Raw genomic sequence first — 57,671 nt, 5'->3', positions numbered from 1 at the left:
GTTTCCTCAACAACTCCTTGATAAAACTTAAATTGTATGCAAAATTTAATTCTATTATTATAGTCAATACGACCCTCTTTTTATTCAAATAAAAAGAGGCGTTTTATTATTTGTAAAAGAGAAAGTTGAATCCAAAAAAAGAATTGGAGTATTCTGAAACGAAATTTTAAAAAGAAATAAAAGAGTTCTTTAAAACTCTAATGAATTAAAAAAACAATATTCCGATGGTAAAATTTATAAGGTAGATATTAAAGATATATTTAGATTTATAACCTTCTAAACTTTTACAGAAAACATCAATGTAATCAATCGGGTAAAAGAATTAGAAATCCAAGTAAACAAAAAGTTGTTTCATATTCTAATACAAAACAGTTTTAAATTTTAGAAAAAGGAGACTGATATAATGCAAGATACTCTCTTTAAATACCTTCCAGAACAAGCGGTTCCAATGTGTTTTGAATTAATTAAAACAAATCATGTACATTTAAAAATTGTAAATGAGCGTTTAACCCGTCATGGGGATTATAGAAGAGAAGGAAACGGAAGGCACGTTATAACCGTTAATTATTCGCAAAATGAATACCGTTTTTTAATTACGCTCATTCATGAAATAGCACACTTAGTTGCATTTGAAAAATATGGACGAAATATAAAACCTCATGGAGAAGAATGGAAACATACTTTTCAAAGATTGATGATCCCTTTTATTCGACCTGAAATATTTCCACCTTCATTATTATCCTTGATAGCAAGACATTTTCGTAATCCAAAAGCAAGTAGTGATACAGATGCAACCCTAGCTTTAGCATTAAAACAATTTGATCCAGAGAATAATAAACATTATGTTTTTGAGATCCCATTTGGAAGTGTTTTTAGAATCCATAACGGAAAAATTTTTAAGAAGATAGCTCTTCGTACCAAACGTTTTGAATGTTTAGAATTGAATACAGGAAAAACCTATTTGTTTAATCCTAATGCAGAAGTAGAGTTATTACCAAATTAATTTTAATCTTTGTAACTTCGCATCTTGTTACTTTTAAAACTTATGAACAAAAATTATTACGCAATTATAATGGCTGGCGGAGTAGGTTCACGTTTTTGGCCCGTGTCTACCGTACAATTTCCGAAACAATTTCATGATATGTTAGGAACTGGAGAAACGCTGATTCAAAAGACGTTTTCAAGACTTTCGGAAATTATACCAAAAGAAAATATTTTAATACTAACAAACGAAAACTATAATGATATAGTTTTAGAACAATTGCCAGGAGTTAAGCAAGAACAGGTGGTTTTAGAACCAGCTATGCGTAATACAGCACCTTGTATTCTGTACGCTACTCTTAAGATAAAAAAAATAAACCCTGACGCATTGGTCGTAGTTGCTCCATCTGATCATTGGATTGAAGATGAGGTTCAGTTTTGTGCAAACCTACAACAGGCGTTTGATTTTTGCGAACAAGACGAAAATTTAATGACTTTAGGTATTTTGCCTACATTTCCAAATACAGGTTATGGGTATATTGAATACGATAAATTAGATTCAAGACCTATAAAAAAAGTAAAACAATTCCGTGAGAAACCAGATTATGCAACAGCTCGTAAATTTATACAAAGCAGAAATTTCTTATGGAATGCTGGGATCTTCGTATGGAGTGTAAAAAGTGTTTTAAAAGCTTTTGAAGAGTTTCAACCTGCAATGTACAAGCATTTTATGAATGGATATGAAACCTATAATACTGAAAAAGAAGCTGCTTTTATATTAGATAATTATCCGTTAGCTCAAAACATTTCTGTAGATTATGCCATTTTAGAAAAAGCACAAAACGTATTTGTCTTACCAGCTACCTTCGATTGGAATGATTTAGGAACTTGGGGGTCGTTATATGATAAACTGCCCAAAGATGAACAAGATAATGCGGTGGTAAACGCTACCGTATATCTAGAAAATGCAAATAATAATATTATACGTACAGAAGGAAAAAAACTAGTAGTAATAGACGGATTAAAAGATTACATTGTAGTAGATAAAGAAGATGTGCTATTAATATATCCTAAAAATAAAGAACAAGATATAAAAACAGTAGTAGCTAATTTACCCTTGTAAGGGATAATCTTATTTTTTAATGATAAAATAAGCCGTACAAAAAGGAATACTTTCTTAAGGAATTCAAAAAATAAAGTAGGAACATATAGTTTTATTCTGATAAGAGGATGAGTGTCATTTATTTCGTCCTCTTTTTTCGTATCTGACTTTTTTGTTTAAAAAAATAGATAAAGAACTCTTAAAATACCTCATTATTCATTTTATATGATTTTTTCCTTTCAATCGTTCAGTGTTCTTTATTTTCAATAAGATAATCACTGTGTTCAGTCTGGTATTATGAATTGCTCTTTATCTGGTTTGTATATAATGGTATATATGAAATAATCGTTAGTTCGAGCGCGAAGCGTATCGAGAACCAACACTAATTTTTATTGCTTTTCTAAGATAGTGTCTAAATCAATATACAGTTTGTCATCCTAACATAAGGAGGAGTCTCATAATCAATAGTATGTGATTTCTCCCTTTGATCGAAAAGATTGCGAACTTTTTGGACAGTTTCAAGATTAAAAAAATAGTATTATGAGGAAATTTCAAAGTTTAAATGGTATTAGGTTCAAATAATACTCTTTTTGGTTCTATTTTTAGTCTCTTGTTTGTCACTCCGGTAAGGAGGAGTCATATAATCAAAACCACTAGATAAAAAGGGGATAGTGTCTTTAAATGGTATTATACTTAAAACATTAAAATGCTTTACGCTTTCTTAAAATGTTATCAATGAATTAATATGAGTATGAATTATTTAAACTTTTATATAATAATAGATAATTTTAAATTAAGAATTTCCTAATCTGAGCCGTATAGTTTTGTCAAAAAAATAAAAGATGAAAAAACTATTATTCTTATTAGGTTGGTTTAGTATTGTATCTTGTTCAGATGAAAGCGCATTTTTACTTGAAAATACTAAATTTTCTGTCAATAGATTTGTTGAGTCTGCTGAAACATTTTCAGTAATGAGTTATAATGTCTACCAATTACCCAGTGTGCTAACTCAATACAAGAGCAAAGAACGAGCTGTTGAATTACAAAAATATATTTCAAACCTAGGAACAGAAACACCTGATGTTTTAGTAATTCAAGAAGGATTTAATGCGCGTTTTAGTGATGAATTTATAGCAAAGATAAAATCGATTTATCCTTATATGAGTTCTTTGTTAGGTCTTTATTGTACAAGCGGAAAAGGAACACTCTTGTATCCTAATGATTGGGACGGTTATTATGGAGATTGTGGAGATACTCTTTTTCATATTAATGGAGGAATTATTATTTTAAGTAAATACCCCATTTTAAAAAAGTATCAAATGATATTCAAAAATAAGATTAATTCGCCAGAAGGGTTAACAAATAGAGGAGTAGCTTATGTTATCGTTCAAAAGAATGGAAAAAAATATCATGTAATGGGAACCCATACTGCTTCTGAACAACCTAATTTTCCAGGAAGATTAACGCGAGAAAAACAATTTGTAGAACTGAAAGCCTTCAAAGAATCCTTTAAGATACCTAATTCAGAACCGGTTATTTATGCAGGAGATATGAATGTAGAGTATACTTTGACCGATGAATTTCAAAAGATGAAAATGCTTTTAAATGGTAGGCATAACTACTTTTTTAATCCACTCACCGATAGAGGGACTTATTCTAATCAAAATACCGTAGTAAGGTACCAAGGATATAATAATTATAATAACACGTTGGACTATATATTTTTGGATAAAGATCATAAATTACCAGAATATATAACACCAACGCATCGGTTTACAGCTCAGTATTTTGGAGGGGATATTTCAGATCATGATCCTGTATATGCAAAATTTGTATTTACTTATTAGATGCCGTATATTGTGTGTTTAGAGAAAAGGCTGTCCAAAAGGAACAACTTAGCGGTTGAGTTTATCACTTTAGCGTTAGGAAAAATCTTATTATCCGAGTTATGCGATTTAAACGAGTCTCGGAATGATAAGATTGCGACCTTTTAGGACACCTTTTTTATATTTTTTTAAATTCTTCCTTTAATACAGCTTCTCTAACTTTTTTAAATAACTCCGAAGAATATACAAAATCTGTAACAGCTTCATTATCGGTTTTAAAAATTTGAGTTTTATCTCCTTCCCATGCTTTTAATCCGTTTTTAAGGAAAACAATTTTGTCGCCTATTTCCATTACAGAGTTCATGTCATGAGTGTTGATAACCGTTGTAATATTATACTCTTTTGTTATTTCCTGAATAAGATTGTCTATAACAATGGCCGTTTTAGGATCAAGACCTGAGTTAGGTTCGTCACAAAAAAGATATTTAGGATTATTTACAATAGCACGAGCAATAGCCACACGTTTTTGCATACCTCCTGATATTTCACTCGGCTTTTTGTGATGGGCATTAATGAGTTTTACGCGATCTATTACAAAATCTACACGCTCTTTGATCTCTTTTTTTGTTTTATTAGAAAACATTCTAAGAGGAAAACCTATGTTTTCTTCTACAGTCATCGAGTCAAATAAAGCACTTCCTTGAAAAACCATGCCTATTTCAGTTCGTAAATCGCGTCGATCATTACCACTCATTTCTTCATAAATACGACCATCAAAAGAAATAGTTCCACTATCTACTTTATGGATTCCTAAAAGTGATTTTAGAAAAACAGTTTTTCCTGATCCAGATTGACCAATGATTAAGTTGGTTTTCCCTGCTTCTAGAGTGGTACTAATTCCTTTCAATACCATTTGATCACCAAATGATTTTTTAATATTGTTTACTTCTATCATGATTAGTTCGTTAAAAGAAGTTGAGTTAAAATATAGTTACATAAGATAATGACTACAGAAGTCCAAACAAACGAAACGGTACTAGCCTTACCTACTTCAAGAGCTCCACCTTTCATATAATAACCATGAAACGAAGGAATGGTAGCAAGTAAAAATGCAAAAACAAAGGTCTTAATAAAGGCGTATATTACATGAAACGATATGAATTCTGCCTGTAATCCTGACATAAATTCATCTGCTGTAGCAAATCCTCCATACACGGCAGCAAGCCATCCGCCAAATATTCCTAAAAACATACTTAAGCCAATAACAAAAGGATATAATAATAAGGCTATTAATTTTGGAAAAACTAAGTAGTTCAAAGAGTTAACCCCCATTACTTCTAACGCATCAATTTGTTCTGTAACACGCATAGTACCAATGCTAGAGGTAATGAAAGAACCCATTTTACCAGCCATAATAATGGAAATAAAAGTAGGAGCAAATTCAAGAATTACCGATTGTCTAGTAGCAAAACCTATTAAATATTTAGGAATTAAAGGATTGGTAAGATTTAAAGCCGTTTGAATTGAAACTACTCCTCCTACGAAGAATGAAATGAAAGATACAATGCCTAAAGAATCAAATATTAAATCATCTATTTCTTTAAAAATTAAATTTTCCATAACCGACCATTTGGTAGGTTTTTTAAATATTTCTCGTAGCATCAAGAAGTATTTTCCTATTTGAGATAAGTATCTTACTAACATCATAAAGCGGTGTTCAGTTTACAGTTTTTAGTATTTAGTTAAGGAAACGAAGCGGTAAAAATACTATTTTTTAATCATTCTTTTAAAGAACGATCATGAATTACTATATAAGAGTCGTTAAAAAAGTTTTTCTTTTATCTTTTTCCATCTATAAGCTCTAACAAATCGAGCTTGTTCGGGATTTACTAGCATTGGTTTTTTTTCCGCTTTAGCTTTCCAAAATCCTTTGATATAATCAACAAATAATAGGAGTTTACCTTTGCGCATAGCTAGTTTTAAAGAAGCAATAGCCGTTATAAAAAAACCATAACCCAACGTGTAAAACGCTTCACCTTGTTTGTATCGTGATGCTTGATTATAATTAGCACCTGTAGGCTTTAAATGTTTAACATGAAGAGAAAAGTCTGTTACTATTTTCCAATTATAAAATTTGCATAACAATTCATCTACAGTATCCCATCCCATAGCGGGCTGTAGACCGCCTATTTGTTTGAAGGTTTCTTTTCTATAAGCTTTAAAAGCCCCACGGATATGATCTCTATCTGTTAAGTTTTCTAAAACCCAATCCCCTTTTTTTTCAATATAGGCAAAACCTCCAGCCATACCTATTTTAGGATCTTCTTTAAAATGCTTGATAATCGTTTCAAAATAGTGAGGAGGAAAGATTAAATCAGAATCGCCTTTTACTAAGATATCATATTCCTCGTCAAGTGTTTTTAAACCTTCTTGAAACGCTTGAATTACTTTACTTCCTGGTAAATGAATAGCATCTGATTTTTTTTCAACTAAAGAAATCCAAGGATGTTTTTCAATATAAGAAATGACAATTTCGCTTGTTTTGTCAGTAGAGTTATCGTTAACGACTACCACTTTTTTAGGAAGTACTGTTTGATTAACGAGCGATTCCAAGGTTAAACCGATGAACTGTTCCTCGTTATGTGCAGGTATGACAATATAATATTTCATTTTTTATAAATAGTATGCAAATATCTTTATTTTTATGGGAAATATAAGCAACTTTGCATTACTATTTAATAACTAAATCTAAGCATAAGGTATAAAAAACACCAAAAACTTCGTGTGATAATAAATGAAAAAAAATATTGCTTTTATCGAAATGGAAACCCACTCAGCTTTGCTAGAACAGTGGTATTTGTTAGTAGCAGAAATGCCTCGCATAGATTTTCATTTTTATGTCAGTCAAAAAGTATATGATAAATTAACGGCTATTCCTGAACAACATCTAACCATCATTCATTCTATACTTAAAACAGATTTTTCTATATATGATGCTGTGGTAGTGAATACAATACATAGAAATTATGATGATTACAAAACACTTTTTGAGGAAAAAGCCGTTTTATGTTTGGTTCATAATATTAATTTCAGTCTCTTTTTTAAGACTATTTCTTGGAAAAATATTTTTAAAGAAAAAGAAAAATTAGCCTACTTTTTAAAATTGTATTGGAAAGAAAAAGTAGCATCTAAAAGAAAAGTAATTACCAAAGCCAAAAAGCTAGGCGTAATTTCTAGTTCAGCTTTAGAAACGGTAAAAAAACAAGGAGTCTTTTTAGATAAAATAGCGTTCATTCAGATGAATTATTGCAAGCAATTTGAATTTCCAGAAGGAGAGATCATTCAAATCGTGATGCCTGGCAATGTATCTAATAAACGTAAAGATATAGATATGGTTTTTAGAGTAATTCAAAAACTCAAACCGCAAACCAAACTACATTTTACTTTTTTAGGAAAACCTGAAAATAAAATCATTTTAAAACAATTAGAAATTTTAAAAAAGAGTTCTCATTCTAATATTTCAATAACACACTATCATCAATTTATTCCTTGGGAAGAATACAGTCAAGTTATTTCAAAAGCACATCTTTTACTTTGTCCTATCAAACAAGCTACCTCCTTTTATTGGGTTGATGAAATATATGGAGAAACTAAAGTAAGCGGGGCAGAAGCAGATTGTATTTATAACGGAAAAATAGCATTGTTTCCTGAAAATTACCCAAAGATGGATTGGGAAAATTTACTTTACAAAAACGAAGAGGAATTATTAGAATTATTGCAAAATCTAACAGTAGAGAAGTTGTATTTAGCGTACCATGAATTAGAAAAAAAAGTAACTCAATATAACAAAGAAAGTGTTGTTCAAGGTCTTGAAGAAATTTTATTGAATTTGCAATAGATACAAAAACTTTTAAAATGAGATAGAGTAAATCGCATCATGTTTTAATAAAGGGATTTACTCTATCATAAATTAAACGTTAAATCCAAATTACATATTAGTTTTTATGATGCAGATAAAAAGGCAAAGAGATTTTTTCTGTCAGATGTAGTTTTACTACATTTTGGGCAAAAAATAAATACTTTTTTAGATTTTCAAAGTTGTTTTTATCTGTAATAAATTTCTAACACGTAATTTGGGTTGAAACATTTACATTGGTTTTCGTATGCTAATTATTTTAAAAAATCAGTAGCCTTTTCTAATGCCTCTTGTACCCCTGCTGGATTCTTACCTCCGGCAGTTGCAAAGAAAGCTTGTCCACCACCACCACCTTGGATGTATTTGCCTAATTCGCGAACAACGGAGCCTGCATTTAATCCTTTAGTTTCTACTAACTCCTTAGAAATATAACAAGTTAACATTGGTTTTTCCTCATTTATAGTAGCTAAAACCACAAACAGATTATCTTTATTTTGACCTAATTCATACGCTAAATCTTTAGCACCATTAGCATCTAAATCCACTTGCACAGCTAAAAAGTCTACCCCATTAATAGGTTGTAATTGAGAAACCAGCTCACCTTTTAGATTTTTTGCTTTCTCTTTCAGTAATTGTTCAATTTGTTTCTTTAATTTAATGTTTTCATCTTGTAAAGAAACTACTGATTTTATAATATCTTGAGGATTTTTAAGAACTTCTTTAACCTCTGTAATTAAGTTTTCTTGTTTTGCGAAAAAATCTTTTACAGCGTTATTCGTAATTGCTTCTATACGACGGATACCTGCGGCAACAGCACCTTCAGAAACAATTTTGAAATGCCAAATATCAGCCGTGTTCCCTACGTGAATTCCTCCACATAATTCCATACTCTCACCAAATTTAATTGCACGAACATGATCACCATATTTTTCACCAAATAATGCCATAGCTCCTTCTTCAATGGCTTGCGCAAACGGTATGCTTCTTCTTTCTATTAACGGTAATTGTTCTTGGATACGTGCATTCACAAAATCTTCTACTTGACGTAATTCTTCTTCCGTTACTTTAGAAAAATGAGAGAAGTCAAAACGCAAATACTTAGGCGCTACTAACGACCCTTTTTGTTCTACATGTGTTCCTAAAATACTACGTAAAGCTTGATGCAATAAGTGTGTAGCCGAGTGGTTACTTGCGCATAAACTACGTAATTCTGTATTTACTTTTGCTTGAAATGTAGCACTGATGTTTTCAGGCAAATGCTTAGCAAAATGCAAGATTAAGTTGTTTTCTTTCTTCGTGTCGATAATCTCAATTGTTTCATTAGCAGAAACTAAAGTCCCTTTATCGCCCACTTGACCTCCTCCTTCAGGATAAAAAGGAGTATTATCTAAAACAATTTGATATAAAATACCATCTTTTTTAGAATCCACTTTACGAATACGTGTGATTTTTACTTCATTTTTGGTTTGATCATACCCTACAAAAGTTTCTACATTGCCATCAATCAACACTTTCCAATCTTCAGTAGTTACTTCTGAAGCAGCACGTGAGCGAGCCTTTTGTTTTTCTAATTCAGTATCAAACTCTGCTTCATTATAAGAATATCCTTTTTCCTTTAAAATCAAAGCCGTTAAGTCTTTAGGGAAGCCAAAGGTGTCGTATAATTCAAATACCTTTTCTCCTTTTACTTCATTTTCAGCAGTTTCGGCTACTACTTTTTCTAATAATTGCAACCCTTGTTCTAATGTGCGTAAGAAAGAGGCTTCTTCTTCACGGATTACTTGAGTTACTAAATTTTGTTGTGCTTTTATTTCAGGGAAAAATGCCCCCATTTGGTTTGCTAAAACCGCTACCAGTTCGTTAATAAAAGGTTCTTTTTTGTTTAAAAACGTAAAGCCATAACGAATAGCACGACGCAATATACGACGGATAACATAACCAGCCCCTGTATTAGAAGGTAATTGGCCATCTGCAATAGCAAAAGCAACGGCACGTACATGATCCACAATTACGCGGATAGCAATATTAATCTTGTTTTGCTCTTCTGTAATATCTTTTACCTCGTTATTAGTGTATTTTAAATGAGTGATTTGTGTTACTTTTTCAATCAATGGAGTAAAGACATCCGTGTCATAATTAGAAGTAACTCCTTGCATAGCCATGCACAAACGCTCAAATCCCATACCTGTATCCACATGTTGTGCGGGTAGTTTTTCTAAAGAGCCATCCGCTTTACGGTTAAACTCCATAAATACATTATTCCAAATCTCGACTACTTGTGGATGGTCGTCATTTACTAAGCTTCTACCTGAAACTTTAGCCCTTTCTTCGTCAGATCGTAGATCTATATGAATTTCAGAACACGGACCACAAGGACCTTGATCGCCCATTTCCCAAAAGTTATCTTTTTTATTTCCTAAAATAATTCGATCTTCTGGGACATATTGTTTCCAAATGTCAAAAGCTTCTTGGTCAAAAGGGACATTTTCAGAAGGATTTCCTTCAAAAACAGAAACATATAAACGGTCTTTGTCTAATTTTAGAACCTCAGTCAAAAATTCCCAAGCCCAAGCTAAAGCTTCTTTCTTAAAATAATCACCAAAAGACCAGTTTCCTAACATTTCAAACATTGTGTGATGATATGTATCAAAACCTACATCTTCTAAATCGTTATGTTTTCCTGAAACACGAAGACATTTTTGAGTATCAGCTATACGAGGATTTTTGGGGGTTCCATTGCCTAAGAAAAATTCTTTAAACTGTGCCATACCAGAATTATTGAACATCAAGGTAGGGTCATCTTTTAATACGATGGGTGCAGAAGGCACAATTAAGTGATTTTTGCTTTCAAAAAAATCTAAATACGCTTTGCGAATGTCTTGTGATTTCATTAATCTTTTGTTTAAAAGTTTAAAGCTTACAAAGATTAAGGTAATTCTTAATCAGGTAAACTAAAAAATATCTTTAAAAATTGTAATTTTATGTTATAGTTCCAATGAATTATTGTTTGAGCACTTCAAAGGAAATGATTAACGACAACGTAACAAATGGTATAAAACAGCTAAATAATTCTGCTTCAAAAAAAGGTTATAAATACGTTAATTTTTGAAACTTTTTTTTCAGATTATTCGTATAATAATTGTTACTTTGTCATAACGAGTGCAAAAATAGGATTTTTAATTAAAATTATGTCGAAAAAAGTTAAGTATTACTACGACACAGAGAGTCTGGCTTACAGAAAAATAAAACCCAAAAAAGGACGTAAAGTAGGAGTTGGAATATTGTTTTTATTAGCTTCTGTTCTTTTTGGATTTTTGTTTTTCTTTCTAATATCTGATTTGGGTTATTTTAGTACCCCTAAAGATAAGATGCAGGCAAGAGAGTTAGAAAATTTAAAATTAAATTACGTTATCCTGAATAAAAAAATTGACCAACTCAATGAAGTACTAGCCAGCATTGAAGAACGAGACAATAATATATATAAAGTCTATTTTAATATGGCAAGTCCAGGAGAAACCAATGATGATAAGAAAATTATTTCTAAAGCACGTTTCAAAAATTTACTTGCCATGAATAATGAGCAACTAATAATAAGTACCGAAACAAGGCTTTCAGGACTGTCGAAAAATTTGGTAAATCAATCAAAGTCATTAGATAAAATTTTATCTTTAGCGAAATCAAAAGACCGTTTTTTAGGCTCTATTCCCGCTATACAACCTGTAAAAAATGAACAGTTAAAACGCATGGCATCGGGTTTTGGTTATAGAAGTGATCCTTTTACGAAAGCAAGAAAAATGCACAAAGGAATGGATTTTACCGCCCCAACAGGAACTCCTGTATTTGCAACTGGAGATGGGGTAGTGCGTAGAGCTGATGCAGGAGCTTCTGGTTTTGGTAACCATATTGTCATCAACCACGGATTTGGATACGAGACCTTATATGCCCATTTGAGCCGTTATAATTGTAGACCTGGCAGAAGAGTAAAACGAGGAGATATAATTGGATTTGTTGGAAGTACAGGACGTAGTCAAGCACCCCACTTGCATTATGAAGTACATAAAAACGGAAGTGTAGTAAACCCTATTAACTTTTATTACGGAAATATTTCAGCAGTGGAATACACAGCGATTGCTAAAATGGCAACTCAAGAGAACCAATCCTTTGACTAATATCCAACGTTTAGTATACTATTTAGTAATTGAAACCAGATTAATTATAAAATATGTAAAAAAAAATCACCAAAACCTAGTAATTAAAAAAATGAATATAAACCTTCCAGAAAATAAGCGTTATTACACGATGGGCGAAGTAGCCACAGCTTTTGGAGTAAATCAATCGCTAATTCGTTTTTGGGATAAGGAGTTTGATATCTTAAGACCTAGGAAAAATGCAAAAGGAAATCGAATGTTTACTTCAGAAGATATCAAGAACTTACAATTGATTTATCATTTAGTAAAAGAAAGAGGTTTTACATTAGAAGGGGCTAAAATTCATTTGAAAGAAGGACAAAAAAAAGCCTTAGAGAAATTAGCTATTATTAATAAGTTACAGTCTATTAAAGAACAGTTACTAAGTATAAAAAATGGATTATAAGGACAACAAAAAAAAGTTTGTAACAAGTAGCTCTTTGTTTCGACTAACTATTCAATTATAAGTAGCTATGAAGAAAATGTATTATATTTATCTAGTATTGGGAGTAATTGTTTTATTTAGTTCAATTAACAAAATAATAATGAACTCATCAGAATATACAGTTTTTAATGCTAAAACAAATGTCTATGTTTATATGATTTGGAAATTATTTATAGCAGGATCCTTATTCTTTCTTTTTTATACTAAATTAAAACAAGATTCTAAAAATTAAATTTTAACCATTATGAGAAAATTTTTGCCTTGGATTATTATTGGAGTATTAATTTTAACTGGATACTTCTATTTTAAAGGGATTAACAATACAGCCGTAGAGTTGGATCAAAATGTAAAAGAAGCTTGGGGTAATGTACAAACTTCGTATCAACGTCGTAATGATTTGATCGGTAATTTAGTCAATACCGTAAAAGGAGCAGCTGATTTTGAAAAAGAAACCTTAACAGCTGTTATGGAAGCACGCTCTAAGGCTACACAAGTAACAGTCGATCCTACCAATATAACATCAGAACAATTAACTCAATTTAATCAAGCACAAAGTGGTGTTTCGTCAGCATTATCTCGTTTATTAGTAACAGTAGAGCAATATCCACAACTCAAAGCAAATGAAAATTTTTTGAAATTACAAGATGAGTTAACGAGTACAGAAAACACCATTCAAACGGCAAGAACACGTTTTAATGAAACCATTAAACCATATAATAACCACGTAAGAATATTTCCAAATAACATTTTTACAGGTTGGTTTGGCTTTAAAGAAAAACCTTATTTTGATGCAGAACCACAAGCACAAAATGCTCCTAAAGTAGAGTTTAATTTTGGCGATAAAGCAGATAAAAAATAATGTCAACAGTAGAAGATTTCTTGTCAAAAACAGATGAAGAAGCAGTAGTAGAAGCTATCCGATCAGCTGAATCATTAACTTCTGGAGAAATCCGTGTACATATAGAAAAAAACACTTCTTTAGTAGCCCTAGAACGCGCTAAAGAGGTGTTTTGTTTTCTAAAAATGGATCAAACTCAATTGCGAAATGGAGTCTTATTATATGTAGCAGTAGAAACCAAAACATTTGCTATTTATGGTGATAAAGGTATAAACGAAGTTGTACCAGTTGATTTTTGGGAAAGTACACGAGATATTATCTTAGAGCAATTTAAGTTAGGAAACTTCAAGCAAGGATTGATAGAAGGTATTCTAAAAGCAGGAATACAGTTGCAAAAATATTTTCCTTGGACTGAAACAGATAAAAATGAGCTGCCTGACACCCTATCAAAAGGTTAAAATGAGAAACACCAAACAACATATATCAAACAACAAATTAGGCTTCTTCTTATTCATCATATTCTATTTTGTAAGTCATTCTTGGGCACAATTTGATATCCCAAAAAGACCTGTTTTTCAAACCAGTGTATACGATTATGCTAAAGTGTTATCTGATAACGAAAAGGAATTATTAGAAGAAAAACTAATTAAATATTCAGATTCCACAACCACCCAAATTGTATTTATTTCTATTGAAACACTCAAAGGAGAAAATATAGGTTTGTTAGCACCTAGATGGGCACATACATGGGGTATAGGGCAAGCACAAGAGGATAATGGAGTAATTCTACTTCTGGCAAAAAAAGAACGAAAAATTTGGATTTCACCGGGTTATGGAGTAGAGGATCGTTTAACAGCTGGAATAACAGGTGAAATTGTTAGAGATTATATAGTACCTGAATTCAAAAAAGGAAACTATTATGCAGGTCTCGATCAAGGAGTTGATGCCATTATTAAAGCTCTAAAAGGCAAGTTTAAAGGAGAACGAAAAAAGAAAGACAACGGAGCAGATATAGAAGGGGTGCTCCTTTTTATATTCTTGATTATCATAATTCTAATTATCATTTTTAAAAACAAAGGAAATGGCAATAACCGCGGCGGCGGCGGCGGATTAGATTTAGTAGACATTATCATTTTAAGCCGTATGGGACGTGGCGGTAGCAGTTGGTCTTCTGGTGGTAGTTGGGGAGATGATGGCGGCTTTGGCGGTGGTTTTGGCGGTGGCGGTTTCTCAGGCGGTGGTGCTGGAGGAGATTGGTAGTTTAAAGAATAAATTGCTATCGTGTAATAGAGGATAAATAAAATGAAAATATTGGTAGCTTTTAGTGATCCTATTTTACAATATTTTAGTTAAAAAATTACCTAGTGTTTATTTTTTATTATTTGTGACAACAAAGAAAAAATTTAATAACATTATTACTGCCATTATTATCGCTATTGTTTATACAATAAGGACAGGAGGTATTATATAATAAAAATAAAAACATTAATAAAGCCTCCTTATTCAAGGAGGCTTTTTGTATTTATAAACTTTTTAAAAATGAGAAAAATGAAAGCAAATTTTACTAAGTAGAAAATGCGACAAAGGGATTTGTTTTTAAATCATAAAACAAACTTTACTTCTTCTATTATTTTCTCAATACTCTACATTAATATTATTAGCTAACTACTGTAGTTAATCAAATTTTTATTGAACATTTGTTTTTCTAGTAATAATTTCTACTGGAACAGGTATTTATTTGTCAAAAAAATAATAAAAAACCTTTTTTTTAAATGAAAGGCTTGACATCATAAAAAAGAATTGCTAAAAACCTTTGTTTGCAATGGTTTAAGTGGTATGACACTTCTTTAAAACGTTGTAAATAAACATTTTTAGAATCATTAAAAAAAAGCCTAACACTAATTTCGTTATTGAAACTATAACATTACAAAATGATTTTACACACTTTTTAATACACTACCATGATTTAACCCAGATTATGCATTTCAAGATTATTACAAAGAAAAAAAGACTTTAGATCTAAAAAGGTACTCGTTTTTTTGTTCTCAACGAAACGCATGATCTCTTTACTCAACTGGTAAGTTAAAAACTCTTTAAAACAAGGCGTTAGTTCAATCTTTCTAATGCCTTGTTTTTAAAATACTATTTTAACCATTTCGTTAATATATTCATGATTTTTTGCTGATCTTCTTTTGAAAAATGTTTAATTCGCGTAGCATGTGTTCCTTGAGGGAGTACCATTTTTAGAGCATCTAATTTTTCAATAGGAGTGGGAGCGCAAGCATACCAAGGATCTAATCCACCATAAATATATACTATTTTAGAACCTTTCTTTTCTATATAATCGCGTACCTGTTTAATATATAATTTATCGTATTTTAAATCAATGTTTCGAGGAGTAAATCTATTGTTACTAGACGATTTAACAATACGTAGTAAATCTTTTACTGGATTTAGATCAAAACCATAATATCCTAATTCTGTAAAATGTTGATAGAAAGAAGGTAAAAGACGATGAATCCCTTTATCTGAATATACTTCAAAACCTACAATATTATTTAAATAATCAAATAATTCTTTTGAAGAGGAGTTAAGTGAAGGGATCTTATCACAACTTCCATTCCATTGCCAAAAAGAAAAAGGCAATTCTAAAACAGCATACTCAAAAGCTTCAGAAATAGGGACTTCATTAAAAGTTAGGTTGTTTTTCTTCGCATAGGAAGCAACTTCTGCTTCAATAGCCGTTCTGTTAAGCATTAAGAGTCTTTGTATTTGCACGATTGAGTTTCTACATTCAGGAGTACCAACGGTGGTGTTATAATGTTTTACAGTTCGTTCGTCTTCCGTACCGTTTATCATGGGAGCAACGTAAGGAATAGCCACATCTATATCATTAGGATATTTAGACTTATAGATAAGTGTGGTTTCTCCTCCTTTACTAATACCTGTAGAAATCCATTTGCTGGTATATATTTTTTTTAATTTTTCAACTATCTGATGGCAATCCTCTATTGCTTGATTATTCGTTAAAAACTTCCAAGGAATAGGATTGGGTCTAGAATCACCGTAAAAACGATATTCTATTATTAATTGATTAGTGTCTAATAATGAAGATAATTCATTTTTTTCATAACGAGCATTATAGCCTTCTGTTTCAACTACCATAGGCTTAGAATAATCTTTATGAGAAAGATAAATACAATGTTTAAAAGTTCCTTTTGACAAATCATTATGATCTAAAGGCTCGTCTAAAATAATTTTATAAGACTCCGTAAAATCCTTAAGATTATTTATCTTTTCAATACTCGCTTTATTAAAAACTTCTTGAAGTTTTAAAAATAAAATTGATTTTTCTTGAGCAGTACAATTAATAGTAAAAAGAGAAAATAAGACAATGGATAAAAAACAAGAATATTTCATTTTAAAAATTTTAATCAAAAATCATAGAAATAGAAAATCAAAAAAAATAGTATATTAGCCTACTATGGTTTAATATTAACTACTTGTATGATACGGCAGAAATAAAAATGTAGCTTGTAAACCTCAATTTACAAAAAAATTAGTTTTTAAACCGTTTTCTATAATTCATGGGCGATATTTTTTTAATTTCTTTAAACTTTCTATTGAAATTAGAAATATTATTAAATCCCGTGAGTTCCGCAATTTCTACAATACTTATTTCATGGTTTGATGTCAATATACGAGAAGCTTTTTCTATACGCAATTCAATTAAAAACTGAAAAAAAGTTTTATTTGTTCTGACTTTAAAATACCTACAAAAGGCATTTTTAGTCATATTAGCTATATTCGCAATTTCTTCTAACGATATTTTCTTATCAAAATTATTCATTACAAATTCATATACAACTTGCATTCGTTTGCCTTCGGAATCAGTAATGTCTTTATTATACCTAAAAGACGAAAGTGATTTTTTTTTAGAAACAGTAAGTTTATTTAATAATTGTAAAAATTTAATAAACTTGGTTGTGTCTTTAGCAGTAGATAAATCCAATATAATCGAATATATTTTTTCTTTTTTAGACAATACCTTATATCCATTACGAGTATCCTCAAAAAAATTAAGTATTTGAGTAGATTCAGGAAGTACTTGCAAGCTGTCTTTGATTACAGTAGCGTCAAAAAAGATAGAATGTACTAAACTTAATTCCTCCTCCTTGTTTATCTCACTTTTAAATACATGCGGTAAGTTACTTCCAAAAACAATAATATCTCCAGCGTTATATTCAGATATTGTATCGCCCACTATTATCGTTCCTTCCCCTTTTTCAATATAACTAATTTGAATTTCTTCGTGTTGATGAAGTTTATCATATAAGATCAACTCTTTGTCAAACTGATAAATGATGGCTTCTTCTTTTGCCTTTGGTATTTTAAAAGGAAATACTTTCATAAGTAGGTACTTGGTTTACTCAAATTTATAATTTCAATGTATTATTATCATTTTTTTAGAGTATTATTTTTAATAATGGATAATATAGTATCATTTTAAGCTAAAAACTGATTATTGCCTTGATGATATTCAAAATAATTTTGTCAAAAAACAGCAATTATGAGTTTTCAATGGAAAGGCGTAATGCCAGCAGTTACTACAAAATTTACAGCAGATGATAAGCTTGACTTAAATACGTTTGAAATAAACATCAAGGCACAACTTGATGCAGGAGCAGAAGGGATTATTTTAGGAGGAACCCTAGGAGAAGCCAGTACTTTATTTGAAGAAGAAAAAAGAGAACTTATTCGAGAAACAGTTCGTGTTGTAAAAGGTCAAGTACCTGTTATAATGAATATAGCAGAACAAACAACCAGAGGAGCTATAGAAGCCGCTAATAAAGCCGAATTAGATGGGGCTAGAGGATTAATGATGTTGCCTCCTATGCGATACAAAGCAACCGATTATGAAACCGTAATGTTTTTTTCTGAGGTTGCTAAAAGCACATCATTGCCCATTATGGTATATAATAACCCCGTAGATTATAAAATTGAAGTAACCTTAGATATGTTTGAAGAATTGTTGAAATTTGATAACATACAAGCAGTTAAAGAATCAACAAGAGATATTTCTAACGTTACCCGAATTAAAAATCGTTTTGGAGATAGATTAAAAATATTATCAGGAGTAGATACGCTAGCTTTAGAAAGCTTACTTATGGGAGCTGACGGATGGGTAGCAGGATTAGTAGATGCTTTTCCCGCTGAAACAGTGGCTATTTACAAATTAGCAAAAGCAGGTAGAATAGAAGAAGCCATAGCAATTTACAAGTGGTTTTTACCATTGCTAGAGTTAGATATTAGCCCTCAATTAGTACAAAATATAAAATTAGCCGAAGTAGCAACCGGTATAGGAACGGAATACGTTAGGGCACCTCGTTTGCCTTTAGCAGGAGCAGAAAAAGAAAAAGTTTTAGCAATTATAGCAGAAGGATTAAAAACAAGACCTGTTTTACCAGATTACAAAAACGTATCGGTAGCAACAGAAATAGTATAGATAAACAAAATAAAAAAATCATCTTTTAATAAAGTTCATTTGATAGGCTTCTTTTCATAAGGTTGATAATGTTTTTTCAGAACCTATCCTATAACCTACAAGATTTTCCTTGTAGGTTACTTTATTAAATAAATAAATAAAAAATATGATTACTGGGAAAAATTATATAGGAAGCCATTTGCTAGCAAGTGGTTCTAAAATTTTAAAAACGTTTAATCCGGAACTTAACCAAGAAAACGATTGGAATTTCATAGAAGCAACAACTGACGAAATAGAACAAGCTGTTCAACTAGCACATAAAGCGTACCAAGAATACAAAAATTTTTCAGGTAAGAAAAAAGCCTTATTTTTAAATGCAATTGCAGATGAAATACTAGCTTTAGGAGATGCTGTTTTAGAAGTGTATGTTCAAGAATCAGGTTTGCCAAGAGGAAGAGCCGAGGGGGAAAGAGGAAGAACAATAGGGCAACTTCGCGCTTTTGCTCAAATGCTTGAAGAAGGAAGTTGGGTAGAAGCAACTATTGATACAGCAGTTCCCGATAGACAACCCGTACCCAAAGTAGATTTAAGAAAAATGCTTTATCCTTTAGGACCAGTAGTTGTTTTCGGATCAAGTAATTTTCCTTTTGCTTTTTCTACAGCAGGAGGAGATACTGCCTCAGCATTAGCCGCAGGATGCCCTGTCATTGTAAAAAGCCATTCTCTACACATAGGAACAGGGGAATTAGTAGCTTCCGCTGTATTAAAAGCGGCACGAAAAACAGGAATGCCCGAAGGTGTTTTTTCTAATCTAATAGGAAGCGGTATAACTCTAGGGACTACATTAGTAAAGCATCCATTAATTAAAGCTGTTGGGTTCACTGGGAGCATTATTGGAGGTAGAACACTTTTTAATCTAGCAGCACAACGTCCCGAACCCATTCCGGTATTTGCAGAAATGGGAAGTATTAATCCCGTTGTATTATTACCTAACGAATTAAAAAACAACACCTCTTTTTGGGCTAAACAATATGCAAGTTCCATCACTTTAGGAACAGGACAGTTCTGTACAAATCCGGGTTTAATAATTGGATTAGAAAGCCCAGAATTAAACTCTTTTGCATCCGAATTAGCATCTGAAATTTTACAAATAGCACCTTCTTGCATGTTGCATTCCTCGATTAGAAAAAATTATGACGAAGGACAACAAGAATTAAGTTTACAAAAAGGAGTCGAAATTTTAGCTATTCATGAAGGTAAAACAAAACCTAATTATGCCCCTCAAACCGTATTACGAGTTAGTGCAACAGAATTTTTAAACAATAAAACATTAAGCCATGAAGTATTTGGACCGTTTTCAGTATTAGTGGTTTGTGAAACGAAAGAACAAATGACTACGGTTATAAACAACCTAGAAGGACAATTAACAGGAACAATTATCGCAGAATCAAAAGAACTAAGTCAATATAGAGAGGTAGTAGAAGCATTAAAAGGAAGAGTTGGACGTTTAATCTTTAACGGTGTGCCAACTGGAGTTGAGGTTTGTGCGTCTATGTTGCATGGTGGTCCTTATCCTGCCTCATCTGATTCAAGATTTACAGCGGTAGGGATTCATGCCGTAAAACGTTGGGTAAGACCTATAAGTTATCAAAATTGGCCTAACGAATTATTACCAGAAGAATTAAAAAATGAAAACCCATTAGGAATTTCAAGAACCGTAAATGATCAATTAGAAATAACAACAGCTTTTATTACAGCGTAAGCAATGGGAAGAAAAACTTTTTTTTGTGTAGATGCACATACCTGCGGAAATCCCGTAAGGGTTGTAGCTGGTGGTGGTCCTGATTTAAAGGGAGCAAACATGAGCGAAAAAAGACAACATTTTTTAAAAGAGTACGATTGGATTCGAAAAGGACTAATGTTTGAACCCAGAGGTCATGATATGATGAGTGGTAGTATCTTATACCCTCCTGTTGATCCAGAAAATGATTTTGGAATTTTGTTTATAGAAACCTCAGGATGTTTACCCATGTGCGGTCACGGGACTATAGGTACAATTACCATAGCTGTTGAAGAGGGATTAGTTACGCCAAAAATTCCAGGAAAAATTAGAATGGAAGCACCAGCAGGTCTTGTGCAAATAGAATACAAACAAATTGGCAAAAAAGTAGAGTGGGTACGTCTTACAAATGTAAAATCCTATTTAGCAGCGCAAGATTTAACTATAGAATGTCCTGAATTGGGAGAAATACTATTTGATGTAGCTTATGGAGGGAACTATTATGCCATAGTTGATCCACAGAAAAATTTTAGCGGTATACAAAATTTTACCGCAAGCAAAATAATACAATACAGTCAAGTGGTTCGTGCACGTATAAATGAAAAATATCCAAATCGATTTATACATCCAGAAAATGATACGATTAAAGATGTAAGCCATTTATTATGGACAGGTACTCCAATTGATTCAAGTTCTTCAGGAAGAAACGCTGTATTTTATGGAGATAAAGCAATAGATCGTTCCCCTTGCGGTACAGGAACCTCTGCTCGAATGGCGCAATTACATGCAAAAGGGATCTTAAAAAAAGATGAAGAATTTATACACGAAAGTTTTATTGGCAGTAAATTCATCGGACGGGTAGTTGAAGAAACCAATATAGGTTCTATACCCGCAATTGTACCAAGTATTCAAGGATGGGCTAAAGTTTATGGTTATAATAACATTATTATTGATGATGATGATCCATACGCTCATGGATTTCAGGTAATATAAATAGAATTAAAAATCAGGAAAGTATAGCGAAAATAAATTTGCTAAGCTTTTTTAAAAATATCTCAAATCTCAAAAGTATTAAAAAAATGAAAAAAATAAGTATAATAGGAGGCGGTATTATTGGGTTATGTACTGCTTATTATTTGACAGAAGAAGGATATGAGGTAGAAATATTTGACAGTTCTGATCTAACAGACGGTTGCTCCTATGGAAATGCAGGAATGATAGTACCCTCTCACGTTATTCCCCTTGCACAACCAGGTATGATTGCACAAGGCGTTAAATGGATGTTTGATAGTAAAAGTCCCTTTTATATCCAACCTCGTTTTGATGTTGATTTGTTGAAATGGGGGTGGAAATTTTATAAAAATGCCACAAAACAACATGTAGAAAAAGCAAAACCAGCTCTTCGAAATTTGTCTCTGTTAAGTAAAGAACTTTATAAAGATTTAGCAAGTAAAAGTAATTCCTTTTACTATGAAGAAAAAGGACTTTTAATGTTATTTAAAACAGATAAAACAGGTGCGGAAATTGTGCATGAAGGAGAAGAAGCTAAAAAATTAGGGTTAGAAGTCGAATTCTTATCAAAATCAGAAGTAGAAAGTTTAGAACAAGGAACGAAACTAGATATTTTAGGGGGAGTTCATTATAAATGCGATTCGCATTTATATCCTCAAAAATTCATAGCATACCTAAAAAGAGAATTAGCTAAAAAAGGAATAAAGATTCATAATAATTGTAGTGTGATGGATTTTGTTATAACAAACGAAAAAGTAAGTCAGATAATTACTTCTAAAGGAAATTTTAGTACAGACGAAGTTGTAATTGCTACAGGAGCATGGAGTCCTAGTTTAGCTAAAAAAATAGGGACAGGTATTTCTCTTTTACCAGGAAAAGGATACAGTTTTACGTTATTAGATAAGGAAAAAAAACCTCTAATTCCTTCTATTTTATGTGAAGGAAAAGTAGCTGTTACTCCTATGAATAAAGATATTCGTTTTGGTGGTACCATGGAAATTACTCATACAGGAGATACAAAAATAAATCGGAACAGATTGCAAGGTATCGTTAATACAGTAAACACTTTTTATCCTGAAATGAAAGTGGGAATGCCTGAAAATCAAGAAATATGGTATGGTTTTCGTCCTTGTACTCCGTCAGGTATGCCGATAATTTCCAGAGATAAAAATATTCAAAATGTAATTTTAGCAACAGGACACGGCATGATGGGATTAAGTTTAGCACCTGCTACAGGTAAAATAGTTTCTGAAATTATAGCTAATAAATCCCATTCTATATCTATTCGCCAATTTCAGTTGAGTTAATGGTTTGTTTTATTGTAAAAGGAAAATCAGATGGGTTAGAAAATTTGTTTTAAGTTGGGTTAAAAAGAAGGGGTTCGCTTTTTTAAAGTCGAACCCTTTCAAATTTTAGTTTAATTGTAAAAAAGCTTTACATACAGCTTGTGTATTATATTATTTAAACTTAAAATATACTGAATTAAAAAGTAAAGTTCTCGATACGTTTTTGAAATGAAATGGAAAAAACAACTCGAACAGATGGTTGAGTATACAATCGAAATCATCGTCAGATCGAGTGCGAAACGCATCGAGAACCAACGCTAATTTTTGTTGCTTTTATAGATGTACTATTTTTAAAAAGAAAATTCAAAGTTTAAACCCAGATTGCGCATTAGAAATTTAGTATAGATAAAAATGACTTTGAATCTAAAAAAGCACTCTTTTTTTATCCTCAATGTAAAACTACAGCTCTGGGGAAAAAATGTGTGCATTTTTATTTTCTTTGCCCTTATTTTTTTCATCACAAAGGCTAACGCATAATTTGGGTTAAATGGTATTATTTTAAAAATAAATGTTTACTATCTTCCACTTTTTCTTTAGAAATTAGTTTAACTTGATACGTTCCTCTAGGTAAATTTTGAACGGAATAATTTTCCAATTGTTGCGTTATTCTTACAAGCTGGCCTAAGTTGTTATAGATTTCTATACGACTATCGTTAGAAATGCTTTCAGGTATTGAAAACGTTACTTGATCGGTAGCAGGGTTTGGCACCATAATAAATTTAGATTCTTTTGTATTTATAGGTCCTGATAAAGGTAAGGTTACATTTACAGGAGTACTCCAATTACTTTCTCCTGTAGAATTAAGAGCTTTTACTCTAAATTGAAATTGTGTACTAGATTCAGGTTTTGCCGCATATAAATAATAACTAGTTGAAGTTCCTACTGTGTACCAAGTACCTGAGGTATTCAATTGTACCTCATATTTACTAGCATTAAGAACCTTATTCCATAAAGCATAAAATCCATTTTTAGAGATTCCACCATTTAAATAAGCATAAGGCGTTTCTAAAGTAGTATTTTGTTCTTGTATTTGTACGGTGTAGTCTTCAATTTCTCCATCGTTAATATATCCACAAGGAGTATTACTAATATCATTATAGCGCATTATGATACGCATACGGAAAGTACCTTTTGTGGTTAAAGGAATTGAAAAAGTGCCCGTGTACTCTTTGTTTGTTAGTGCTGTTTTTAAAACGATTTCTGAATTTTCAAATTGTTTATTGTCATTATAGTCAATCCAAATTGTCCATGCTTCATCAGAAGCAGAAGGATTAAAACCAGGGGTAAGTACTGTGGTTATTTGTTCTCCTGATTTTAAACTAATTGTTTTAGATGCGTAATTACCATATCCTTCATAATCCGCTCCAGAAGTATTTGTAAAAGAACTTAATTTAATGGATTTAATATATTCATAAGCATTTCTCGCGCTAACTTTACAATAATCCACATAATCGCTAGGAGCTGTAATTATTGTTTCATTAGAGTAGCTTGATTTTTCAGTTCCTTTGTAAGCACTTATTCTATATTTGTAAGTAATACCTACATTAATAAGGTTGTCTGAATATGTATAAGTATTAGGTGCCAAGGTAGTAATTAGCTGATAAGCACCTCCATTAGTTGATTTTTCTAGATAAAAACCATCTTCTGTTGTATTTTTATCAATCCAGTTTAGAACAACAGTATTGTTATTGATAGCAGAAGTAAGGTTTGAAGGAGAGGTTAAAGATTGTAGATCTTTTTCACCTGCTTTTATGGGAGCTCCAGGTTGTGTGTTGTAAGCGTATTCTGTAATTCTATACCCTTCAGAGCCACTAACAGGCTCTACTTTAAAATAGCCATAGCAAGTATTGCCATCTATTTTGTATTCATAGCCAATATATCCTATTTGTCCTCTCCAATCATTATACGACGGATTGATGATGTCTAGCTGGTTGGGATACGCTCCAGGTGCTGTAAAATTAGAAGAACCATTTATTTCAGTTCCTTTTGTTAAACGGCTAATATTTCTTGTGTTTGCATTGCAAATCAATCGCTTTCCATACGTTTCTAATTTGTATTTATCGGTTTCAAATAGCCAAAATCCATACGAAGTATCGTCTCCTTTTTCTGTATTAAAGAAAAGCCATGTTTGATTAGGCGTTGCCATCCAGTTTGGTTGTCCTTTAGCTAAAAATATACCGTAAGGATCTATAAAAACAAATTTAATGTTTAATTTGTCAGATATTAAGTTGTTAGTGCCTCCAGAAAAGGCAGCGGGTAAAAATTGAATACTTGCTAAAATATTATGATTAGTCTGATGGTTTTGTGCAGAGCCTTCCAATGTAAGAGTTGCTTTAGAATTACTATTTATGGTTATGATAGGATTTAAGCCTTGAGGGAAATTGGTTAGTGTATAATGGGTTCCTTGAATAAGTTTTCCAGAGGATAATGAAAAAGTTTTTCCTGCTGTTAGACTTAATTCATTTATTTGAGAGAAAGTACCATTGTTGCTAATGTTTTCTTTGTAAAGACTTAATGGGGCGATAATTGATGCTAGTTGGTTGTCATATACGCCTGTAGCTAATAAATTTGAATTTTGCCAAAGAGTAATTCTTGCTTCGTGTTGCATTGCTGCAATCATTCGGTCAACTTGACCTCTGGTAAACATTTTATAACAACCTCTTGCTCCGTTGTATCCCATGTAGTTTTCGATATTTACTTTGTCTCCATCGCAATTTGTACCAGGGGTGCAGCTCAAGGTGTGTTTAGCATCTTCTTTAGGTGTGTCGTCTACCTGATCTGTTCCCGTACAACCATCTTCAAATGTGTGAATTAAGTTAAAAAAATGACCAAATTCATGGGTAAGGGTAGAAGAAAATTCTTTGTCGGTGTTGCCTAATAGATAAGCGCCATTAAATACTATTCTAGCGGTATTTCTATTGGTCATATTTATATCGGGATACCAAGCCACTCCAGAATTAGTGTAAATATTCTGATTGTATAAATCATTTTGTATATAAACGTTTAGGTATTTTTTATTATCCCAAGCATCTGCTGCAATTTGATCATCATATCCACCTCCATTTCCATACCCATTTTTTGTTGTATGAAAAACAACCCCTAGGGTGTTGCCTCCATTGGGGTCGATTTTAGCTAATCGAAATTGAATGTTTAACGTTGCTCGACGAGGTTGAAAAAAAGGGTCAACGCTATTGAAGTCATCATTAAGCCCATTAAAATCATTATTAACAGCATTTAATGCGTTGACGATTTTTTCGTAGGTAACACTTTTTCCGCTTTGTGTAGTACCATAAATATGAAATACGACAGGGATAATGTAATTAGTGGCCAAAGCGTTGTTTTTTACATTTTTGTTTTTACGTAAATCCTGTACAAACTTTTTTGTAAAGATTTCAAATTCATTTCTGTTTTTTAAAGCATCGGGATTTTTTCTTTGTGTAATTTCGTTTTGTTCTCTTGTTCCGCATTCTAGAAGTTGAGCATATAAGCTCCCACCAATACTTAGTAGGAGGTTAATTAAGATTAATGTTTTTTTCATAATTCTGTTTTTTGGTTTTTTATTTATATATAATGCAATTTATTTCTATTTTATTTCTATTTTTTATGCTTATTTAACAATAAAGAATACTATTCTATCCTGTGTTTTGCTTTTGTATTTCTAAGAGGTAAATAGTATGATTTTTTAGAAAAAGGAGTAGTTTAAAAACAAAAAAGCCATTGCTTTTTTTAGCAATGGCTTTTTAAATAAAGGAGGTGTTATTTTATTTTTCTCGTATATAAATATCAATTGGTACACCTTCAAAGTTCCAGTTGTTTCTGATTTTATTTTCTAAGAAACGTTTGTATGGATCTTTTACATATTGAGGTAAGTTAGCAAAGAACACAAATTGTGGTGATTGTGTTGGTAACTGCATACAGTATTTAATTTTTATGTATTTCCCTTTTAGTGCTGGAGGTGGCATGTGTTCAATGATGTTTAGCATGTACTCATTGAATTTAGAGGTAGGAATGCGTTGTTTTTTGTTTTCGTACACTTGAACAGCAGCTTCTAATGCCTTTAGTAAGCGTTGTTTTGTTAATGCCGAAACAAAAATAATAGGTACATCTGTAAAAGGAGCTATTTCTTCACGAATTTTAGCTTCGTATAATTTTGTGGTCATTGTGTCTTTTTCAACTAAGTCCCACTTGTTAACTAAAATCACAACTCCTTTGCGATTTTTTTCAGCTAACCAAAAAATATTTTGATCTTGTCCTTCAAAACCACGAGTTGCATCTATCATTAAAATACAAACGTCACTATGTTCAATAGCGCGAACAGAGCGCATTACAGAGTAAAATTCTAAATCTTCTTTAACTTTTGATTTACGACGTATGCCTGCTGTATCAACTAGGTTGAATTCAAACCCAAAACGATTATATTTCGTATCAATAGCATCACGAGTAGTACCTGCAATATCCGTTACTACAAAACGATCTTCACCAATTAAAGCATTGATAAATGAAGATTTTCCAGCGTTAGGACGGCCCACTACACAAAAACGCGGTAAAGGATTTTCTTCTTCTAGGACTTCTGGTAGTTCGGGCAGTACTTCTACTAATTTGTCTAGTAATTCTCCTGTTCCACTACCATTCATACCAGCAATAGTGTAATATTCTCCTAAACCTAAAGAGTAGAATTCAACAGCGTCACTCATACGCATTGCATTATCTACCTTGTTAACAGCTACTAAAACAGGTTTGTCAACTTTACGAAGCAAATTAGCTACTTCCATATCCATAGGAGTTACGCCTTCTTCTACGTCTACTACAAAAATGATAGCATCGGCTTCGTCAATGGCTAATTCTACCTGTTTGCGAATTTCTCCTTCAAAAATATCATCAGAACCCTTAATATAACCACCTGTGTCAATTACAGAAAACTCTTTTCCATTCCATTCACTTTTACCATAAATACGATCGCGTGTTACCCCTGCAACAGAATCTACAATAGCTTCACGACGTTGAATTAATCGGTTAAAAAAAGTTGATTTCCCTACATTAGGTCTCCCTACAATGGCTACGATATTATTCATTTTTCAATTTTTCAGTGCGCAAAGGTAAAAAAAACAAACTGGTTACACATTCTTTTTGGTAAAATTATCTTTCCATGGATCTGATTTTTATATATTTGCTCCTCCCACAAAAAGTTTAAATGAGAAAAAGGGTTCTATTATTGCTTGCTATTATTATACTCATGCATGCAGGAGTAGTGAGTTCTATTTTTGAAATTAAACAAAACTTTTTAAAATCAGTGGTGTTAGAAAATTATTCTGAAAATGACTGTTTTACGATAAAATTAACTTTAACAGAATTTCTTAAAAGTAGAATTTCAGATCATGAAATTATAATTAATAAAGAATTTCATGATGTTATTGAAATAAAAACGGATGATCAATTTGTGGTTTTAAAATTAATTAACGACAAAATCGAAAAAAAATACCTCAACAGAACAAAAGATTATAAGGAAAAGACTAATACAGGAGCAAAAAATAAGAACCAAAGGTTAAAAATCAATTTTCTGTACTATCAGGAAAATATAGCGTTTGTTTTACTAAATAATTACTCATATTGTCGGAAAGCAAAATTAAACATGGATGATTTAATGAATTATTTACAAAATAAACAATCAATAGAACCACCTCCACCAGAGTATACTTATTTAATAGGTTGATCGTTTTACCTCAATCTATTTTATTGAAAATAATATATTGATAGACAATAGGATAAAAAAGCGTTTAGCTTTATTTAAATCTTTGTTTATCTCATTTAGTATTTAGCTAAAGTGTTAGCTAAATCTAGTATGATAATTTTTAAAAATAAGTAAAGTATACATGAAAATTAAAAATAAAATAGGAGTAGTTTTATTGGGACTTACTTCAATTCAAGCTATTTCTCAAGAGAATAACAAAAATATAGAAATTAATAAATTAAATGAAGTAGAAATTACAGCTACTTCGCAATCAGATAAGACATTATTAAAACAAGCGGCGTCTATTTCTAAATTAGAAACCAAAGAAATTCAACGTGGTACAGGATTGTTTTTTGATGATGCTGTAAATACAAACATACCAGGAATGTTTATGCAGCGCCGTACTGTATCAGCAGGACAAACGTTTAATATTCGCGGATATGGAAATGGCGTGCGAGGAACTAATGGAACTAATAGTAATTTTGATTCACAAGGAGTAAAAGTGTATTTAAATAATATTCCAGTAACAGATGCTGAAGGAATTACTTTAATGGATGATATTGACTTTAATTCAATTGGAGAAGTTGAGGTTCTAAAAGGACCAGCAGGGTCATTGTATGGATTGGCTATTGCAGGTGCTGTAAATTTAAAAACAATTAAACCAGAGGCAGGAAAAACCTCTATTTCTCAAAATACCATGTTTGGTAGCTATGGTTTAAGACGATTGACCTCTCAAATAGCTGTGGGGAGTGAAAAATCCTCTTTTTTAGTTAATTACGGAAACCAAAAGTATGATGGTTTTATGAATCATACAGCTTCTAAAAAAGATTTTGTAAATATTTTTGCTGATTTTGGCTTAAGTAACAAGCAAAAAATCAATGCGTATGTAGGATATACCAATAGTTATGAGGAAAGAAATGGAGAACTTACAATAGCTCAGTATCAAAATTTAGATTATTCAGGAAATCCAGCTTATATTAAAAATAATGCACATAGTAATGTCATTAGTTTCAGAGCAGGACTGAACCATTTTTATCAAATATATAAAAACCTGAGTAATTCCACTTCTGTTTTTGGTTCAGGAATTAGTAGTAATGTAAGTTCTGCTGGAGGATGGACCGATAAATTACCTGTAAATTATGGTTTTCGTTCTACCTTTGATAGTAAATGGGATTTAGGTAATGAGTTTAAATTGTCAGGTATTACGGGAGTTGAAATGCAAATGCAAAATGCACAAACACTGGCATATCCTATGGGGAATCCTGTAAATGCAGAGGGATATAATACTATAGGGGTTTTAAGAAGTAATTTATACGTTTTGTCAAAAACAAATTCTGTATTTACTGAATGGACTTTTAATATGCCCTATGATTTTGCTCTAACGGCTGGTATTAGTTCAAATTATATGAGAATAGATTCTAATGACAGATTTCCTTATATTTACAACCCTTCAGGAAATCCGCAAGTAACCCAAAATAGTAAACCATTAAACTTTAATGTATCTTATAAAGATATGTATTCTCCAAAAGTAGCTATTAGTAAAGTATTTTATAAATCAGTATCTGTTTATGCTTCTTACAACAAAGCATATAAAGCACCTGTAAGCGGTTATTTATTTATTCCTGAAATCAATCAGGTCAATAGTAATTTACGTCCAGAAATTGGAGAACAATGGGAGGTAGGTACAAAAGGAAAACTTCTAGAAGGACGTTTAGGATTTGAATTGGCCGCTTTTAGAACAAATTTTAAAGATAAAATGTCAACCGTTTCAGTTACAGATCCAGCCAATACAACTAAGTTGTATACTTATATGATTAATGGAGGAAGCCAGCTGCATAAAGGAGTAGAAGGTAATTTAAAATTTGAAATGATAAAAACAACAAATGGTTTTCTAAAATCATTCGCGCCATTTGTAAACGGGACTTATTCTGATTTTACATACCCAGAGTATAAATTTAGTAGAACCACCACTGGGGCTAATATTGCTCAAAATGTTTATGATTTTTCAGGCTTGAGTGTGTTAGGAACCCCTAAATGGGTTGCTAATGCAGGGGTAGATTTTCTAACTAAATTGGGAATCTATGGTAACGTAACGTTTAATCATAGAGGAACTGCTAATTTTGGATACGTTCCTGTAGATAGAACAAATCCAAATTTACAAATCGCAACTGCGGATAAATACAATTTATTACATGCTAAATTAGGTTTAAAAATAAATGTAATCAATCACCTAGATTTAGATGTTTTTTCAGGGGTTAATAATATTACTAATGTACAGTATTACCAAATGGTTTTTGTTAATCAAATGCCTGATGCGTACATTCCTGCACCTTTAAATGCAACCTTTTTTGGAGGTTTAAATGTAAAATATACTTTTTAATATCGTACAGAGGATGTTTAAAAAAGGATTCAACATTTGTTGTTGATTTAAACAAGATAGAAGGGGAATGGCTTTACTTGTGCAATTTTCCCTTCTGTTTTGTGTTATACAGATTTTTTTAGAATTCTCAGAATTTTTATAACGTACTTTTTGTTATAAAAAAATGTTTTTTTAAAAAAATAAACGCGTTTTGTTGGTTTTTAATAATTTTCTTATCTTGGTTGCCCTCTAATCAAATAAACTAAAAATGGAAACTGAAAACACGATTAACCTACGACTGCGATTTTATAAAGACATTGACGAAACAGTTGATGTCGTGAGACAAAAATTTATTGATTATAAAAGTCAAATTTCTTCGGATTATGTAATGAAGATAAGAAGAAATCATATACAATTTACTATAGGAGGCTTAAAACAACGTTATTGGTCACCGTACTTAACGATAGAATTGGAAGAAAAAGAAGGGAGTAATGGACAAGCTACTCATATTCGAGGGTTGTTTGGACCCGCTCAAACCATGTGGACATTTTTTATATTTATGCACTTTATGGTAGCTGGAATTTTTATTGTCTTTATGATGTTTGCTCTTTCTGATTATATGTTAAGAAAAAGTATTACATCTGATTTTATAGTGATGGGATTAATGGTTTTTTGCTGGATATTTCTTTATATTCTAGGGCGTCAAACACGTGAAAACGGATATGGCCAAATGAACGAATTAGAACAAGAGTTCTTAAAAATTATTCAATAAAACTATTGGTTTCTAAAAAAGAACCCCGTTTTTAAGCAAAAGCAATTAAAAACGGGGTTTTATCTAAAGGAATTGTATAAAAAGAGGAGTGTGTTTAATTTTTAAATCAGTCAATTATTTTTGATTATATCCAAAACGTCTTAACTGTTTTTCATTCGAGCGCCAATCTTTATTAACCTTTACGTACAGTTCGATATGTATTTGTTTACCAAAGAATTTTTCTAATTCTTGGCGGGCTTGAATCCCTACTTTTTTAATAGCAGCTCCTTTGTGGCCTATGATAATTCCTTTCTGAGTATCGCGTTCTACCATTATTAAAGTACGAATTCTGATGATCGTATCATCTTCTTTGAATTCTTCCGTTTCAACTTCACAAGCGTAAGGGATTTCTTTATCATAATTTAATAATATTTTTTCGCGGATTGCTTCATTAACAAAAAAACGTTCGGGTTTATCTGTTAAAGCATCTTTAGGATAATACGGTTCTGATTGAGGAAGTAATTCTATAATTCGATCAAAAACAGCTTGTATGTTAAAATTTTCTAAAGCAGAAATAGGGAAAATTTCCGCATTAGGTACTTTCTCCTTCCATATAGTTACTTGTTCTTCCAGTTGTTCTTGATTGGATTTATCAATTTTGTTTAAAAGAAGAAGGACTGGTATTTTAGAGTGAATAATTTTATTAAAAAAAGCTTCGTCTTTTAAGCTTTTTTCACCTATTTCCACCATATAAATCAAGATGTCAGCATCTTCAAATGCCGATTTCACAAAATCCATCATAGAATTTTGTAATTCATAAGCAGGCTTTATAATTCCGGGTGTATCCGAAAACAATATTTGAAAATTATCACCATTTACAATACCCAAAATTCGATGACGAGTTGTTTGTGCTTTACTTGTAATGATGGATAAGCGTTCTCCTACTAAAGCATTCATTAGAGTTGATTTTCCAACATTGGGATTTCCTATAATATTAACGTATCCTGCTTTGTGCGACATAATGTACTTTTTTTGCAAAGGTAGGAAATAAAACCCGATAGCTTCATATTCTATGAATAGAAAGGGGATGTAGATGATAAAAATCAATAAAAAATTAAATTAAATAAATTACATTCGCTATATGAAAGATATAGAAACAAGAGAAGACATATTATGTATAATGAAGGAGTTTTATAATAAACTCTTGGCTGATGGTAACATTAATTTCTTTTTTAAAAAGACAACTCATGTTGATCAACATTTAGATGAGCATTTAGATGTTTTATGTACTTTTTGGGAACAAGCCTTGTTCTTAAAAGGAGGTTATGCTAATAATATGTTTCAAATACATAAAGATATTCATGATAAAGAACCCTTTTTAAAGGAACATTATGATATTTGGTTGGATTATTTATACGATAGTATTGACCCTTATTTTGAAGGTAAAGTTGCAGAACAGATGAAGAAAATGGCGGTAAACATGGCCACCGTTTTAAAAATAAAATTAGTTTAATCTAATGTTTTATAAAGGACATTATTATTTCAAAGGTAATTAATAAGATAATGATCCACTCTAAACGAGAACTTTCTTTTACATTTAAAACTTCGGTAAATATTTTTAGATTGTTTTCAACGATAGAAAGACGGTAATCGACGTCTTTAAAACGGGGTAAAATTTCAAAATTGGATTTCATTTTTTTGTTCAAAGCATCTAGTTTTTCGTTTTCCCATACGGAGTTAGGATCGTCTAGTATATATAAGTTATCTACAATACTGTTTTTTACGTTTAGTACTTGACCTATGTATTTTAAAAGATGCTTTTTAGAAATATTAATATTTCCAGTATTTTCTAGTTGGAGAATGAATTCTTTAGTAGAAGAAACCAATTTGCCTGTAAGGATCTCATAATATTCTAATGCTACTGATTGCGCCACATTCAGCATAATTATTCGTATAGCTGAACTGTCTAATTCAGGTAAGAGAACTTCATTGTTTTTAACTTCAAAATTTATATTTTCTTCCTTTATTATAATAAAATACCTCTCTTTTAAAAGCATATCTATTGGCGATTCCTGATGTCTTTTTATTTTTTGTAACCATTCGGTTTCTTCTTCAGGGCTAAAATTGGCAAAAACAACCACACCGTAATCTAATAAATAAATAAATTTATTTTGTTCTATTTGCTTAAAAAACTCTGAGCCAGAAAAACTATAATTAGCTCCCTCTAACTCATCTTTGAAATCTTTAATATTAATAATTTCGGCTAACTGAATTGCGGAGATTTTTATTTTCATGAGATTTTGTTTCTTACAAATTTACACACAAAATTATTCTTTATAAAGTATATTTGTGTAAAGGTTTTGTAAATCAGTACAATAAACTGTTTTTTTATTGAGTGTAAAGGATTTTTATAATTTGTTATTAGGATTTATCGAACCAATAGATTATTCTCTTTTACCGCATTAATGATTTCGGTAAAACCTCCTTTATAGGAACAATTTTAAAAATTCCATTGGCTACAGCAAAAACAATAAGTCCCACAAAAGGTTTGTAGCATAAATTAATAAATTTATAGGGAGTATTAGGTAAGAAGCGACCAATAATGAGGACGATGATTAATACGAAAAACAAATGTAAAAATTTCCAACTAAAAGGATGTACACCAAATTTTTTATAATTGAAATAAATTTTTATTAGATTGTAGGTAGTCAGAGAAATAGCAGTAGCAATAGAAACACCAATAATACCTAATTTAAACCAAAATAAAAAAATAAGATTAGAGATTATAGTCAACAAGGCCAACGCAACGGTTGTGGTATTATTAAATTTATAATATTTAGAATTTGTAATAATATAACCATTAAAACCTGTAGCTAAATCAAATAACAAAGCAAATCCCATGATATATAATACGGGTAAGCCTTTGGCTAATTTATCTCCATTTTTCATCAAAGCAAATAAATCTTCAATTCCAACGGCTACTAAACCAAATAATACGATGCCAATTACAAATAAATACAAGGACGTTTTATGATGTAAGGTTTTTAACTCTTGTAGTTTGTTTTCGGCTATATACTGTGCAATAATAGGAGCTGAAATAGTATAAACACCTAAGGCAGGAACAGTGATCATTCGAACCAAATTAAGAGAAGTATTGTAGATAGAAACCTCTTGAAAGGTTAACATTTCGCCAATCATATAGGTGTCAATGTTCAGTGCAATTACAGAGCCCATACTTCCTAAAAATGTATAAAAGGAATAAATAAAAAGGGCCTTCCCAAATTGATCCTTTTTTAAAAAAGTAAAATCCATTTTTTGGGTCAGTTTTTCTAGGCGATTAAGATAAACGATCATACCTAAAAAAGCGATTACAAAAAAGCCAACAAAGATCCATAAGGCCTTGCTTTCTTGTAATTTATCCCAAATCAATAACGTAAAGGCCGTTACCATTCCCAATTTAGGAAATAGATTTTCAAAAATATTAGGGATAACAATTCGTTTCTTTATAGAAATGTATTTAGATGTTAATTGTATTAATGAAAGGAGTAATGCTATTGAAAGGATATAAGGAGAATAAATGTAAAAATCAGTTGATTGGAGGGATGGAAAGAGTATTATTGTGAATCCTAATAATATGAATCCTAATGAAAAATTACTAATAATAAAAACAATAGAAAATTTGAATAAGTTTTGTTGCGTATTGTTTTGTGACATTTGTGGAAAAAATCGCACATTAGCGTGCATGATTCCCAAGGCTACCAAAGGTAAAATTAATAAAGCAGTTTGATACACAAACTGTAGTTTACCCGAAAAATCTAAATCATACGGATATAAAAATACGGTAGAAAATATACCTACTACAGTACTTAAGTATCCTATGATACTGTATTTTATACTCTGTCTTGCTACAACACTCATTTAACTACTTATTTTATAAATTTCCATAGACTTATAGGACATTTAACCAAGTACCCAAAGTTTATACAAGTTGTCTAATTGGGGGGTAACCTGCTTTTACGTTCTTGATGCTAATTGTTTTTTAATTATGCCGTTGCTTATGACTTTTAAATTATTTAGGAATGAAAATAAAATTATTTATATAGCGATTAAAATCATTTAAATATTCATCTTTTTGAAAGTCAGGTAATAAAGAAATGGTAAAAGGTTGTAAAATCAATGATTTTCGATTGAAATAAAAAACTTCATAACCAAAACTGTTTATGAAATCAAAAATTTCTTGGATAGGATAGTGCGCATGACGTAACTCAATTTCAATAATAAATGTTGGGCGTAATTTTTCTAGAATATTTTTACTGCCTTTAACGGTGTCAAATTCATGTCCTTCGACATCAATTTTTACTACATCTAACTTTTCTATTTTATTTTGAGAAACCCAATCATCCAACGTTATTGTTTTGATCTCAATTTTTTCTACTTCATCTCCCATGTTTTCTAAAGAAGCACGTGTGTCCTGTAAGCCATTTTCTTTTTTAGGAATATGTAATATAGAAGTACCTGTTGTAGAAGAAGCAGCTAAGGGGAATAGTTTAATTTTAGGAAATAAAGGCTGAATATAATCGACTAATGATTCATTTGGTTCAAAACCAAAAATTTTACCCGTTTTGATCTTCTTCTCAGCTTGATATAAATAAATTCCTTTATTGGTTCCTATATCTACAAAAACCGAGTTTTCTTGTAAAAGCTGATGGATCAATAATAATTCCGGTTCACATTTATAGTTTCCAGTACTTAAAGAGGCAAGGGTTTTGTAATATCTTTTCTTGTATAAAGAAGGCCAATATTTATAGGCTAATTGTATTAAAAATTTCATATTTTGTTTAGAGTATTTAAGGCCTTTAACAAATTTTATATTTCTCTGTTTTTTTAAAATTTTCTTTTTAAAACGAGTTTTATTTTTTCAAAGGTAACTTTTTCTGTAAAAGTGTACAAATAGCGTATTTTCATAGACAAAGTGGCTATTTTGGATTTACCCCAGATTACGCATTAGAAATTTATTACAGATAAAAAAGGACTTTGAATTTATAAAAGTACTTCATTTTTTGCCCCTCAATAGAGTAAAACGACAACTGCGGTAAAAAAAATCGGTGTCTTTTTGCTCTCTTTGCCCTTTTTATTACAAAGTTTAAGCATAATCTGGGTTTAAAAATTTTTAGAATTTAAAAAAATTAAGCTATTATATTTGACTTTCTTTCGCCTATTTGTTGTCTCCACATCGCATAATAGAGTCCTTTGCTTTCCACTAATTCCTCGTGTTTTCCTTTTTCAATTATTTTTCCTTTTTCAAGAACAAAAATTTTATCAGCGTGCATAATTGTAGATAAGCGATGGGCAATTAGAACCGTTATACGGTTGTTGTTAGATATAGACTTGATGGTTTCATTAATAGCCTCTTCTGTAATGGAATCTAAGGCAGACGTTGCTTCATCAAAAATCAGAAGGTTTGGATTGCGTAAAATAGCCCGAGCGATCGATAAACGTTGTTTTTCACCCCCTGACACCTTAATTCCTCCTTCGCCAATAGTTGTATTTATACCCTTTTCTGCTCGGGTTAAAAGATTTTGACAACTAGCTTGTTCTAGGGCGTTTAACAAGTCATTGTCAGTGGCATCGGGTTTGACGAAAAGTAAATTTTCTTTAATAGTTCCTGAAAAAAGCTGCGCATCTTGTGTTACAAATCCTAATTGTTTTCTAATTTCTAGTAATTCTACTTCGGTTTCGTTTATATCGTTATAGGCAATAGTTCCTTCGTTGGGTTTGTAAAGCCCTACAAGGAGTTTTACCAATGTTGTTTTACCTGATCCTGAAGGACCTACGAATGCAACGGTTTCACCTTTTTTTATTTCAAAAGAAATGTTTTCAACCGCTTTAAAATGAGCTGATTGGTGTTTGAAACTTACCTGATTGAACGTTAATTTTTCTATTGTTCCAATATTTTTTGGAGAACTAGGTTTGTATTCAGATTCTTGGTCTAATAATCTTTTAAAATTATCTAAAGAAACTTTTGTTTCATTTTTCACAATGATAAACTGACTCATTTCTTGTAAAGGATTAAAAATAAAAAAAGTAAAAAAAGTCATCGTTAATAAATCGCCAACCACTATTTTTCCTTGAAAAACAAAATAATAAAGAGTAAAAACAACTAGGGTTCGCATAAAATGAACAGTTGTTCCTTGTATAAAACTCAAACTACGGATATAACGTATTTTTTGGAGTTCAAGTCCCAAGATTCTAAGAGTATTCTGATTCAGGCGAGCTTCCTCTTGTTGCGTCAATCCAAGGCTTTTTACTAATTCTATGTTTCGTAAACTTTCAGTAGTTGATCCCGCCAGGGCATTGGTTTGGGTTACAATATTTCTTGATACAGCTTTTATTTTTTTACCTAAAATAGAACTAACAAAACCAATGATGGGAGCCGTAATAATAAATATGATTGAAATTTTTATATCAATACGAGCTATGTATAAAAAAACAAAAATAAAACCCACAATCGTTTGGAAAATCAAAGAAATAGACAGGTTAATTAGCTTTTCGGAATCAATTCGAACTTTTTGCAATTTATTAAGAGTTTCACCACTGCGTTGGTCTTCAAATTGGGCATAAGGTAAATCCAATGATTTTTTAATCCCATCGGTATACATTTCAGCTCCTGTACGTTGAATAACAATACTGGTAAAATAATCTTGAAAGTTTTTAGTAATCCGAGAAATCATAGCCATTACGATGGATAGTCCTAGCCAAAAACCAACCGCTTTTATAAATGCCCAGTGATTTCCTTTATACTTTTCTATGCCTACACCGCAATCTTGCATGATTTTACCTGTAATGATCGAGTCGCTTAGACTAAAACAAATATTCATACCTGCCATTAATAAAGCAATCGCTAAAAGTTTATAATGTTTTTTTAAATATTGAAATAAAATATCCATTTCTATAGAATTGTTGTTTAGAGGATTGCTAAAATATTTGTAGTTTTGAACATGATTTTTTCCTTGAAAATACCAATTAACAAAACCAATCAAGCAATAAATTATCAATCCGATTTATTGTTATTAGGTTCTTGTTTTTCAGAAAACATAGGCAACAAATTTAGCTATTTTAAATTTAAGACCACAGTAAATCCCTTTGGGATAATTTTTAACCCTATTTCAATCGAAACGTTAATTAAAAGAGTCGTAGAAAAAAAATATTTTACGGAAGATGATATTTTTTATCATAATGATTTATGGCATTGTTTTGAAATACATTCAGAACTCTCAAATCCAGATAAAGAATCTTTTTTAAAAATACTTAATACTTTAATTGAATCTATAAATATACAAATTAGAACCTTAACCCATTGTGTAGTTACCTTAGGTACTTCGTGGATTTATAGAGCTAATAGAACAGGCGAAGTGGTTGCTAATTGTCATAAGATACCACAAAAAGAGTTTGTTAAGGAGTTGCTTTCTGTAGAGGATATTCAGCAAAGTTTAACCAATATGATTTCATTAGTAAAATCGTTAAATCCAAACATAAAATTTATTTTCACTATTTCTCCAGTACGACATATAAAAGATGGTTTTTTTGAAAACAATGTAAGTAAAGGGAATTTATTTTCAGCACTTCATAAATTGCTTTCTCTTACGAAATCAGAAGAAGCCTATTTTCCTAGTTATGAGATTATGATGGATGAATTGCGTGATTACAGGTTTTATGAGAAGGATATGTTGCACCCTAGTATTCTTGCTGTGGATTATATTTGGGAACGATTTTCAGAAGCCTATTTTAATGCAGAAACGAAATCTTTGATGATTGAAATAGAGGGAATTCAAAAAAGTCTTGCACATCGTCCTTTTAATTCTAATACAGAAAGCCATCAAATTTTTTTAGAAAAACTGAAAATTAAAACACAGATATTAATACAAAAACTCCCCCATTTATCCTTTTAATTATGATTCAACTGTATAAAAAACTGTTTTTTGGATTGCTATTTTTAGTACTAACTTTTTTTGCATACCAATATTTTACAGATAAAGAAAATACTACAATGGAATACAATTCTAATCTAATTCAAGAACAGATTAAAAGTGTAGGGAAATTAGTTGTAACGGAAGGTCATTATTCGCAAATTTTAACTTTTAAAGATGAGGATCGTTATTTAGGAGGATTAATTTCATTTGATAAAAAGGCTTTGGTGGTTGTGAATTCGGATGTAACTGTGGCTTATGACTTGCGTCAAATGAAATATGAAATTAACGAAAAGGCGAAAGTCATACGAATTATTTCTATACCAAAAGAAGAAATAAAAATCAGTCCTGATATCCAGTATTATGATATTGAACAAAGTAAATTTAATGAATTTACAGGAGCAGATTTTAATGCAATTACTAAAAAAGTTAAAATAGATTTAACTAAAAAAATTCAGAAATCTACTTTAAAGTCCAATGCTCAAAATCGTTTAATAAGTGAGCTATCTAAGATATTATTAGTGACTCACTCTATAGGGTGGAAAGTAGAATATAATGGAGGAGAGGTAAAAACAGAAGCTGATTTTAAACTTTGATGAAGGATTGCTCGTATGGTTAGGTTTTATGTTGTAGATTCTAACGTTATTAAAATATTAATAGATTTCTGATAAATAAGCTAAAAAAATAAAGAATATATAAAAAAGAGGTGTTATAAATAGTGTTTTTATGTTGATTTCAAGAAATACAACTTCTTTAGATTTATTCCTTTTTTATCTGTGATACATCTATTTTGTATGTTATCTACATTCGATTCTAATGCGTAATTTTGGGATTGACAATAAAAAAGCAGTGCATTTTGCACTGCCTTTTTTATTTATAACCAATTGAATTGGAATGGTTTTTAGAAAGTTTATGTCTAAAAATAGCGAACACTTGTTCTAAATAACTACCTAAAATATAGTGAATTATGTAATATTTTTTCTGAAATCTTTAGAAAGTTCAAATGGATGTAATATAAAAAATTGAGCTTATTTCATACTATTTTATATAGGTGAGCTGTATTTTTAGGGTACTATTTAATCATTCATAGATATTAAAAATTCTTCATTATTTCGGGTCTTTTTAAAGCGATCATTAATAAATTCCATTGCTTCTACAGAGTTCATGTCTGCTAAGTATTTACGCATGATCCACATACGCTGAATGGTTTTTTCGTCTAATAAAAGGTCGTCACGACGTGTACTAGATGAGGTAAGATCTACAGAAGGGAAAATACGACGATTGGCTATTTTACGATCTAATTGAAGCTCCATGTTACCAGTACCTTTAAACTCTTCAAAGATTACTTCGTCCATTTTAGAGCCCGTTTCTGTTAAAGCAGTTGCAATAATGCTTAATGATCCACCGTTTTCTACATTACGAGCAGCACCAAAGAAGCGTTTAGGTTTTTGTAAGGCATTAGCGTCAACACCTCCACTTAATACTTTACCAGAAGCTGGTTGTACCGTATTGTATGCGCGTGCTAGGCGTGTAATGGAGTCTAGTAAAATAACTACATCATGACCACATTCAACTAAGCGTTTTGCTTTTTCAAGTACAATATTGGCAATCTTAACGTGTTCTTGTGGTTCGCGATCAAATGTAGAAGCAACCACTTCAGCGCGCACGCTACGTTGCATATCTGTAACTTCCTCAGGACGTTCGTCTATTAGTAATACAATCATGTATACTTCTGGATGATTTGCAGCAATTGCATTGGCTATGTCTTTTAGTAACATAGTTTTACCTGTTTTGGGTTGTGCTACAATCATACCACGCTGTCCTTTGCCAATAGGAGAAAATAAATCTATAATACGAGTAGATATAGAACTGCCTTTTTCGGCTAGTTTGAATTTTTCGGTAGGAAAAACAGGGGTTAAATGATCAAATGAAACGCGATCTCGAACGACTTGTGGGTTATGACCATTGATTTTTAGAACTTTGACTAAAGGGAAATATTTTTCTCCTTCTTTTGGTGGGCGAACGACCCCTTTTACTGTGTCTCCTGTTTTTAATCCAAATAACCTAATTTGAGAAGTTGATAAATAAATGTCGTCAGGAGAGGCTAAATAGTTATAGTCGGAAGAACGTAGGAAGCCATATCCATCAGGCATCATTTCTAGCACTCCTTCGCTTTCTATAATTCCTTCAAACTCATAATCAGGTTCTCTGAAATTAGTTGTTTTCTTGTATTTAGGATTTTGGTTGTTCTGACTGTGTTTGCTTTTGTTTAACTCAGTAGACTGTGTTTGCTCTGTTTCGGTATTAGAATCGTTGGGTTGTTCGGATGTTGTTTCTATTACCTCAATTGTTCTTTCTGTTTGGTCTTTTTGCGGATCTATTATTACGTTTACTTCTTCTGTTGAAAAAGATTGGGTAATGTTTTCCTCTGTTTCAGATGTTTTCTTTTTATCTTTAGAAAAGGACTGGTTTTTTGGCTTTTTCAGAAAAGCCTCTTTCTTTTGTTCAGTAACTTCTTCTGAATGAGTACTTGTTTTTTTATTAGTTACTTTTTTAGAAGTTTTTTTATCTTCTAATTCTTCAGTAAAAAGAGTCGTTTCTTGAATTGCATCGACTTTTTCAGGTTCTGATACTTCTTTTTTGTCTTTAACCATACGGGTTCGTTTAGGTTTTGAAGTGTCTTCAGAAGTACTATTGGCTTCTGGAGTTAATTTTTCAGGGTTTGAAGCTTGAAAATCAAGTATTTGATAAATTAAATCATCCTTTTTAAGGGTTTTAAAATTCTTGATTTTTGCTGCTTTTGCAATTTCTTGCAATTCATTTAGCTTCATTTCTTTTAATACAGAAATATCAAACATAAAGTATAGTTAGCTTAAAAAAATGGGGTTTAAAAATTGATTTTTTGAAACTTATGTTCCGAAGTATGAAGTGCTTACGGATTGTTCTTGCAATAATACAAAATTTTATTAAGGAAACAATAGTTTTTTTAAAAAAGAAAATATATTTTTGTATCAAGATACTAAAAAAGATGATTCAAAGAATTCAAAGTGTGTATTTACTTTTGGCTTTTGTTATAATGGCCGTTTTGCCCTTTGTGTTTCCTCTTTGGAGAGAGGGGAGTAAAGATGTGTATTTTATGACAAATATTACATATACTATATTTTTTGGTCTGAGTACATCCTTATCTTTGATGAGTGTATTGTCGTTTAAGAAAAGACAAACTCAATTTGTATTGAACAGATTAAATATGATATTAAACTTAATTTTACTAGGATTATTTGTGTATCGTACACTAAATTTATCTGGAGGAGCTCAGGCTCCTGTGAAGGGTATTGGGATGTTTCTTCCTGTAATTACTATCTTGTTGTTAGTTTTAGCTAACAAAGCCATTAAAAAGGATGAAGATCTTGTAAAATCTGTGGATCGATTACGATAAACCTATCATCTTAGTTTATTAGTGCGACTAGTCCCAGAGGTAACTCTGGGATTTTTTTTGTTTATAACTGGTCCCGTCTGAATATAATTATTATAGATTTTGATTGGAAGTTAATCGTTAAAAAGGCTATCTAATTTAGACAGCCTTCATTTTAAAAAAAAACTAATAATGTGGTATCTTGATATGAAGAAAATTATAGCTTATTTTGTAAACTATCCCAACTCCCGCCGTTTATACACTCAATATTGTGTTGTTTAAGTATAGAAACTGCTTGACTGCTACGCATACCACTACGGCAACAGGCAATTACAGGCTTGTTTAACTTTTTGATGTTTTCTGCTTGTTGTTTAATGGTGTCAAGAGGAATGTTTTTTGATCCCGAGATATGTCCAGAAGCATATTCATTAGCTGTTCTTACATCTACAATGACAGCTCCTTTATTGATAAAGTTCTGTAAATCATTCTTTTTGTCGAAACCTAGAAACCTAAAAAAGCCCATACCTTTTGATTTTTCATCAAATGTATGGGCTCTTAAATTATTTTTGTGTGACAAAAGTTACATTATGTGAAAACTTTTTTAAAAATCAAGTCCAAACCGTTTTGTATAAGTTTTTTTGTTTCTGGTCTTTTAATTTTAACATTTTCTAGATAATTCAGTATTTTGTTTGCTAAATCATCATTGTTTTCCTTATGTGCTATTTCTATAATTTCTATAGCTAGTAACCAATCGTTTGGGTGGTTATTTGTTAATATATCAAAAATTTGGTTTAGCGTTATGTTAGCTTTTTTCTCTTCTCGAATATTTCGAACATTTAAATATAATTGTTCTAATTCCTCTCGTTCAGCTGATTTTTGTTGTTTGATAGTTTTAGTTGAAGGTACATGGCTAATCATATCAAAACTATTTGCATCTGCTGGTCCAGAAAATGCAGAAATAATTTCTTTTCCTACAGCCATATCATAAATTCCCCATTCAGGCTGGAATAATACTTGCTGCCCGTATGTAACAGTACAGTTTTTGAATTTAATAATTAATATTTTTCCTTGTATATTGCGTGTGCCTGTAATGATTTCACCTGTAACTTTAATATCTCCTTCAAACTCTAGTGTAATTTGTTTTCCTTCATAAATATCATAAGCACATAAGTCGCGAGGACTCATGTCTTCAATAGCAAGGTTAATTCCTTTTAGTTTTCCTATAGGTGAGCCAAAACCTTCAGCGTGGTATTGGGTTCCGTGACCTACTAATTCCTTTTCGCGATAAGATAAGGCTGTTTTTCCTGTTGATTGAATGTAAACAGGTTTGTTTTCATTTTCTATTACGTTGGTAAATACACCCGAAATTTGCAAACCAGTGCTTAATTCAATAGTTCCTAAAGCTTTTGAGTTTATCAGTTTTTGTATGCTTGATAAGCCTCCTGTTCGTAATGCCATTTTGTTTGCAAACTCTTCTAAAACTAAACTTAAATGGGCAAAATCAGGGGTTACATACAACTGTGGTTGAGGTTTTGTAATGTCAAAACTCTGATTGGCAGCACTTAGGTTATAAGGGATTTTTTTTACATTATCAGTCATGCACCATTCGCTTTCTCCTATTGAGGAAAGTAATCCTGCTCCGTATATTTTAGGGGTTTCGATAGTTCCTATTAAGCCATATTCAACAGTCCACCAATGTAAGTTTCTTATTTGAGCCATTTCAGAAGGTTCTCCCATATTGTTTTGAAGGAAGTAAACTTGTTCTTCTGCTTTTTTTATTTCTTCTTCAGGCGTGTTTTCGGCTTCTTTAAGAATAGAAAGCAAACGAATGGCTTCGTATAGTTCGTAATCTCTTGCAGAAGAGATGGCTTTACAACCAATTTCTCCAAAGCGTCTTAAATATTCCGCATATTCTGGATTTGCAATGATAGGGGCATGACCTGCTCCTTCGTGAATAATATCAGGGGCTGGGGTGTATTCTATATGTTCTAATTGGCGAATATCGCAAGCAATTACTAATACATTATATGCTTGAAATTCCATAAAGGCACTAGGAGGTATGAAACCGTCTACAGCTACTGCAGCCCATCCAATTTCTTTTAGAATACGATTCATTCCGTACATATTAGGAATGTTATTTGTATCTATACCTGTTTGTTGAAGCCCCTTTAGATAAGAATCATGTGCAACTTTTGAAAGATAATCTACATTTTTACGCATTACATAACGCCAAACCGCTTGATTAATAGGAGTGTAGTCCTCGTAATTTTGTGGGATGATAAATTGCTTTAAATGTTGAGGTAATCGGTCGATTAAGGGATTGCTTTCAAAATGGATTTCCATATCTTAATTACTTGTTTGAGCAAAAATAAGCCTTTTTATAACGAATTTAAAATTTAAAATAATGATAGTGCTATAATAGCGGTTGATGATTGGCTTTTTTAAAATATTCAATTTTATATTGAAATAATTCAGACATTTTACCAGCTCTCCATTTTGCTTCGTTTGCTTTTTCGCCTGTAAATAATTGATCTATAGTGTTTTTGAATAGTTCTATCCAACGGTCAAAATGTATTTTTTCTAAGGGCATTTTAGCATGAGGAGGAAAAGGAGCACCTGAATAGGAATGTACTTCTAGTAACAGGGTTTCCCAAAAGTTATACATTTTGTTTAAATGAGGAGTCCAATCTTTTATAACGCCGTTAAAAATAGGACCTATTAGAACGTCAATTTTTACTTTTTCGTAGAAAGTATTCACTAATAATTCTATGTCGGATCGGTTTTGGATGTCTTTCATTTTTAGCAATGCAACTGGAGTAAAAATATTTTATTGATATTTCAACCCAGATTGTGTATTAGAAATTTATTACAGATGGGTAAAGGAAATCTGTGTCTGTTTTATTTTCATCGAAAAAGTCTAACGCATAATCTGGGGTTAAAAAAGGATAAAGTTAGTCTTAATAATGAGAGGGCTAAAAGGTTGTATCTTGTTATTTCAACCAAAGGGAGAAATCACATAGTCTTGATAATGTGGCTTCTCCCGTTGTCGAAGGGATAAACTAGACGTTAACCTACTGTTTTTTACACCCTGACTTAGTTTTTTATTTGAGGGGGATATTTCTCAAGTATTTTGGAAACAAATTCTTTAATGCGAACATCCTTTTTATTTACATCGTCTGTTAAATATCCAGAGCCTTTTCCTTGCCAGATTAATTCTTGGGTTTTAGCGTCTATAATATCAATAATTAGTGTGCCTTCTATAGAGGTAATAGGCATTGAATAGTTAAAACCAGCCCCCCACCAAGGATTATTCCATCCCATATTCCATCCCCAATTATTGTAGTAGTCTACACGTTCTTTTTCTTTTGTGAAAAAGCTGATGAGTATATCTGCATTTTCAGATTTTGTAAAACCTTTGGAAATTAAAACTTCATCTAAAGCATAGAGTATTCTTTTTTTATCTAAATCTGATATCTCAGCTTTGTCAATTCCGCTTTTGAGATAGGCAAAAGTTTTGTACTGATCAAAGTGAGCTCTTTTATCATAGTCCGTATTTACATACACAGAACTGCATGCTGTAAGCATGAAAAAACCGATTAGCATTAGCAATTTTATCGTTTTCATCGTATTGAAAATTTTAAGAGACTGTTATAAAATTACAACAAAAAACATACCAAAGCAAATATTTAATTTTATAAGAGGGTTTCGTCAACTAAGTTAGGTAAGGTTACTTTTAATAAAGGTTCTTGTTCCATTGCTCTTTTGATAGCAAAAATAGCCCCTTCATTTCTTGCCCAACTTCTTCTTGAAATACCATTATTAACATCCCAGAAGAGCATAGATTTTAGTCTTCTTTCACTATCGTTTGAACCGTCTAATAACATACCAAAACCACCATTAATTACTTCTCCCCAGCCTACGCCCCCTCCGTTGTGTATAGAAACCCAAGTGGCGCCACGGAAGCTGTCGCCTATGACGTTATGAATTGCCATATCGGCTGTAAATCGAGAACCATCGTAAATATTAGATGTTTCACGATATGGGGAATCGGTACCAGAAACATCATGATGATCACGCCCTAAAACGACAGGGCCGATTTCTCCTTTGCGAATGGCATTGTTGAATGCTTGTGCAATTTTAGTGCGTCCTTCAGCATCAGCATATAAAATACGTGCTTGTGATCCTACAACTAATTTGTTTTGTTGTGCGCCTTTAATCCATTGGATATTATCCGCCATTTGTTGTTGGATTTCTTCTGGTGAATTTTGCATCATTTCTTCCAGAACTTGGCAAGCTATGTTGTCTGTTTTTTGTAAGTCTTCGGGTTTTCCAGATGTACAAACCCAACGGAAAGGACCAAACCCGTAATCAAAACACATAGGTCCCATAATATCTTGAACATAGGAAGGGTATTTAAACTCTCTGCCCAAAGTTGGGTTTTCAGCCATAACATCAGCACCTGCGCGTGAGGCTTCTAGAAGGAACGCATTTCCATAATCAAAGAAGTAGGTTCCTTTTGCGGTGTGTTTGTTTATAGCTTCTGCGTGACGACGTAATGTTTTTTGAACTTCTATTTTAAACTGTTCAGGGTTGTTAGCCATCATTTCGTTAGCTTCTTCAAATGAGATGCCTACTGGATAATAACCACCTGCCCAAGGATTGTGTAGGGATGTTTGATCTGAACCTAGATCAATATGTAGGTTTTCTTCATCAAAACGTTCCCATACATCTACCACGTTCCCTAAGTAAGCCAATGAAACGACTTCTTTAGCTTCCAATGCTTTTTTAACACGATTAATTAAGTTATTGATGTCTTCATATATTTCATGAATCCACCCTTGTTCGTGACGTATTTTAGTTATTTTAGGATTTACTTCAGCACAAACAGTTACACATCCTGCAATTGTTCCTGCTTTTGGTTGAGCACCACTCATTCCTCCCAATCCAGACGTAACAAATAAACCTCCATTTGGGTTTTTATTGATTTTTCTAAATCCATTCAAAACGGTAATCGTTGTTCCGTGTACAATTCCTTGGGGCCCAATATACATATAGCTTCCTGCTGTCATCTGACCGTACTGAGTGACTCCTAAAGCATTAAAACGCTCCCAATCATCGGATTTGGAATAATTAGGAATCATCATGCCGTTTGTAACGACTACTCTTGGAGCGTCTTTATGAGAAGGGAATAACCCCATAGGATGTCCTGAATACATAACAAGTGTTTGCTCGTCCGTCATTTCAGCTAAATATTTCATGGTTAGTCTATACTGAGCCCAGTTACTAAAAACACCGCCATTACCACCGTAAGTGATTAATTCATGCGGGTGTTGTGCTACAGCATAGTCTAAATTATTTTGAATCATAAGCATGATGGCTTTTGCCTGTAGGCTTTTGCCTGGATAATCAGTAATAGGTCTAGCTTTCATTTCATAATCAGGGCGTAGACGATACATATAAATACGTCCGTATTTTTCTAATTCTTCTTTAAATTCAGGAATTAGGTCAGTATGCTGATGGGGCTGAAAATAGCGAAGAGCATTTTTTAAAGCTAATTTTTTCTCTTCCTCAGTTAATATTTCTTTGCGCTTTGGAGCGTGATTAATTTGTGATTCGTACGTTTTTGCTTGTGGTAAAACGGCAGGAATTCCTTCTACTATTTGTTCTTGAAATGTCATTTGGTTTAGCTTTAAGATTTATGCTAATGCGTGATAAGCAGTATATATTGTGTGTTTTTAAGTTTTAGAATAATTGTGGATATTAATTGGTTTTCTTAATAATTCCAGTTTTTTTATCAAATCCGTAAGGACAGTGACGGCATCCGCTTTTACAACAATAGCCTCGTTTTAAATGGTATTTTTCCGTAAAACATTTATATCCTTGTGGAGTGTAATAAAAATCTTCTCCTTCTTTTAAATTATTTGGATTTAAATCATTGTTCATGTGCGCAAATTTATCAAATTTGTATATATGTTTTTTATAGTATCTAAATATTTAACACCTAGAAGATTTCGTGGGATTACTTTTTTTCCATTTGTTTTTATGAGGAAAGAAGAAGATGGGAAAGATGTATGTTTTATAAATCATGAAAGAATTCATCTTTGTCAGCAAAAAGAAATGTTGGTTTTGTTGTTTTTTATTTGGTACGGATTAGAATATTTGTTTCGGTTAGTGCAATTTAGAGACAAGCAACAAGCGTATTATAATATATCATTTGAAAGAGAGGCTTATAGAAAAGAGAAAGACCTCGACTATTTAAGGAAGAGGTCTTTTTGGGCATTCTTGAGATATATTTAGTAAATTACTTTTTTGGTTATTAATACTCCGTTTTCAAGTATTATTTTTACGAGTATCATATTTTGAGTATTTTTTAAATTAAGTAAAGATTCTTTTTGGTTGATATCTTTTGCTTGAAACAAAGTTTTACCTAAAAGATCATAAACTTCAACGTTTTTTATGTTGTATAATTCTGATTTGATTTGTAATTCATTAGTTCCATAAACAACGACACTGTTATTATACTCTTCATTGTTGTTGGATAATGTTTCATTGGTGTATTTAATGATAAAACGTCCTTTGAATACTCCTTTTTCGCTAATGAATGAATAAGGGCTAATGGTTAAATCATGAACTGTATTTGTTAACAAATCTTCTAGATATATTTTTTGATTAGTAGATTTGAATAGACCGTCTACTTCTGATATAGCAAACTTATAGGAGCCACTTGTAGGTACTTGATAGCCAATATTAAATTTGTCGTTTATATCAAACATTCCTTTTCCTTGAATGATGTACGCATCGTCATCTAGCAGCGAAAAAGCCTTCAGAGGGTCTTCATAGTCGGTTTTAGCATCAAAAAGAAAATCTTTTTCTGCTGTGGCACCTTCTGCATAACCAATTAAAAAAGTACTACTAGTAGAGTTAGCATCCACTAAATCGATCCAAATTCGATTGGGTTGGCTTTCGTTTTTGTTGTCTGTTGTTCTATAAAATTGACTGTTATTATAAGCGTTATTTGAATTGTCAATACGCATACTGTTTTTAAAAACGATATTGTTTGTTAGTGGACTACCATCTCTCATTTTGATAAGAAATCCTTGTCCCGCAGCTATTTTTCCGTTAAATGCTGTGTCTGCTCCTGTACTACTTCCTTGACTGGATCCTAGTTTAGTATAGGTCAAATAATCACTATATGAATAGTTATTAGAAAAATTTTGGTAATAAGGAGCAGCGTTATTTTTAGATATTGTTCCTCTATGTGTCCAAATTTGGATTCCTCCTTCTAATAGGGCTTCGTTTTCGGTTAAAAATTTGATAGCATCTATAGCAGAAGGGTATGGGTTGCCAATTAAATTTAGGTTGTCATCTAAATTAGTTATAAAGCGTCCAGTCGTACCTCTATAGTCTGCTCCTATATATGGGCCTCTTTTAATAGGCATTGTAATGATGCCATTTCTTGGTGTTCCTGTAAAGGTAGTAGAAAATGTTGGGTTGTTGTTTGCAACTCTAACAATATACCCTTTACCAGGTAGCATGTTTTCGGTTGTGTTAAACCAATTACCAAAACCAAAACCGTTAGGATTCGGGTGGTCTGTTACCCAATGAAAAATTTTACTAGTTGGTGTGTCTGGAGAGACACTGGTAATAGGAAAATTGTTTACAGGAGAAGACCAGTATATGTAATCAAATAATTTTAAGCCAGTAGCCGTTCTGTCCATAGTAAAAGTCCCTGAAATAGAATTAGGAGGAGAAGGATTATCATTTTTTTGAACAAAATTAGCATTGTTACGAAGATTAAAAATCCCCCCACTTTTTATATCCATCCAGTCTGTAATAATCAAATTGTTGTTAGCTTGTAATTCTAAATTTCCGTTTGATTTTATAGTTAAGTTTTTTCCGTAGCCTGTATATTCAGTACCTCTAATTTTGGCGGTACTCGGTATGATTACGCACGTATTGCTATCAGGAATAATAGCAGGTGCCCAGTTTCCGGCTGTATCCCAACGATCGTTTATAGTTCCTTTCCATGTACGAGTACTATTGGTAATTGTAATAGGAATAGTAGATAAACAGCCATTAGGTGTTAATGATTCTACAGATGTTGACCAAGAAGGCAATTCTATAGAAGAACCCTTAGGAGCAAAATAAACAGTTCCTGTGTTTTGATTAGTGTAAAGAGCATCGCCTACATTATCATTGTTTGTATCAACATATAATATACCTGATGAGTTATTCCATGAATAATTAGGGATAAAAGGTTTTGTTGCGTTTATGTAAACATCATCAATTGCCCAACCTTCAGCCCAAGTGCCTTTGTATTCAAATTTTATAGATAGTTTTTGAACGCCAATAGGTAATGAATAATTAGCAGATACAAAAGAATGTGCTAATCCTTGATCTGAATTATATTGCACTAACTGGATCCAATGAGAACTATTTGCAGGATCAGGAGAGGCAAGTGTTGAATAGTAAACAGTGGCTGTATCTGTATTATCAAAATCAGAGTAATAATGTCTAAAAGTTAAGGTTGCACTAGTACAACCAACCGTTGAAACAGGGCTTTTAGTTGTCATTCTACTGGTCATTGTAAGATTATAATAGTCAGAGGTTGTGAGTGCAAATGTATTATCTGCGTTTCCTGAACTGATAGCAGGTTTGAAAACGGTTGTATTTATGGGAACCGTTGGACTTACATATAGTTTCCAAGTAGCATTAGAAAAGAAATTACTAAGTGTTTGTGTTACGAGAAAATTGGTGTCTGAAATGTCAGATTCAGAAAACGTTTCAGTTAGTAAATTAAATTTAGTTTCTCCAACAGATGCTGTAATTTTTACTTGTGAATTTTCTCCACAAATATCAGTTGCTGAGGCATTTAAATTAATGTCAGTTGTTGATTTTATCTCAGCATTGACAAAAGTGTTATAGAAACTTTGACACGTTCCATTATACCCTTTAACGTTGTATGTTTTACTTGTGTTTAATAAAGGAGTGATCCAAGTAGTAGTAGCTTGTCCAGAAACAATGGTACTTGGACTAGTTCCTTCCAGTGTATTTGTTACAGAGTCATACCATCTAAATTCTGTTATATTAGTGGTTCCGTATGCCTGTAAAGTAACAGTTCCTGGGCCACAACTACTTCCTGATGTAGCAGCACTAATTTTAGCAACACAATAAGGTAAGATTGTTATCGTGTAATCTTCTGTTTCTCCATAGTCGTGATTTCCACAAGGATCCAAAGTATTAGACGAAAAAGTTCTAATTCGGAGGGTATATGTTCCAGCTGGTACTGTGGTAGGGATTGTAAAACCTAATGTGTTTTTTAGCTCCGTGTATATACTACCAGTGGTGTACACCAATTCGTTACTTTCAAAAACGCCATTTTTGTTGTTCCAATCAATCCATATCCTTATAGTCTGACGAAAGGGCTTATCTGGCAAGGTTGCTAATAGGTTTACACCGCCTCCTTGTACCTGTGTAAACAAGTTAATATGTCTGTAATTTCCGTAGCCATTAGGAGAGTAACCTGTATTATTGTTAGCATAAGTTGTTACAGTACCTATAGATTCTAAACTATTTATATATCTAGAATTATTATTAGAAGAAGGAATACAGTATGCAAAACTTGTACTGGTATTTCCTGATAAAGGATTTGTAATATTGTATCTAGGTCCTCCAGAGCAATTGGTGTTGTTGTAAGAAAAAATGTAATAGTAATAAGAGGTATTAGTTATTAATCCACTATCGTTAAAAGATGTATTGCCATCTGTATCCACTACCACATAATTAGGGCCTAATGCTGTAGAGCCTATAGTATAAACAGTTCCATTAGTTGGATTGGGTTTTATATTAGTATTCGAACGTACCACTAGATAACTATTAGGAAAAGGGTTTGCTGCTGTAAAATTTCCTGTGATTGTGGAGTTGTCAGACGTCAGAACTAGAGCTGTGGGTTGAGTTGTAGGTGTTGAACAAGGTTGAGTTTGAATGGGAGTCCATGTAAAGGTTAAACCATTAGATGGAGCACTTGAGGCATTAGTTGTACACGTATTGGTGTTTGTAGTTCCTCTAGTAGTTGTTGAAGCCCAACTAGAATGATTGGTTTTGTTTCTATTATTAAAATCCGTATTAGTTGCACCTCTTAGACCTACTTCTACATTTATGTTTTCACTTGTAGTGGTGCCAGTTGGAGAACAAATTCCATACACAATTGAAACAACGTTAGTGGTTTCATATAGTTTTATTTGAAAGTCAAAATTTCCATTTCTATTATATCTTTTAGCATCATCCCATTGAATCGTAAAAACTCTATTAGGAGCGGATCCTGTTGTAGAATAAGTGATTGCCTTTGTTCCTGAATCAGCCATATCAGCTCCAAGTGCGCTAATAGCACCACTATAACCACTTCCTGATGAAATAGGGTTGTATAAAGAGCCAGAAGGGGGTGTTGCGCCAAATGTAATGAAGCCATTACTGCTAATGGCACAAGTTGTGTAATTAGCATTATTGAAATTAAAAGAAAAACCTATAGGAATGTTAGGAACTACGTTTTCATCCCATCCAGAATTTATTGCTACAGTACCTGAGATAGAATTATACGCTCCGTTATTTTCTGAAAAAGTGTATGACGATACCTGTCCTTTGTTTTCATCTATAAATAGAATCAAAAAGAGTAGTAGAAAAGATAATCTTTTCTTTATTGGATAAAATTCTTTCATAAATTCTTGTTTTTTTGGAGATATTTACTTATATTATAAGTCCTTACAAGGGTAAAAATAGAATTTGTCATAATGATATGCAATTTATTTTAGGTGAAAAAGGGCTTTGTCGATTTTTTTCTACAAACAATAACACTTTTTTGTTTAATTTTTTTTATCAAAAAACAAGGTAAACACTGGGAATTGTTTAATTATTTGATTATTAGAGGTTTTTTTTTGAACTATCTTTATTTTTGTGTGAAATTTCTCATTTATTTAATAAAGTGAATATTCTAAAAACGTAATTTGTAAAAAAATATACCTTTGTCTAGTGAATAGCCTAATACAAAAAATAAATATCTCGTTACCTGATGGAATAACGCTTTTTATGAAGCGGGAAGATCAGATTCATCCTTTTATTTCTGGAAACAAATACCGGAAACTTAAATATAATTTAGACCATCTACAAAATAACCACTATGATACATTGGTAACCTTTGGTGGCGCTTTTTCAAATCATATTGCTGCAACTGCTTATGCTTGTAAAGAAAAAGGAATAAATTGTGTAGGTGTAATCAGGGGCGAAGAACTCTGGAAAGAAGTAAATCATAATCCAACCTTACGATTTGCACAAAAATGGGGTATGAAATTTGAATTTATAACTCGTGAGCAATACAGGGATAAAGAAAATGATGAATTCAAAAAAAGGATACAGTCTAAATATGGTATTTGTTATTGGTTACCAGAAGGAGGAACCAATGAGTTGGCCATTAAAGGATGCGGTGAAATTCTTAATACATCGGATGCGATGTATAATTATATATGTACAGCAGTAGGAACAGGAGGAACCGTTTCGGGGCTAATCAATAGTGCTTTATCCCATCAGAGAATTTTAGGCTTTCCAGCATTGAAAGGAGATTTTTTAAGAAGCGAAGTGCAATCATGGATATTAAATGATAATCAATGGGATATTATAAACGATTATCATTTTGGAGGCTATGCTAAAGTAACAGAAGAATTAATTTGTTTTCTAAATGATTTTTATACCCAAACGACCATACCGCTAGATCCTATCTATACAGGTAAGATGTTGTTTGGTGTAATTGATATGATCCATAAAGGGTATTTTGAACCAAGAACAAAAATTTTAACTATCCATACTGGAGGGTTACAAGGGATAGAGGGAATGAATCAATTGTTGGCTAAAAAAAATAAAACACTAATTCATTATGAAGATAGTTTAAAAAATCAATAATTTTGAGTTTTATTTTTGAAGTATGTATAAGAAAAGCCGATAGAGTTTTAAACCTTTTGATAGAAATAGAAAAAATACGAATATTTTAAAAAAGAATGAAATTTTTAAAAATGAAAAACAAAATATAAAAGAGTTCGTTTAAGTTATATAACAAGAAAATATAAAATAAAATTACTCCATGAAAAAAATAATACATTTCTTTTTAGTTCTCTTCTTAGTGAGTTGCGGAGCTTCTAAGCCAACGATTCAAACGACTAAAAAAATAGTACATCCTACTAATCAAAAAAAAGGAACTCAATCTGAAAAAGAAATTACAAAGGATCAAAATCTTCGTAGATCAGAAGAATTAGTAGCAACCTCAAAAGTAAAAGTTACCCCCGAGATAGTCAATGGGTATGTTATGCAATTCAAAGAGGTAGCTATGAATAATATGAAAGAGCATAAGGTACCCGCTAGTATTATTTTAGCTCAAGGAATTTTAGAATCAGGTGCGGGTACTGGTACGCTTTGTCGTACTGCCAATAATCATTTTGGAATCAAATGTCATAAGGAATGGACGGGTGAATATGTGCGTTATGACGACGATGCCGCTCAGGAATGTTTTAGAAAATATCAAAACCCTTCTCACTCTTATCGTGATCATTCCTTGTTTTTAACCTCTCGTTCTTGGTATGCTCCATTATTTAAGCTTGATCCTTACGATTACAAAGGGTGGGCGTATGGACTAAAAAAATCTGGATATGCAACTGATCCTAAATACCCTGAAAAACTAATCTCTATTATTGAACGTTACAAGCTTCATGAATATGATTCTAAGGTTTTAGGTTTTGTTTTTATTCCCTCAGAAAAAACAGAAGGGACAGTAAAAGAAACGAAAACGATCGCACAAACCTCTTTGTCTAAAGAGGTATCCCCTCAAGTAAAAGACACAGTAAAAGTTTTAATAAAATCAAATACAATGTCAGAAATACCTACTACAGGTACAACTCATACCGTAGCACAAGGAGAAACGTTGTATGCTATTTCAAAAAAGTATAATACTACGGTAGAACAAATTCGTCAAAAAAACAATTTGATAGATAATGCAATAGCTATCGGACAAATATTAATAATTTTTTAGGAGCCCACTTTAGGGCTATTTTTTTAACGTAGTTTCCCGCTGTACAGCGCATCTGTTATTGTGAGTTAAAGAACTTTGTGGAGTAACAATACGATTTCACAATGGTTAGATGCTACCTTCATCGGGGCTAGATGCAAACATTAAGAAAAAAATGATTTATCAAAGAAGCAGTCAGTTATTTCAGGAAGCGGCAGAAGTTATTCCAGGAGGTGTTAACTCACCTGTACGCGCTTTTAAGTATGTAGGGGGAACCCCTATTTTTGTAAAAGAAGCCAAAGGAGCTTATTTATATGACGAAGATGGTAATCGATTAATCGATTATATCAACTCTTGGGGGCCTATGATTTTAGGTCATGCCTATGAACCTGTAGTAAAAGCTGTAATAGAAAAAGCACAAAAAGGAACCTCCTTTGGAATGCCTACTGAGTTAGAAACACAAATAGCAAAATTAGCGGTTTCTATGGTGCCTAATATTGATAAGATTCGATTTGTTAATTCAGGAACAGAAGCCTGTATGAGTGCTATTCGTTTAGCACGTGGGTTCACGAATCGTGATAAAATAATTAAATTTGCAGGATGTTATCACGGACATTCTGATTCGTTTTTAATCCAAGCAGGTAGTGGCGCTATTACTTTTGGTTCGCCCAATAGCCCAGGAGTAACAGAAGGAACAGCTAAAGATACCTTATTAGCCAATTATAATGATATTGATAATGTAAAAGCTTTGTTAGAAGCTAATAAAGAGCAAATAGCAGCCATTATCATAGAACCTGTTGCAGGAAATATGGGATGTGTACCCCCTAAAGAAGGTTTTTTACAAGCATTAAGAGAGGTTTGTGATGTTCATGGCACATTATTGATTTTTGATGAAGTAATGACAGGATTCCGTTTAGCAAAAGGAGGAGCACAAGAATTATTTAATATCAAAGCAGATATCGTTTGCTTTGGTAAAGTAATAGGAGGAGGACTACCAGTAGGAGCTTTTGCCGCACGAAATGAAATTATGAATTATTTAGCCCCACTAGGACCTGTTTATCAAGCAGGAACTTTATCCGGAAACCCCTTAGCAATGGCTGCTGGATTAGCTATGTTGCAAGCTTTAAATGAAGATTCAGAAATTTTTAATCGCTTAGATCAAAAAACAGCTTATTTAGAAAAAGGAATTCATGAAGTATTAACTAAAAATAATATTCTATACACAATTAATCGCGTAGGATCTATGATTTCAGTTCATTTTGATCAAACAGAAGTGATTGACTTTGAAACATCTAAAAAAGGAGATAATCAATATTTTAAAGATTTTTTCCATGGATTAGTACAAGAAGGCGTTTATATTGCACCATCGGCTTATGAAACCTGGTTTATTACTGATGCCTTGACCTATGAAGATTTAGATTTTACTATTCATGCCATAGACAAAGTGTCAAAAAAGCTATAAAAATAGAGTTGTACAAAAAGAAAGCCCGAT

Annotated in this window: 47 protein-coding genes (1 of these 47 running past the window's edge); 26 read left to right on the top strand and 21 right to left on the bottom strand. The window is 32.0% G+C overall.

All coding sequences use genetic code 11. From position 1 onward, the window contains the following. From B0A78_RS05425 to B0A78_RS05410, 4 genes are all read left to right on the top strand, one after another. A protein-coding gene (locus B0A78_RS05425) for an SDR family NAD(P)-dependent oxidoreductase (RefSeq protein WP_065213090.1) crosses the window boundary here: on the top strand, positions 1-21 show its 3' end. 663 nt of this gene lie to the left of the window's left edge; only the last 21 of its 684 coding nucleotides appear in the window; its start codon lies off the left edge, out of view; its stop codon occupies positions 19-21. 382 nt (positions 22-403) lie between these two features. Continuing rightward, positions 404-1,003, top strand: coding sequence for a SprT-like domain-containing protein (locus B0A78_RS05420; RefSeq protein WP_014166242.1), 600 nt, complete (start codon positions 404-406; stop codon positions 1,001-1,003). A 42-nt stretch (positions 1,004-1,045) separates the two neighbouring features. Then, positions 1,046-2,104 carry a mannose-1-phosphate guanylyltransferase gene (locus B0A78_RS05415; protein WP_065213091.1) on the top strand — a complete coding sequence of 353 codons (1,059 nt, stop codon included), beginning with the start codon at positions 1,046-1,048 and terminating at the stop codon, positions 2,102-2,104. Between the two features lie 821 nt (positions 2,105-2,925). Beyond that, positions 2,926-3,930, top strand: coding sequence for a sphingomyelin phosphodiesterase (locus tag B0A78_RS05410; RefSeq protein WP_097609448.1), 1,005 nt, complete (start codon positions 2,926-2,928; stop codon positions 3,928-3,930). Positions 3,931-4,087: 157 nt separating this feature from the next. Here the strand turns inward: B0A78_RS05410 and B0A78_RS05405 are convergent, their stop codons facing one another. From B0A78_RS05405 to B0A78_RS05395, 3 genes are all read right to left on the bottom strand, one after another. Further along, the gene (locus tag B0A78_RS05405; protein WP_014166239.1) at positions 4,088-4,864 is read right to left on the bottom strand and encodes an ABC transporter ATP-binding protein; all 777 of its coding nucleotides are present in this window, start codon (positions 4,862-4,864) and stop codon (positions 4,088-4,090) included. A gap of 2 nt (positions 4,865-4,866) precedes the next feature. Beyond that, entirely contained in the window at positions 4,867-5,616 is a 750-nt protein-coding gene (locus tag B0A78_RS05400; protein ID WP_041253267.1) for an MlaE family ABC transporter permease, read from the bottom strand. A gap of 114 nt (positions 5,617-5,730) precedes the next feature. Further along, the gene (locus B0A78_RS05395; RefSeq protein WP_014166237.1) at positions 5,731-6,579 is read right to left on the bottom strand and encodes a glycosyltransferase; all 849 of its coding nucleotides are present in this window, start codon (positions 6,577-6,579) and stop codon (positions 5,731-5,733) included. Positions 6,580-6,703: 124 nt separating this feature from the next. Between B0A78_RS05395 and B0A78_RS05390 the strand changes: the two genes are divergently transcribed. Continuing rightward, on the top strand, positions 6,704-7,807 hold the full coding sequence (locus tag B0A78_RS05390; protein ID WP_065213093.1) for a hypothetical protein: 1,104 nt from the start codon (positions 6,704-6,706) through the stop codon (positions 7,805-7,807). Positions 7,808-8,079: 272 nt separating this feature from the next. Here the strand turns inward: B0A78_RS05390 and alaS are convergent, their stop codons facing one another. Next, entirely contained in the window at positions 8,080-10,716 is a 2,637-nt protein-coding gene (gene alaS, locus B0A78_RS05385) for an alanine--tRNA ligase (RefSeq protein ID WP_097609447.1), read from the bottom strand. Between the two features lie 297 nt (positions 10,717-11,013). Between alaS and B0A78_RS05380 the strand changes: the two genes are divergently transcribed. The 6 genes from B0A78_RS05380 (at position 11,014) to B0A78_RS05355 (ending at position 14,555) form a co-directional block, all read left to right on the top strand. Beyond that, positions 11,014-11,994: a M23 family metallopeptidase gene (locus B0A78_RS05380; protein WP_014166234.1), complete on the top strand. Its 981-nt coding sequence runs from the start codon at positions 11,014-11,016 to the stop codon at positions 11,992-11,994. A gap of 91 nt (positions 11,995-12,085) precedes the next feature. Beyond that, entirely contained in the window at positions 12,086-12,418 is a 333-nt protein-coding gene (locus tag B0A78_RS05375) for a MerR family transcriptional regulator (RefSeq protein WP_014166233.1), read from the top strand. A 139-nt stretch (positions 12,419-12,557) separates the two neighbouring features. Beyond that, the gene (locus tag B0A78_RS14955) at positions 12,558-12,689 is read left to right on the top strand and encodes a hypothetical protein (protein ID WP_256366388.1); all 132 of its coding nucleotides are present in this window, start codon (positions 12,558-12,560) and stop codon (positions 12,687-12,689) included. A 12-nt stretch (positions 12,690-12,701) separates the two neighbouring features. Next, positions 12,702-13,316, top strand: a complete 615-nt coding sequence (locus B0A78_RS05365) for a LemA family protein (RefSeq protein ID WP_014166231.1) — start codon at positions 12,702-12,704, stop codon at positions 13,314-13,316. Then, positions 13,316-13,753, top strand: coding sequence for a TPM domain-containing protein (locus B0A78_RS05360; RefSeq protein ID WP_014166230.1), 438 nt, complete (start codon positions 13,316-13,318; stop codon positions 13,751-13,753). The genes B0A78_RS05365 and B0A78_RS05360 overlap by 1 nt, the downstream gene beginning before the upstream one ends. A gap of 1 nt (position 13,754) precedes the next feature. Next, positions 13,755-14,555, top strand: a complete 801-nt coding sequence (locus B0A78_RS05355; RefSeq protein ID WP_014166229.1) for a TPM domain-containing protein — start codon at positions 13,755-13,757, stop codon at positions 14,553-14,555. 882 nt (positions 14,556-15,437) lie between these two features. On the opposite strand, the gene B0A78_RS05350 is transcribed toward B0A78_RS05355, so the two are convergent. Continuing rightward, positions 15,438-16,715: a S28 family serine protease gene (locus B0A78_RS05350; RefSeq protein ID WP_014166228.1), complete on the bottom strand. Its 1,278-nt coding sequence runs from the start codon at positions 16,713-16,715 to the stop codon at positions 15,438-15,440. A 139-nt stretch (positions 16,716-16,854) separates the two neighbouring features. Continuing rightward, positions 16,855-17,706, bottom strand: a complete 852-nt coding sequence (locus B0A78_RS05345) for an AraC family transcriptional regulator (RefSeq protein WP_014166227.1) — start codon at positions 17,704-17,706, stop codon at positions 16,855-16,857. A 159-nt stretch (positions 17,707-17,865) separates the two neighbouring features. Between B0A78_RS05345 and B0A78_RS05340 the strand changes: the two genes are divergently transcribed. The 4 genes from B0A78_RS05340 (at position 17,866) to B0A78_RS05325 (ending at position 22,878) form a co-directional block, all read left to right on the top strand. Continuing rightward, a complete protein-coding gene (locus tag B0A78_RS05340) occupies positions 17,866-18,801 on the top strand; it encodes a dihydrodipicolinate synthase family protein (protein ID WP_014166226.1) in 936 nt (311 codons plus the stop codon). A gap of 145 nt (positions 18,802-18,946) precedes the next feature. Next, complete coding sequence (locus B0A78_RS05335) at positions 18,947-20,542, top strand: aldehyde dehydrogenase (NADP(+)) (protein WP_097609446.1); 1,596 nt, start codon at positions 18,947-18,949, stop codon at positions 20,540-20,542. Positions 20,543-20,545: 3 nt separating this feature from the next. Then, complete coding sequence (locus B0A78_RS05330) at positions 20,546-21,553, top strand: 4-hydroxyproline epimerase (RefSeq protein ID WP_097609445.1); 1,008 nt, start codon at positions 20,546-20,548, stop codon at positions 21,551-21,553. Between the two features lie 86 nt (positions 21,554-21,639). Then, complete coding sequence (locus B0A78_RS05325; RefSeq protein WP_097609444.1) at positions 21,640-22,878, top strand: NAD(P)/FAD-dependent oxidoreductase; 1,239 nt, start codon at positions 21,640-21,642, stop codon at positions 22,876-22,878. A 532-nt stretch (positions 22,879-23,410) separates the two neighbouring features. Here the strand turns inward: B0A78_RS05325 and B0A78_RS05320 are convergent. Together B0A78_RS05320 and der are read right to left on the bottom strand one after the other, a co-directional pair. Continuing rightward, positions 23,411-26,455, bottom strand: coding sequence for a M43 family zinc metalloprotease (locus B0A78_RS05320; RefSeq protein ID WP_097609443.1), 3,045 nt, complete (start codon positions 26,453-26,455; stop codon positions 23,411-23,413). 223 nt (positions 26,456-26,678) lie between these two features. Next, positions 26,679-27,989 carry a ribosome biogenesis GTPase Der gene (der, locus tag B0A78_RS05315; protein WP_014166221.1) on the bottom strand — a complete coding sequence of 437 codons (1,311 nt, stop codon included), beginning with the start codon at positions 27,987-27,989 and terminating at the stop codon, positions 26,679-26,681. Positions 27,990-28,108: 119 nt separating this feature from the next. Here der and B0A78_RS05310 point away from each other — a divergent pair, with 119 nt between their 5' ends. The 3 genes from B0A78_RS05310 (at position 28,109) to B0A78_RS05300 (ending at position 31,776) form a co-directional block, all read left to right on the top strand. After that, on the top strand, positions 28,109-28,627 hold the full coding sequence (locus B0A78_RS05310) for a hypothetical protein (protein ID WP_063743159.1): 519 nt from the start codon (positions 28,109-28,111) through the stop codon (positions 28,625-28,627). A gap of 160 nt (positions 28,628-28,787) precedes the next feature. Continuing rightward, positions 28,788-31,025, top strand: a complete 2,238-nt coding sequence (locus B0A78_RS05305) for a TonB-dependent receptor (RefSeq protein WP_065213096.1) — start codon at positions 28,788-28,790, stop codon at positions 31,023-31,025. A gap of 247 nt (positions 31,026-31,272) precedes the next feature. Continuing rightward, positions 31,273-31,776, top strand: coding sequence for a hypothetical protein (locus tag B0A78_RS05300; protein ID WP_065213097.1), 504 nt, complete (start codon positions 31,273-31,275; stop codon positions 31,774-31,776). A gap of 114 nt (positions 31,777-31,890) precedes the next feature. On the opposite strand, the gene era is transcribed toward B0A78_RS05300, so the two are convergent. Next, a complete protein-coding gene (era, locus tag B0A78_RS05295; protein WP_065213098.1) occupies positions 31,891-32,775 on the bottom strand; it encodes a GTPase Era in 885 nt (294 codons plus the stop codon). A 121-nt stretch (positions 32,776-32,896) separates the two neighbouring features. Between era and B0A78_RS05290 the strand changes: the two genes are divergently transcribed. Next, a complete protein-coding gene (locus B0A78_RS05290) occupies positions 32,897-33,268 on the top strand; it encodes a group III truncated hemoglobin (RefSeq protein WP_014166216.1) in 372 nt (123 codons plus the stop codon). 1 nt (position 33,269) lies between these two features. Here the strand turns inward: B0A78_RS05290 and B0A78_RS05285 are convergent, their stop codons facing one another. From B0A78_RS05285 to B0A78_RS05270, 4 genes are all read right to left on the bottom strand, one after another. Continuing rightward, complete coding sequence (locus B0A78_RS05285; RefSeq protein WP_097609442.1) at positions 33,270-34,049, bottom strand: RMD1 family protein; 780 nt, start codon at positions 34,047-34,049, stop codon at positions 33,270-33,272. Positions 34,050-34,209: 160 nt separating this feature from the next. After that, a complete protein-coding gene (locus B0A78_RS05280; RefSeq protein WP_014166214.1) occupies positions 34,210-35,673 on the bottom strand; it encodes a lipopolysaccharide biosynthesis protein in 1,464 nt (487 codons plus the stop codon). A gap of 151 nt (positions 35,674-35,824) precedes the next feature. After that, positions 35,825-36,586 carry an FkbM family methyltransferase gene (locus B0A78_RS05275; protein ID WP_014166213.1) on the bottom strand — a complete coding sequence of 254 codons (762 nt, stop codon included), beginning with the start codon at positions 36,584-36,586 and terminating at the stop codon, positions 35,825-35,827. A 355-nt stretch (positions 36,587-36,941) separates the two neighbouring features. Next, positions 36,942-38,702 (bottom strand): ABC transporter ATP-binding protein, encoded by a 1,761-nt coding sequence (locus tag B0A78_RS05270; protein ID WP_041253512.1) that lies wholly within the window; start codon positions 38,700-38,702, stop codon positions 36,942-36,944. Positions 38,703-38,753: 51 nt separating this feature from the next. Between B0A78_RS05270 and B0A78_RS05265 the strand changes: the two genes are divergently transcribed. Both B0A78_RS05265 and B0A78_RS05260 read left to right on the top strand, forming a co-directional pair. After that, positions 38,754-39,704 carry a GSCFA domain-containing protein gene (locus B0A78_RS05265; protein WP_041253264.1) on the top strand — a complete coding sequence of 317 codons (951 nt, stop codon included), beginning with the start codon at positions 38,754-38,756 and terminating at the stop codon, positions 39,702-39,704. A gap of 2 nt (positions 39,705-39,706) precedes the next feature. Then, positions 39,707-40,318 (top strand): DUF4230 domain-containing protein, encoded by a 612-nt coding sequence (locus tag B0A78_RS05260; RefSeq protein WP_014166210.1) that lies wholly within the window; start codon positions 39,707-39,709, stop codon positions 40,316-40,318. A 480-nt stretch (positions 40,319-40,798) separates the two neighbouring features. On the opposite strand, the gene rho is transcribed toward B0A78_RS05260, so the two are convergent. Continuing rightward, complete coding sequence (gene rho / locus B0A78_RS05255; RefSeq protein WP_014166209.1) at positions 40,799-42,580, bottom strand: transcription termination factor Rho; 1,782 nt, start codon at positions 42,578-42,580, stop codon at positions 40,799-40,801. 170 nt (positions 42,581-42,750) lie between these two features. Between rho and B0A78_RS05250 the strand changes: the two genes are divergently transcribed. Next, entirely contained in the window at positions 42,751-43,158 is a 408-nt protein-coding gene (locus tag B0A78_RS05250) for a DUF4293 domain-containing protein (RefSeq protein ID WP_041253511.1), read from the top strand. 193 nt (positions 43,159-43,351) lie between these two features. Here B0A78_RS05250 and B0A78_RS05245 read toward each other — a convergent pair whose 3' ends face one another. The 6 genes from B0A78_RS05245 to B0A78_RS05220 all read right to left on the bottom strand — a co-directional run bounded on the left by B0A78_RS05245 (position 43,352) and on the right by B0A78_RS05220 (position 49,077). Continuing rightward, positions 43,352-43,711, bottom strand: a complete 360-nt coding sequence (locus B0A78_RS05245; RefSeq protein WP_014166207.1) for a rhodanese-like domain-containing protein — start codon at positions 43,709-43,711, stop codon at positions 43,352-43,354. An 8-nt stretch (positions 43,712-43,719) separates the two neighbouring features. Beyond that, on the bottom strand, positions 43,720-45,477 hold the full coding sequence (locus tag B0A78_RS05240; protein ID WP_014166206.1) for an aromatic amino acid hydroxylase: 1,758 nt from the start codon (positions 45,475-45,477) through the stop codon (positions 43,720-43,722). A gap of 70 nt (positions 45,478-45,547) precedes the next feature. Further along, positions 45,548-45,931 carry a group III truncated hemoglobin gene (locus tag B0A78_RS05235; RefSeq protein WP_065213102.1) on the bottom strand — a complete coding sequence of 128 codons (384 nt, stop codon included), beginning with the start codon at positions 45,929-45,931 and terminating at the stop codon, positions 45,548-45,550. A 296-nt stretch (positions 45,932-46,227) separates the two neighbouring features. Next, the gene (locus B0A78_RS05230) at positions 46,228-46,758 is read right to left on the bottom strand and encodes a DUF4136 domain-containing protein (protein WP_065213103.1); all 531 of its coding nucleotides are present in this window, start codon (positions 46,756-46,758) and stop codon (positions 46,228-46,230) included. Between the two features lie 68 nt (positions 46,759-46,826). After that, positions 46,827-48,812: a urocanate hydratase gene (locus B0A78_RS05225; RefSeq protein ID WP_065213104.1), complete on the bottom strand. Its 1,986-nt coding sequence runs from the start codon at positions 48,810-48,812 to the stop codon at positions 46,827-46,829. Between the two features lie 82 nt (positions 48,813-48,894). Next, positions 48,895-49,077: a DUF5522 domain-containing protein gene (locus B0A78_RS05220; protein ID WP_060382943.1), complete on the bottom strand. Its 183-nt coding sequence runs from the start codon at positions 49,075-49,077 to the stop codon at positions 48,895-48,897. A 27-nt stretch (positions 49,078-49,104) separates the two neighbouring features. Between B0A78_RS05220 and B0A78_RS05215 the strand changes: the two genes are divergently transcribed. Next, positions 49,105-49,431, top strand: a complete 327-nt coding sequence (locus B0A78_RS05215) for a hypothetical protein (RefSeq protein WP_014166202.1) — start codon at positions 49,105-49,107, stop codon at positions 49,429-49,431. Here B0A78_RS05215 and B0A78_RS05210 read toward each other — a convergent pair. Continuing rightward, on the bottom strand, positions 49,428-53,849 hold the full coding sequence (locus tag B0A78_RS05210; protein ID WP_123907267.1) for a GEVED domain-containing protein: 4,422 nt from the start codon (positions 53,847-53,849) through the stop codon (positions 49,428-49,430). The two genes, B0A78_RS05215 and B0A78_RS05210, sit on opposite strands and share 4 nt — an antisense overlap. Positions 53,850-54,159: 310 nt before the next feature. On the opposite strand from B0A78_RS05210, the gene B0A78_RS05205 reads away from it, so the two are divergent. From B0A78_RS05205 to hemL, 3 genes are all read left to right on the top strand, one after another. Further along, positions 54,160-55,083: a 1-aminocyclopropane-1-carboxylate deaminase/D-cysteine desulfhydrase gene (locus B0A78_RS05205; RefSeq protein ID WP_014166200.1), complete on the top strand. Its 924-nt coding sequence runs from the start codon at positions 54,160-54,162 to the stop codon at positions 55,081-55,083. A 178-nt stretch (positions 55,084-55,261) separates the two neighbouring features. Further along, positions 55,262-56,203: a glucosaminidase domain-containing protein gene (locus B0A78_RS05200; RefSeq protein ID WP_065213106.1), complete on the top strand. Its 942-nt coding sequence runs from the start codon at positions 55,262-55,264 to the stop codon at positions 56,201-56,203. Positions 56,204-56,354: 151 nt separating this feature from the next. Further along, complete coding sequence (gene hemL / locus B0A78_RS05195) at positions 56,355-57,641, top strand: glutamate-1-semialdehyde 2,1-aminomutase (protein WP_014166198.1); 1,287 nt, start codon at positions 56,355-56,357, stop codon at positions 57,639-57,641. Positions 57,642-57,671: the final 30 nt, after the last annotated feature.

The organism is Flavobacterium columnare NBRC 100251 = ATCC 23463 (assembly GCF_002530675.1).
Taxonomy (GTDB): domain Bacteria; phylum Bacteroidota; class Bacteroidia; order Flavobacteriales; family Flavobacteriaceae; genus Flavobacterium; species Flavobacterium columnare.
Note: the sequence above shows the minus strand (reverse complement) of the source record. Positions and strands in the feature narration are given on the sequence as shown.

Excerpts from the sequence above, each read along its gene's own strand:
- B0A78_RS05420 (WP_014166242.1), top strand. The coding sequence starts at position 404 with ATGCAAGATACTCTCTTTAAATACCTTCCAGAACAAGCGGTTCCAATG.
- B0A78_RS05415 (WP_065213091.1), top strand. The coding sequence starts at position 1,046 with ATGAACAAAAATTATTACGCAATTATAATGGCTGGCGGAGTAGGTTCA.
- B0A78_RS05410 (WP_097609448.1), top strand. The coding sequence starts at position 2,926 with ATGAAAAAACTATTATTCTTATTAGGTTGGTTTAGTATTGTATCTTGT.
- B0A78_RS05405 (WP_014166239.1), bottom strand. The coding sequence starts at position 4,864 with ATGATAGAAGTAAACAATATTAAAAAATCATTTGGTGATCAAATGGTA.
- B0A78_RS05400 (WP_041253267.1), bottom strand. The coding sequence starts at position 5,616 with ATGATGTTAGTAAGATACTTATCTCAAATAGGAAAATACTTCTTGATG.
- B0A78_RS05395 (WP_014166237.1), bottom strand. The coding sequence starts at position 6,579 with ATGAAATATTATATTGTCATACCTGCACATAACGAGGAACAGTTCATC.
- B0A78_RS05390 (WP_065213093.1), top strand. The coding sequence starts at position 6,704 with ATGAAAAAAAATATTGCTTTTATCGAAATGGAAACCCACTCAGCTTTG.
- alaS (WP_097609447.1), bottom strand. The coding sequence starts at position 10,716 with ATGAAATCACAAGACATTCGCAAAGCGTATTTAGATTTTTTTGAAAGC.
- B0A78_RS05380 (WP_014166234.1), top strand. The coding sequence starts at position 11,014 with ATGTCGAAAAAAGTTAAGTATTACTACGACACAGAGAGTCTGGCTTAC.
- B0A78_RS05375 (WP_014166233.1), top strand. The coding sequence starts at position 12,086 with ATGAATATAAACCTTCCAGAAAATAAGCGTTATTACACGATGGGCGAA.
- B0A78_RS14955 (WP_256366388.1), top strand. The coding sequence starts at position 12,558 with ATGAACTCATCAGAATATACAGTTTTTAATGCTAAAACAAATGTCTAT.
- B0A78_RS05365 (WP_014166231.1), top strand. The coding sequence starts at position 12,702 with ATGAGAAAATTTTTGCCTTGGATTATTATTGGAGTATTAATTTTAACT.
- B0A78_RS05360 (WP_014166230.1), top strand. The coding sequence starts at position 13,316 with ATGTCAACAGTAGAAGATTTCTTGTCAAAAACAGATGAAGAAGCAGTA.
- B0A78_RS05355 (WP_014166229.1), top strand. The coding sequence starts at position 13,755 with ATGAGAAACACCAAACAACATATATCAAACAACAAATTAGGCTTCTTC.
- B0A78_RS05350 (WP_014166228.1), bottom strand. The coding sequence starts at position 16,715 with ATGAAATATTCTTGTTTTTTATCCATTGTCTTATTTTCTCTTTTTACT.
- B0A78_RS05345 (WP_014166227.1), bottom strand. The coding sequence starts at position 17,706 with ATGAAAGTATTTCCTTTTAAAATACCAAAGGCAAAAGAAGAAGCCATC.
- B0A78_RS05340 (WP_014166226.1), top strand. The coding sequence starts at position 17,866 with ATGAGTTTTCAATGGAAAGGCGTAATGCCAGCAGTTACTACAAAATTT.
- B0A78_RS05335 (WP_097609446.1), top strand. The coding sequence starts at position 18,947 with ATGATTACTGGGAAAAATTATATAGGAAGCCATTTGCTAGCAAGTGGT.
- B0A78_RS05330 (WP_097609445.1), top strand. The coding sequence starts at position 20,546 with ATGGGAAGAAAAACTTTTTTTTGTGTAGATGCACATACCTGCGGAAAT.
- B0A78_RS05325 (WP_097609444.1), top strand. The coding sequence starts at position 21,640 with ATGAAAAAAATAAGTATAATAGGAGGCGGTATTATTGGGTTATGTACT.
- B0A78_RS05320 (WP_097609443.1), bottom strand. The coding sequence starts at position 26,455 with ATGAAAAAAACATTAATCTTAATTAACCTCCTACTAAGTATTGGTGGG.
- der (WP_014166221.1), bottom strand. The coding sequence starts at position 27,989 with ATGAATAATATCGTAGCCATTGTAGGGAGACCTAATGTAGGGAAATCA.
- B0A78_RS05310 (WP_063743159.1), top strand. The coding sequence starts at position 28,109 with ATGAGAAAAAGGGTTCTATTATTGCTTGCTATTATTATACTCATGCAT.
- B0A78_RS05305 (WP_065213096.1), top strand. The coding sequence starts at position 28,788 with ATGAAAATTAAAAATAAAATAGGAGTAGTTTTATTGGGACTTACTTCA.
- B0A78_RS05300 (WP_065213097.1), top strand. The coding sequence starts at position 31,273 with ATGGAAACTGAAAACACGATTAACCTACGACTGCGATTTTATAAAGAC.
- era (WP_065213098.1), bottom strand. The coding sequence starts at position 32,775 with ATGTCGCACAAAGCAGGATACGTTAATATTATAGGAAATCCCAATGTT.
- B0A78_RS05290 (WP_014166216.1), top strand. The coding sequence starts at position 32,897 with ATGAAAGATATAGAAACAAGAGAAGACATATTATGTATAATGAAGGAG.
- B0A78_RS05285 (WP_097609442.1), bottom strand. The coding sequence starts at position 34,049 with ATGAAAATAAAAATCTCCGCAATTCAGTTAGCCGAAATTATTAATATT.
- B0A78_RS05280 (WP_014166214.1), bottom strand. The coding sequence starts at position 35,673 with ATGAGTGTTGTAGCAAGACAGAGTATAAAATACAGTATCATAGGATAC.
- B0A78_RS05275 (WP_014166213.1), bottom strand. The coding sequence starts at position 36,586 with ATGAAATTTTTAATACAATTAGCCTATAAATATTGGCCTTCTTTATAC.
- B0A78_RS05270 (WP_041253512.1), bottom strand. The coding sequence starts at position 38,702 with ATGGATATTTTATTTCAATATTTAAAAAAACATTATAAACTTTTAGCG.
- B0A78_RS05265 (WP_041253264.1), top strand. The coding sequence starts at position 38,754 with ATGATTTTTTCCTTGAAAATACCAATTAACAAAACCAATCAAGCAATA.
- B0A78_RS05260 (WP_014166210.1), top strand. The coding sequence starts at position 39,707 with ATGATTCAACTGTATAAAAAACTGTTTTTTGGATTGCTATTTTTAGTA.
- rho (WP_014166209.1), bottom strand. The coding sequence starts at position 42,580 with ATGTTTGATATTTCTGTATTAAAAGAAATGAAGCTAAATGAATTGCAA.
- B0A78_RS05250 (WP_041253511.1), top strand. The coding sequence starts at position 42,751 with ATGATTCAAAGAATTCAAAGTGTGTATTTACTTTTGGCTTTTGTTATA.
- B0A78_RS05240 (WP_014166206.1), bottom strand. The coding sequence starts at position 45,477 with ATGGAAATCCATTTTGAAAGCAATCCCTTAATCGACCGATTACCTCAA.
- B0A78_RS05235 (WP_065213102.1), bottom strand. The coding sequence starts at position 45,931 with ATGAAAGACATCCAAAACCGATCCGACATAGAATTATTAGTGAATACT.
- B0A78_RS05230 (WP_065213103.1), bottom strand. The coding sequence starts at position 46,758 with ATGAAAACGATAAAATTGCTAATGCTAATCGGTTTTTTCATGCTTACA.
- B0A78_RS05225 (WP_065213104.1), bottom strand. The coding sequence starts at position 48,812 with ATGACATTTCAAGAACAAATAGTAGAAGGAATTCCTGCCGTTTTACCA.
- B0A78_RS05220 (WP_060382943.1), bottom strand. The coding sequence starts at position 49,077 with ATGAACAATGATTTAAATCCAAATAATTTAAAAGAAGGAGAAGATTTT.
- B0A78_RS05215 (WP_014166202.1), top strand. The coding sequence starts at position 49,105 with ATGTTTTTTATAGTATCTAAATATTTAACACCTAGAAGATTTCGTGGG.
- B0A78_RS05210 (WP_123907267.1), bottom strand. The coding sequence starts at position 53,849 with ATGAAAGAATTTTATCCAATAAAGAAAAGATTATCTTTTCTACTACTC.
- B0A78_RS05200 (WP_065213106.1), top strand. The coding sequence starts at position 55,262 with ATGAAAAAAATAATACATTTCTTTTTAGTTCTCTTCTTAGTGAGTTGC.
- hemL (WP_014166198.1), top strand. The coding sequence starts at position 56,355 with ATGATTTATCAAAGAAGCAGTCAGTTATTTCAGGAAGCGGCAGAAGTT.